This is a genomic window from Shewanella sp. YQ_9 (assembly GCF_043103185.1).
GTDB lineage: Bacteria > Pseudomonadota > Gammaproteobacteria > Enterobacterales > Shewanellaceae > Shewanella > Shewanella algae.
In genome coordinates this window covers 1-57,671 of the sequence record NZ_JBICJO010000019.1, presented here as the reverse complement: position 1 = coordinate 57,671, position 57,671 = coordinate 1, and the positions used below count along the sequence as shown (strand labels likewise).

Here is a 57,671-nt window from a genome sequence, read left to right as displayed (position 1 = left end):
TGGCCAGTCAGGGCGCCGATGTTCTGGTGATTGAACGCGGCAACTATGCCGGGGCCAAGAATATGACTGGCGGTAGACTCTACGCCCACAGCATGGAAAAGATTATGCCCGATTTTGCCAAACGGGCGCCGCTGGAGCGTAAGGTTACCAAGGAAAAAGTATCGTTTCTCACTGATGATACTGCAGTAACCCTGGACTATCACAACGGCCGTGGTCAGGAGCCGGTAGAGGAATCTTATACTCTGCTCAGGGGCACTTTCGATCAGTGGCTGGCCGAACAGGCCGAGGAAGCCGGGGCTCAGTTTATTACCGGTATTCGGGTTGAAAAAATCCTCAAGGAAGACGGTAAGGTCATAGGGGTGGAGGCCGATGGCGACTCACTGTTGGCCAAGACAGTGATTCTGGCTGAAGGGGTCAACCCTCTTCTGGGGGAACAGCTCGGCATGGTTAAGCCCAAGGTGCAATCCAGTGCCATGGCGGTCGGAGCCAAGGAGCTTATCGCCCTGTCAGAGCAGCAGATACGGGATCGTTTTAATGTCAGCGGTGATGAAGGCGTTGCCTGGCTGTTTGCCGGTTCACCCTCCAATGGTCTCTTGGGTGGGGGCTTCCTTTACACTAATAAAGACACTGTTTCTTTGGGGATTGTTTGTGGCTTGCACCACATAGAAACCTCTTCCAAGACAGTGCCGCAGATGTTGGAAGACTTCAAGAATCATCCGGCGATCAAGCCTTTGATTGAAGGTGGCAAGTTGCTTGAGTACTCAGGCCACGTGGTTCCCGAGGCCGGACTGAACATGCTGCCCAAGCTGGTGGATGACGGTGTCTTGATTGCCGGGGATGCGGCAGGCTTCTGTCTCAACGTGGGCTATACGGTTCGCGGAATGGACTTGGCTATCGCATCCGGTGAGGCCGCTGCCAGAGCCGTACTTGCCGCCAAGGCCAAGAATGACTTCAGTGCCGCCGGACTCGGTGCCTATCAAACACTGCTGGACAACAGCTTCATCATGAAAGATCTCAAGCTGTACCAGAAATTACCCGCCTTTATGGAGAACCCAAGGATCTTCAATCAGTATCCCAAGCTGGTCGCCGACATTATGCAGGAGATGTTCACCATAGATGGCAGCGCCTCGCAACCTCTGCGCAAGACCCTGATGAAGCATGCCAAAGAAGTGGGTTATATGAATCTGATTAAAGATGGTATTAAGGGGATGACAGCGATATGAGCGAGCCAGTCAATGTTGATGTGAAATTGGGGGTGAACAAGTTCTATGTTGATGAGGGACATCCACATATTGAGCTTGTTGAAAACCCGGATATCAATGAATTCCGTAAGTTGGTCAACGCCTGCCCAGCAGGACTCTATAAAATTCAGGACGACGGCAGCCTTAAATTTGACTCTGCAGGTTGTTTGGAATGTGGCACCTGTAAAATGCTTTGCGGTGAAACCATTATCAAGAAATGGGAATATCCCAGAGGTACATTCGGTATTGAATATCGTTATGGCTAGTGCCGCTTGAAAACCTTAAATCTGAATTTAAGTTAGTTTTCTAACGAGCTCGATTGTGCAAAATGAGAGCATACACTTTTAATGTTATTAGTTCTGTTGAATAAACAGATTTTGATAATGCTTAACTTGAAGCGCTGTGCTCTTATTTGTTTTAACTTTTAACCTGTTTAAAGATTTGTCTGCGACTTATGTAGTTTGCTAACTGTAACCGTTTTCTCACTTTTGAGCTTCAGATTTGTTTTAGTCCCATTTTTTATTCAGTATTTCTCGACTGAGAAATCAGGCTGAAGATTAATGGCACATTTTGTGAACGAATAAATCAACCATGTTTATTGGTTTAATATAAGAGATTAGCATATGAAAGCTAAAAAGTTCGATGAAATGGAGTTTACGCCATTACATAAGAAAATCATGTTTTGGGGCAGTGGTGGTCCCTTCCTCGACGGTTATATTCTGGTCATTATTGGCCTGGCGCTTGAGCAACTGATCCCTGAAATGCAGCTGGATGCCAACTGGATAGGCCTGGTTGGGGCATCTACCCTGGTGGGCCTATTTGTCGGTACCGCACTCTTTGGTTACATCGCCGACCTATTCGGTCGTAAGTTAATGTTTCTAATAGATATCATAGCGATAGCCGTGTTATCTGTCGCCACTATGTTCGTTTCATCGCCGATAGAGTTAGTGGTGATGCGCTTCCTTATCGGGGTAGTGATAGGGGCCGATTACCCCATTGCCACCTCCATGGTGGCCGAGTTTTCCCCAACCAAGAAGCGGGCCTTTACCATGGGCTTCATAGCCTTGATGTGGTATGTGGGCGCTACTGCGGCCAATGCGGTAGGTTATCTGCTTTATGACGTTGAAGGGGGCTGGCGCTGGATGCTCGGCAGCGGCCTGATACCTTGTCTGGTAATCCTGCTTGGGCGTTTCCATCTGCCCGAGTCGCCACGCTGGCTACTGCGCAAGGGCCGTATCGCCGAGTACAAACAAGTTATGCAAGAATACTTTGGCGGTAATGTTCATATTGAAGCGGAAGAAAAAAGCGATACTCAGTATCGTAAGCTGTTCGAAAAACGCAACTTCACCATGATCATCTTTATCGGCACAATTTGGACCTGCCAGATCATTCCCATGTTTGCCATCTACACCTTTGGGCCGCAGATAGTCGGGGCCTTGGGTTTTTACGATGGCAAAGACTCGGCGCTTGGCAACATTATTATCAGTACCTTCTTTATCATAGGCTGTATTCCGGCCATGTATTGGCTGGATTCCATGGGCCGTCGACCACTGCTTATCATCAGCTTTGCCATGATGACCTTGTCACTGGCCATGCTGGGGCTGGTTTCTTCTCCAGGTATCTGGGTGGTGATTGCGGCCTTTGGCATGTACGCCTTCTGCTCCGGAGGCCCTGGGATCTTGCAGTGGCTCTACCCCAATGAGCTGTTCCCTACCGATATCCGCGCTTCGGCCGTGGGTGCCGTGATGTCTTTCAGCCGTATAGGCACCATACTCTCGACCTATGCCTTGCCTGTGTTTATGAACGCTTATGGCGTTTCCTGGACCATGATGGCCGGTGCCGGTATTTCACTGTTGGGCCTGGTGGTTTCCATCTTGCTGGCACCGGAAACCCGTGGCATGACCCTGGCGGACACCAGTGTTGTAGGATTTGTAAAGCACTGATTATAAAATACTAATAATCTTTCGCTAGTTATCAAATACTGAGAAATCGCCGCCTCATGGGAGGCGGCAACAGCTTCAACGGTCGGCGACATAAGGGTTGTGGCGCCGCTCTTCAGCAAAAGTGGACATGGGGCCATGACCGGGAATAAAGCAGGTATCTCCCCCCAGTGGCCAGAGTTTGTTCTTGATGGAATCCAGCAGCGCTGCGTGATTCCCGCCGGGAAAATCGCAGCGGCCTATGGAGTGTCTGAATAGCACATCGCCAACCCAGGCCAACTTGGCCGCCGGGGCAAAGAATACCAGGTGGCCTGGTGTATGGCCCGGGCAATGAATCACCTGAAGTTGTAACTCACCGACCCAAATAGTGTCATCCTGCTCAAGAAAGCGGTCTGGATAAAAGACATCACAGTGGGGAAATTGATATAGACGACATTCCTCCGGCAACATATCAAACAGAAAAGTATCATCCTTATGAGGGCCGAGTATTTCGGCAGATGAACTCTTGGCCAATAATCTGGCCGCGCCGATATGATCTATATGACCATGGGTCAGGAGTATCTTATCCAGCTCCAGTTTATTGTCTTCAATAAAGCTTGTTATCTTCTCTACTTCACCACCTGGGTCTATTACAGCAGCCTTGTTGCAACCATCTTGCCAAACAATACAGGCATTTTGTTTGTAATGAGTTACAGGAATAATTTTGAAGTTTACATTTTGAGCCATTTATATCTCCACGATTATATAACGATAAGTTGAGTTTACTTGTCGATTGATTCTATTGGTTGATATTGCTCAATAAATCAAAAATTATTTTCTGTGATTTTATATTTAAATTAATTAAATGGATTGTTTCAGGCTTTAAATTTATACCTTATTGTTCAATAATCTATTTCACTTGGATTATTGTGAAATGGCTCAAAGGGATTGCGGGCTAATTTCTATAATATTGACCATGTTCCAGCATTTCAATCTGGATTGACTCGAATATGCCTGGGGTTATACTGCCGTAGGTACCTGTCGCAGAGTTTAGACAGGCGTCCTGCTTACTGATGAAAACTTGCTGAGGTATCGATGAACTATCGACTGACAAACGAACAAGAAGCATTTATTGCAGGAGTAAGAGACCTGATGTCACAGGAGGACTGGGAGCGCTATTTCTCCGCCTGCGACGACAACAATGAATATCCTGAACGTTTTGTCAAAGAGCTGGCCAAGCTGGGGCTGGACAGTTTGCTGCTTCCGGAAGAATACGGTGGCAGCGATGCCGGTCTGGTGACTCTGGCCTTGATCTGGGAAGAGTTGGGCCGTCTCGGTGCGCCAACCTATGTGCTTTATCAGATGGCGGGTTTTCCCACGATATTGCAGGAAGGCACCCAGGAGCAGATCGACAAGATCATGGCCTATATAGGTACCGGCAAACAGGTGTGGAACTCGGCGGTCACCGAGCCGGATGCCGGCTCGGATGTACGCAGCCTGCAGACCACTTATACCCGAAAGAAGGGCAAGGTCTACCTCAATGGCACCAAATGTTATATCACCAGTGCCGCCGAGACCCCTTACTTGGTGGTGATGGCCAAAGATTCCGCCAGCTTCGAACCAATTTTCTCCGAGTTTTTTGTCGACATGAGTAAACCGGGGATCTCTGTCAGCCACTTGCCCAAGCTGGGACTAAAGATGGACAGTTGCTGTGTGGTGGAGTTCGACAACGTAGAGCTGGAGGAAAAGGACTTTTTTGGTACCGAAGGCAACGGGTTTGCCAGGGTGAAGAAGGAGTTTGATCTGGAGCGTTTCCTCATTGCCTGCAGCAACTACGGTTGCGCCTATTGCGCCTTCGAAGATGCCGCCCGTTATGCCAACAAGCGGGTACAGTTTGACTTGCCGATCGCCAAGACACAGCTAATCCAGGAAAAGTTTGCCTATATGTCGGTGCAGCTCACCAACATGAAGAACATGATTTATCACACCGCCTGGAAGGCCGACAACGGCCAGATGACCCCGGGCGATGCCGCCAAGTGTAAGCTCTACTGCTCCAAGGCGGCCTTCGATGTGGTCGACAATGCCATGCAGGTGTTTGGCGGCCAGGGGATCACCGGCGAGCATCGCATCAGCCGCTTCTGGCGCGATCTGCGGGTCGACAGAGTTTCCGGCGGCTCGGAAGAGATGCAGGTGCTGACGCTGGGCCGGGAAGTGCTCCGGGAGTATGTCTAGTCTTTAGGTAAAGACAGATACCGCCCACAATGTGGCCGAGTTGGCCTTCCTGTTGGCCAAGCTGCAACCGTTACCTAGCTGAAGCCTTACTGTAGTTGGTACTGGATAACTCCGTCCTGGGTCAGGCGGAAGATCCACAGGGAGTCGCCTTCGCGGTAATACCAGCTGTTGGCCAGGCCTTCTTCGGCTTTTAACTGAGAAGTGAACTCGCTCATTGCCGCGGCGGGCAGACGGAAACTGCCGCTGGAGCTGTTGTTGTCCAGATCATTGTTGACCTTTATATCCGTGGCCGAGGGCGGCAATATCGGTGGCAGCCAGCCTCGCTCGAATACTCCTTCAGCCCGTGCTTCGGCCTCGGTGGGGTATTGTTCGCTGATGACATCGCTGCAACCCCAGAGTAAGGCGGTTAATGTCAGCATGGAGCTGATGGAAAGGGAACGCATCAGTGGTTTCATCTTGGGCTCCTTGTCAGTGAAATGGCGTTTTACTGTAACAAAGGCGGCCTGTACCTAGTCTGAAGCCAAGTGAATTGATGGGTGAGCACTGAACTCAGTGTTCACCCATCGGCTGGTTAATGTTTACCACAGCTTGGATGTATAACACCTTCAGTGTTGTTGCCAAGCTCGAGGAAATCGAGGATATGTGGGGTCACGCCATCGACCTGCGTCATGGCGGTTTGGCTTAAATCTCCCTGGCAATAGGGGCTAATGCCCGGGTTATCCAGGCTGTTGTTGAGGATCAGAAAGGTATTGCGCTCGCCGGTACTCTGACCGCCATGACCGGTTCCCAAACCGCCGTGATCTGAAGTCACCAGAATCAACCACTCTTCGTCCTGATAGTTGGGCCTTGAGGTCAGCGCTTGCAGCACTTGGGCTATCTGCTGATCTTCGTCGCGTATCTTTTGCTGATAGGTGGGATGCAGTGGTGCATAGGCATGGGTATGAATATCTGTGTTATGCAGATAGTAGAAGATGGCCGTGGGTGGGTTTTGCCAGCCCAGCCACTGTTTGACCGTGTCTGTAGCCTGTTGTGAGTTCTTGTTGGCATTGCTGACCACGAGATCGGCCTTGGCGGGTTTCAGGTTGTGGGTCAGATTGAACCAATCGGCAACCAGCGCCGTGGTTGCGGTAGGGTAGGCCTGTTTTATCAGATCAAAGACATGAGGTTTTTGCAGCACCAAGCTGCTGTCGTTGGAGTGGACGCCGTGTTTATCGGCCCAGAATCCGGTGAAGACGCTGGACCAACCCGGCCCACTGAAGGTGGACTGGTGTCCACCGGCCAGCAGATTGTTGTGAAAGGCGCCTGTTGCAATCAGGCTATCCAGTGCCGGCGTCTCGGCGCAATCCTCACATTGGATGGCATCGCCCCTCAAACCGTCCAGTCCTATCACCAGAATGTGTTTATTACCGGGTATCGGGTTCTTGATGCCGTGGCTGTCGAAGCGCTCATAGTAGTCCATCGGCTGTTGCCCCTTATTGAGCTGCAGGCCACCTACGTCGGCGGCTCTCTGGCTGCTGAGGCTGCAATTACCGCTTTGGGTGTGGTAGTTGAATGACTGACACCAATAGCTTCTCTGATCATCGACACAGGCATCGGCACAGGCCTCTGCGCTCAGGCCGGGCAGCTGTTCGCTGTTGTACCCGGGTAAAAAGGCTTGCTCCACATGAACAAACTGTTCGAGTGAACTTGGCTTTAAGCTGTAATGGGCATAGGGGTTACCGGGATAATCTGTCTTGAGTCCACCGACGTCGGCCGCGCGTTTGTCGCTGAGATCGCAGGATTGATTCTGTTTGTGATAATCAAAAGAGACGCACCAACTGCGTCCTTCCTCAAGACAGGCACTGGCACATTGAGCCGCGGTTACCCCGGACAACTTCTCTGAGTTGTAACCGGAAATCGCAGCATTGTCTGTCATCTCAAACCTGGACAGCGGATTGTCGCTCGCCTGGGCGCCGGCCGCGGCCAGCAGCAATAGGCTGAGACTCAGGGGTGAAGTTTTCATTGTTAGCTCCTTGCTTTATAGGGAAGGCAAGTGGGTATCTGCCTCTTCCCCGGTTATGGGTTCCCGGTTTATTTCAGTGAAAGCTAATGACGGGGCTGTGAATCCTGATTCAGTTTTAGTTAATTACGGCTAGGCAAAAGCAAGCCCCGGGTCACCCGAGTGTCATTGCCTCTGTTGAGAATGGCTGCATTCGAACACAGACGAGGACCTATGAAATGCGCTCCACCTTAGCTTGCCTGTTGCTGCCCATGATGGCGGCGACTCCAGCCCTGGCCGAAGAATCGGCTCCGTTGCAATTTACTCTGAATACTGATGGCGGCATCAAGGTCGCCAATCACGACAAATCGGCCACTTTTCAGTTGGGTGGTCGCTTGCAATTCGACTATGACGCCACCGAATCAAAAGATAACCAGCTCGATACCGAGGACTTCGATGTGCGCCGGGCACGTTTGTATGCCAAAGGGCATGTCGGTGACTGGGGTTACAAGGCGCAGTTCAACATTGCCGAGAGTGACGGCGGCAAGGGGGGCAATGCCGAAGACCTCTATCTGAGCTACCTGGGATTTGGCAAACAGGCGCAGATCACCATAGGTAAACAGGCCGAGCCTTTCGGCCTGGAACGCCTGATGAGCTCCAAGGATATTTCAGCCCTCGAACGCAGTGCCATGACTGAACTGCACAGTCCGGGCCGGGCGCTCGGGGTCAAACTGCACGGTGTCGGAAGCAACTGGACCTATGCCCTGGGGGTATTTGAGTCAGATGGCGACGGTGGCAACGACTTCGAACATAAGGCGATGACAGGTCGCTTTACTTATACCCCCTACCAAGTAGGTGATGCCGTTATTCACTTAGGCGCCAGCTACACCCAGCGTGATGCCGATGTCAGCGAAGATGAGGTCAAGGGCTATGGCCTGGAACTGGCGGCCAGTAGCGGCCCTTTGCATTTGCAGGCGGAATACTTCGGCAGCGAGTTCGGCGATGAAGATCTCGACGGTTTCTATGTTCAGGGCGGCTGGGTGATTACCGGGGAATCCCGTCCTTACAAGCAAGGCAACTTCGGCCGGGTCAAACCGGGCAATGCCTATGGTGCCTGGGAGCTGGTATTGAGGTTCGAACAGGGCGACGGCAATTATGGTGATATTGGCCTGGACAAGAGCACTCAAGTGTACGACGGCAATATGTACACCCTGGGGGTGAACTACTACGCAGATAAAAATGTCCGTTTGGGCCTCAACTACTCCAAGGGTGAAGCCGAGGACCTGCTGGGGAACGAGTTCAGCGGCAGTGAACTGCGGGCCAGGTTCCAGTACGCCTTTTAATTCAATGGCTGCGCCTGGGGTTGTCACAGTTCTGTCTTGATATGACGTAATAATGACGTTTCTGTTACGCCGGCAGGCGCAGGTTCAATAGCACAGCGAGGAAAACAAGATGAACAAGCTCAATCAACTGCTGCTCACTCTGAGCCTTACCGGGGCGGCTCTTTTCAGCCAAAGCGCGCTGGCATTGGAGTCGCTGAAAATAGCCTTGATCCCATCGGAAGATTCCCGCGCCATGATCAAACAGTCACAGGCGCTGATGGATGAACTGGGTAAACAATTGGGGGTTAAGGTCGAAGGCTTTGTTGCTACCGACTACAACGGGGTGATAGAAGCGCTGAGAGCCAAGCATATTGATATCGCCTATCTGGGTCCCTTCTCTTATGTCAAGGCGACTCAAGTCACGGATGTTGAGGCCTTTGTGGTGGCCGAAACCAAGAAGAAGGGCGCTGTGGCCTATCACAGCCAGATCATCGCCAGAGCCGATTCAGATATCAAAGATATTCAGGATCTTAAGGGTAAAGACTTCGCCTTTGTCGACCCTACTTCCACCTCGGGTTATGTGTTTCCTATGGTGGGATTGAAGCATGCCGGTATTGAACCCAAAGACGACTTTGCCAACCTCATCTACACAGGGGCTCACGATGCCAACATACTGGCAGTGAAAAATCGCCGGGTGGATGCTGCGACTGTGGCCGACAGGATCCTCAGTGCCGCCGTCGACAAAGGCATGATCGGCAGTGAGGAATACCGTGTGGTTTGGCGCTCGCCGGCTATCCCCGAGTCTCCCATGGTCTGGCGTAAAGACCTGGCCGAAGAAGACAAGCAGAAGATCCGCACTGCCTTCCAGAGCCTGAAGAATCTGCAGTTCGGCGATCAGGGTGAGGTCAATCGCTATGTGGCTACAGATGATGCCGCATACGATGTTGTCCGCGAAGCTGCCAAGTTGGCACGGCAGTAATGGCAGGGTCAGAAAGATGATTGAAGTCAGAAACTTGAGTAAAGCATACGGCGAGACCCGGGTATTGGAAGATATCAACTTCAAGGTCGAAGCCGGTGAGTTTGTCGTGGTACTCGGCCCCTCGGGGGCGGGAAAGTCCACGCTGCTGCGTTGCATCAACCGCCTGACGCCGCCTTCCAGCGGTGAGGTGTTGATCGACGGCGAGTCCTATCCAGTGGGAGACAAGCATGCCTACCGAATATTATCTCAGCGAATTGCGATGGTGTTTCAGCATCATAATCTTGTTGATCGTTTATCTGTAATCAAAAACGTGCTCACCGGGCGCATGGCCAAGATCCCCTTCTGGGCCTGTCTGTTGCAGCTGTTTCCCAAACAGGATGTGGAGGCGGCATTGAACGCCATCGCCCAGGTTGGACTGGAGGAGAAGGCCTGGAATCGCGCCGATAACCTCAGCGGCGGCCAGCAGCAAAGGGTTGGCATCGCCAGGGCGCTGGCCCAGGAGCCTGACCTTATATTGGCCGACGAGCCAGTGGCCAGTCTCGATCCCAAGACCTCAAGGCAGATCCTGGGGTATATCCGCGAAGTGAGCCGCAAGAACAACATCGCCGTGCTCTGCAACCTGCACCAGATAGATTACGCCATGGAATTCGGCCAAAGGATCATAGGGATCTCCGGCGGCCACATAGTCTTCAACGGCAAGCCCGAGGAGCTGACCCCCGAGATAGTGGCGCAGATCTATCCCGGCCTGGAAGATGAAGGCATTGCCAAGTTGGTCAGTCGCACCGCCGAGGAACTGCGGCGCAAGAAGGCCGGCGCACCGGTGTTGAAGGAGGCCCTATGTTGAAACAGTATCGATTTGTGGCCAATGCGCCACGTGGCCCGATGGGCTGGTGGGTGTTGCTGCCCATAGCTTTGGTCTCGCTGGCCACACTCAGCTGGACGGTGACAGGTACAGACACTGAAATTGGCAAATTAATGCAGGGACTGCCCTGGATAGCCGACTTTATCGGCCGCATGTTGCCTCCCAATCTAAGCTATATCACTGACAACCTGATAGGCCCGGCGCTGCAGACCTTGCAAATTGCGCTGTTGGGGACTCTGTTGTCCATAGTGTTGGCCGTGCCGGTCAGCTTGCTGGCTGCCCGTAATTTGTCACCCAACGCCTGGCTCTATCACAGCAGTCGTCAGGTGCTGAACGTGCTCAGGGGCATAAATGAAATTATTCTGGCACTGATCTTCGTGGCCGCCGTTGGCCTTGGGCCCTTTGCCGGTGTGCTGGCGTTGGCAGTGCATGGTGCAGGCATGGTGGGCAAGTTCTTCTCTGAAGCGATTGAAGAGATAGATCAGGGCCCGATAGAGGCGATGCGCGCCTCAGGTTGCTCGACGCCGAAAATCGTGCTGTTTGGCATACTGCCGCAGGTATTGCCGGCATGGATCGGGGTGGTGCTGTACCGCCTGGAAGCCAATATCCGTATCTCCACTATTCTGGGAATGGTCGGCGCCGGAGGCATAGGCTTTGAGCTGATGACCACCATGAAGTTATTCGAGTATGAGAATACCGCCGCTTGTGTGCTGGTTATCCTCTTGCTGGTGTTTGCTACCGACATCATCTCCGCCAGATTACGCAGTTTTATTCGCTGATTTCAGGACCACAACAAGATGTACAGATATCACAATCCTGTAGAGATAATTACAGGGCTGGGGGCCCTGCGCGCCCTTGAATCCCGGGTGGCACAACAAGACTACGTGCTGCTGACCCACCCAGGGCAGACGTTTACGACCATGGCAGAGCGGGTGATTGCCGCAGCCGGTAGGCCACCACTGGCTTGCTTGACCGATGTGGAAGACAATCCTTCACTGGCCAACCTGCAGCGTCTGTGTCGGCAATTACAGGCCCTGCCAGCCAAGCCAGCGCTGCTGTTGGCGTTGGGCGGGGGCTCGGTGATAGATGCCTGCAAGGTACTTTGTGCCACAGGGGGCGATTTTGACCGCCTGAGAGCCATGCTCAATGGAACCGAGCCAGTGGCGCCCTTGCCCTATATCGCGATTCCCACCACCTCGGGTACCGGCAGCGAAGTGACCTGCTGGGCCACGGTTTGGGATCCCGAGACGCAGCGTAAGCACTCCTTGGCGCACCCGGCGCTTTATGCCCGGAGCGCCTTGTTGGAGCCCGAGTTGACCTTGAGTTTGCCACTGAATCTCAGCATTTCTACCGCACTCGATGCCCTGTCTCATGCGCTGGAAAGCCTTTGGAATCACAACCGGAATCCGCTGAGCAGTCAATATGCAGTGAGAGCTGCACAGATGATTTTATCTCAGCTACCTAGGCTTAAGCTTTGCAGTCATGAACTGGCACTACGGGAGACACTGCAGCTGGCCTCTCTGTTTGCCGGATTGGCATTTTCCAATACCAAGACCTCACTGGCACATAACATCTCCTACCGGGTGACGTTGGAAAAAGGGGTCAGCCACGGCCAAGCATGTAGCTTTACTCTGCCGATGATCATCCGCGCCATGAGTGGCGATACTCACGTACAGCCGCTGTTGGAGCAGATTTTTGGTTGCCCGCCACTATTGGCCGCAGAGCGGTTGGAACAGCTACTGCTCAGGCTGGGTATCGATGTTGACCCCAGACGTTATGGTTATCGGCCCCAGCAGTGGCTGGCACTGGTAGCCGAAGCGGCCGATGGTCAGCGAGGGCGCAACTTCAGCGGCGACCCGCAGCGCCTGCTGGCGCTCTATCAACAAAGTTTTCAGATGGATGAGGTAATTTCATGTCAAAAGTAGCGGGTGTGATATTCGATTGGGCCGGAACTACAGTGGACTTTGGTTCCTTTGCACCGACCAGTATCTTTGTCGAGGCCTTTGCCCAGGCCTATGATTTCGAACTTTCACTCAAGGAAGCCCGTGGCCCCATGGGGTTGGGCAAGTGGGACCATATTCGCGCTCTGGGTGATACTCCAGCCATCGCCGAACGCTGGTTGGTGCAATTTGGCCGTCCCATGAGTGATGAGGATGTCGATGCTATCTACCGGCGTTTTATGCCGTTGCAAATTGCCAAGGTCGGCGAGTTTGCCGACCTTATCCCGGGGACGCTGGAGACAGTGGCCTGGCTCAGGCAGCAAGAGATCAAAATAGGTTCTTGCAGCGGTTATCCGAGGGAAGTGATGGCTGAGTTGTTGCCGGCGGCCAAGGCGCGCGGCTTTGTTCCCGACTCTGTGGTCGCTACCGGTGAACTCAGTGCCGGTGGCCGTCCAGGCCCTTGGATGGCGCTGCAAAACGTGCTCAATCTGGGGATTGCCGATGTTGGACATTGCCTCAAGGTGGATGATTCGGCGCCTGGCATTCACGAAGGGCGCAGTGCCGGCATGTGGACTGTAGGTCTGAGTCTTTCCGGTAACGAATCCGGTATGACACTGGCAGACTTTCTGGCTGCTACAGAGGCCGACAAGGTGTTTGCCCGCCGTACCGCTTCTGTCAATCTGGCTGCTGCAGGGGCGCACTACATCATTGATACTATTGCGCAGTTGCCTGAGGTAGTGCTGGATATCAACGCCAGATTGGCACGGGGTGAGCGGCCCTGATATTCAAGTAAAATCACTGTTAAGCAGCTCTTATTCTCCAGCAGGAAAGGGCTGCTTTTTTGTATGGCTGGATTGCGTTTAACCAGTGCCGGCAAGCCGGGATCAAACACTTATCTGGGTATCCTTGTGCTGGGCGACTAGGGCTATCAGGGTTTTTATCATGGGGGAGTTGAGCTGTTTATTGTGCACCACCAGGCTGCTGCTGGCCTTGAGCTGGTCACTGACAATCCGCTTGGTTACTATCTGTTCGTGGGGCGTATGCTCATCCTCGGCTACCACAGAGATACCCAGGCCCTGGGCGACAGCTTCGCGCACCGATTCGCGGCTGCCCAGTTCATAGGCAAGCTGAGGGACAATGCCCGCGTTTTGCAGCGCGCCAAGAAACAGCTTGCGGGTCAGGGAACCTGGCTCGCGGATCAATAGCTCCTCATTGGCAAAGTCTTCTATGCTCAGGGTGTCCTTACGACACAGCCGATGGTCTCTTGGCAAAATCGCCATCAGCTTATAGCGATAATAATGGAAAGCCTGCAGCCCTGGCTGACTCTGCGGCAGAACAAAGAAACCGGCATCCACAGCTTCTGTCTCCAGCAGCTGCAATACCTTGTTGGAGGCGGCAAAGGTGATATTGACCTTGATGTTGGGGTAAATAAGCCGAAACTCGCGCACTATGGCCGACAGTCTGACAGGGTTGACGGCGGCGATATGCAGCTCGCCGGTTTGGCTTATGCTGTGAGAAAGCAAAATGAACTCGGCTTCTTTCAACTGGCTGAGTATTGCCCTGAATGAAGGCAACAGCGCCACCCCGAGCTGGGTCAGGCGATTATTTTCCCGCTGGCGCAGAAATAGCTTGGCGCCATAGGCTTCTTCCAAAGAGGCTATCTGATTGATGATAGAGGGTTGCGATACTTGCAGGTGTTCGGCGGCCTCTTTAAAACTGCGCTGCTGCGCCAGAGCACAGAAGGCGCGGATCTGAGCGAGTGAAATTTGAGGCTTGGACATCTTTTCAAGAGTAAACAGGGGCTGATGGCATAATTTTGCTACCAATTTATGACGCTACTATGACATGACCTGGATACAACCAGGATATAAGAGCAGAGATCAGAGCTGTTGCAGGCTGGCCAGCAAACGGTCCATCGCCCGATAACCCAGGGCCTGGGCCAGATGGCGCCGCTCGACCATGGGGCTGAGCTGCAGATCGGCTATGGTGCGCGCCACTCGTTGCAGCCGATGAAAGCTGCGCACCGATAATCCCAGCTGATTGACACTCTGTTCGAGAAACGCCAGATCGCCGGGTTTGAAACCTGCCTGCTTCAATGCCTTACTGCCCAACTGACTATTGAGTACGCCGGCGCGGCTGAGTTGTAGTTCCCTGGCCGCAGCGACTCTGGCGGCTATCTGCTCACTGGTTTCACCTTGCGCCGCCTCTGAGGTCAAGGCGCCTGGCGGGAGTTTGGGCACCTCAATGGTGAGGTCGAATCTGTCAATGAAAGGGCCTGACAGCCGGGCCAGGTAACGGCGGATCTGCTCTGGGCTGGCGCGGCTTCCCGGGCCGGCATCACCACAGGGGCTGGGATTCATGGCGGCGATGAGTTGAAAACGGGCATCGAAGCGCAGTTTGGCTGCGGCGCGGGAGATGATGACATGGCCGGTTTCCATGGGTTCACGCAAGCAGTCGAGTACCTTGCGGGGAAACTCGGCAATTTCATCGAGAAACAGCACTCCCAGGTGAGCCAGTGAAATCTCGCCGGGTTTGGGAATCGAGCCGCCACCCACCAAAGAGATGGCGGAGCTGGTGTGGTGCGGAGCGCGAAACGGGCGGCGATAAAACTCCCCCGGCTCAGTAGCCATACCGGCCACTGAATGAATCGCAGCCACTTCCAGCGCCTCTTCATAACTCATGGGGGGCAGGAGTGAGATTATCCGGCTGGCTAGCATGGTTTTGCCTGTGCCAGGTGGCCCCAGCATCAGCAGGTTATGCCCGCCGGCGGCAGCGATTTCCAGTGCTTGTTTGGCTTGATATTGGCCTATGACCTCCGACAGGCAGTCACTCGAGTGCGGCTTGGACTGTTCCAGCCATTCGGTTCCCGGTACTATCCCCGGCAGGGTTTGCTGTCCATGCAGATAGGCGGCGATATGTTGCAGGTGCTGGGCCAGGCAACATTGCCGGTAGCCCACCAAATCCGCCTCACTGCGGTTATCCTGTGGCAACACCAGTTTGATGCCTCTTTGACGGGCGGCGATGATCACCGGCAGGATACCAGTGCAGTGCCTGACCTCACCGGACAGCCCAAGCTCACCGACAAATTCATGATCGTCCAGAGATTTCAGTGGCAGTTGCCCGGATGCTGCCAGAATACCAATGGCAATAGGAAGGTCGTAACGTCCACCTTGCTTGGGCAGATCGGCCGGTGCCAGATTGATGGTGATCCTGCGCATGGGGAATTCAAAACCCGCATTGATTATGGCGCTGCGGACTCTTTCTCTGGCTTCCTTGACCGAAGCTTCCGGCAACCCCACCAGATTGAAGGCCGGCAGGCCGTTGGAGAGGTGAGCTTCGACCAGTACCTGAGGCGCCTCCACACCTTTGGCGGCTCGGGTGGCAACTCTGGCTATGGGCATAACAGTTCCTTTGTAGTGCGCTTCCCTGATTCAGTAGAGTGTAGCAGTTGCCTGGATTTACAGTGGCTTGAGGGAATAGCGGTTCTGGCCTTATCGACAGAGGTTTCCAGAACCCGGGAATGGACTGCACCAATAGCTATCACCCTGGAAGGCGGGATTAGATGACTTTCTTCATACACCTTAGACTGGTGTCTGTTTCATTGGAGAAGCAGAAAATTTGGTCGACCAAAGTGTAGTGCCACACCACTTTATAGTCAGTCGCCAGCAAGAGCTTCAACAGTGACAGTGCAGGGTTGGCAAACAAGACTTCCAGCGAATCGGCTGAGACAGGGTAGACTTTAACCTGTTCGACCTGAACTGCATTGTCGTGCAGTACCAGCCTGGAGACCTTGCCGGAAAAGAGTATTTTCCCATCCGTTTTTTCTTTGTTGTCACTCAGTTGCAACAGCCCCCAGAAGCTTTCTGAATCAATATCTATGTAGAGGGAAAAAGTGATGCGCTTGACCTGCTTATCAGGGCCTTCTACTTCCTTGATCATCTGGTACATGCCATCTATGTCCTGAACCTCGTGATAGTCATATAGAAGGTTAATGATGATGGAACTCAGCAAGAGGGTTAGAGGGATGGTGATTGGCAGCAGTTTCTTTAACTTTGGCATACAGTTCCATCCTTCAGCTTATTGAGTATTGAGGCATCTGCATAACTGACATAGGTATTAATACTGTTATGCGATTTATTAATGCAGTCGATCGAAAATAAACCTGATCTATGGCTCAAGATAATAGTGTCTCTGTTATCCTTTATTGTTCTCCCAATTTCATAGAAGTCTACAGTGCCAATGAGTTGATAGTTTAGTTCTTCAATGACTGAGTTTATGGCTTGCTTGTCTATTGTGTTCTTGATCCTTGATATAGTAATTATCTTATTTATTCCGTTGGTGTATATTTTTATTCTGGGTGGTGTGTGTGTCAGCGCTTTTGTTATTGCGAATGGTACAAAGAATAATGCCAATGATATGCTTGTGATATACAGAATTCGTCTTAAGCTGAAGTTGGTCTTTTGTGGGGTAGGCGTTACCGCTTCAGTATAAACGGGATTGATGTTGTCATTGATGAACTCCAGCTGGATATTGCCCTGAAGTGTATCAAGGCCGTAACCAAAACCTTTCTTGGTGAATATAATGTTGTTGCCGGAAATCTCTCTGAATATTCTTCTCAGATTGGCAATGGCAACTGGAATGGAATTGGGGGAAACAATTCTTCCATGCCAGCCGGCATCCAAGAGTTTATCTCTGCTTACTGCTTGGCCTCGACTGAGGTATAGCTCTTTTAATATATAAAATTCTGGAATTGAACATTTATATCCTTTGGTGTCTGTTTTGATAATTGGGTTGTCGTTGTTTTGGCGAGCTGTGATTATTTTCCTACCTTTAGTGATGTCCATTTTTATTCCTATTGTTTTTGTTTTTAATTTAAGTTTCTACATGTTTTACGCCCTAATAATAAGTAATAAAAAATCCTGTTGTTGAGATAATGTTTCATTAATCAATAGAGTGTTAATTTTGCAAGTTATTGATTCTTAAGCTCAATGCCTGTGTTGTCAATAGTGGGTATCCCTTAGGCTCCATTTATTAGTTTTTATAACTGCGGGATTAACTCCACTGGTGAGAATCTCTGCCTTGATCCCGCAAAATGCATAGTGTTAACCGAATGCTGGTCTGTTTGCCGGGTTGTTGCTGTTCAGTGCTATCAAGGGGGAAACATGCTCACGCAGCAGAGATGTGACAATACGGATTCCGGCAATGAGTCGGGCAGCATAGGCAAGCTGTTTAATGAGTACAATAACGCACCATTAACTGAAGCCCATTTTCAGGAGATAGTTGCCAGAAAAATAAGCGGCTGTGCCCAAGAGGTGGCTTATGAAGTATTATTCAGGCCTGGAAAGCTATGCTTAAGTGTGGAAGGCTTCTATGCTAATCTGCATCAAAAAGAGCTATTGAATTTATCTCTGGAGCAGTTGCATCAATTGGCGGCTATTGATTACAGGCATCTCGATGTTTTGGCCTTGGCTGGCCACAAAATTGCACGGCTGTTTATCAATATAGAAGCTAGAATCATCTCCTCTTTAGAGGCTGAATTGGTTTGGCTAAAAGAAACATTGAAACAACAAGAGGTAGAGTTGGTTGTTGAAATTACGGAACGTTTGTCAGCCAAGATTGCTACAACTGCTTTTGCCAGTATCGCCAAGTTACATGATTTTGGTGTTAAATTTGCTTTGGATGACTTTGAGCCTAAAGGTGATTTGAGACGGCATTGGATTAATACTGCTTGCGTCGATTATATCAAATTGATCCTTCCCCGCGGTTTTGAAAAATCAGAAAAAGTCAGGCTGGATTTTATTGACTATATATATCAATTAAAAAATCAGGCTCAGGTTAAGGTGATTGTTGAAAAGGTAGAGACGCTGGAGCAATTTTTGGCGATGGAGTTGGTACCCTATGATGGTCTGCAGGGATACCTGTTTTCCCAGCCGGAAAAGCTGGCGCAAATAGAGTTGCACCGGCATGCCTTTGGGTGACATCGCAGGCGCTAATTCACTTGTTTAACGGATAAAAAAGGTCACTGTCACGGCAAAAATTTCTCGTTATCTGAATGTAAAATCTACTGATAGATTGTGTGAGACTTCTCTGTGCTGCCCCATGGGATGGCACTATACTCACACAAGGAAACAAGATGAAAAGCTTAACTCTGCTGCTGGCCGGTATGTTACTCAGTGGTGCTGCCCTGGCAGCCGATGAAGAAAACGCCCTGCCTCAAGCCAGTGAAACCGATATTCAACAACTGCAGCAAGCCTGTTTGCAAATGGCCGATGAAGACGCGGTGCCAGCCGAAGAACGTCAGGAATATCTGCTGACTTGCGTTAATGATCAACTCAACGAAATGGGTTATCAGCTTCTGGAAAGTCTGCCAGAGGTTAATTAATCTCCACAAGGGCAGCCCATCTGTGTTTTAATTCTCCGGTATACGATATGCATTGTTTGCTGGGGGATGGATGCCTTGCTGTTGAGTCTATTTAATACGTGGTGGGGTGATTTATTCACTCCACCACGTAAACTCCTTTCCCTTTTTCTGCTTTTGCTGACGGTTTTTCTAAACTACCCGACCAAGGTATTGGCTCAAGCTCAGCCGTTACGGGTTAGCTTTATTAATCCAGGCTCTGCTCAGGAGAGTTTCTGGGGCGATATAGATAAGCTGATGTTGGTGGCGGCGGCCGAGCTCAACATTGAGTTGGAAATACTGCATGCCAACAGGGATCATTTCAGGATGATAGCCCTGGCACAAGAGTTGGCGGCTCGCGAGCTATTGCCCCGGTATGTCATTTTGGTCAATGAAAAAAATGTTGCCGCAAAAATGCTGGCAGCCTTTGAAGGGCTACCCTTTAAAACGCTGCTGCTGCTCAATGATATTGAGCCCAAGGCGCGTCATTCGTTGTTGCAGGAGCCTTATTGGCAGCAGCATTTGCTGCCACCATTGGTTCCGGACAATGAACGAATAGGTTTTCTGACCGCCCAGGCGCTGTTAATGCAAATGGGGAATAAGCGGCAGGGCAAGGTATTATTGATCTCAGGTGACAAGGGAACACCGGCGTCTATCGAACGGACTCAAGGGGCTTTAAACGGTTTTCGGCAGGCGGGGATAGAACCGCTGCAACTCGTCTATGGTCACTGGCAAGAACAGAGAGCCAGGGCGCAGACCCAGGTGTTGCTGAATCGTTACCCTGGGCTGGAAGGGATTTGGACCGCCAATGATCATATGGCCTTTGGTGCCATTGCGGCATTGGAGGACAAGGGGCTCAGGCCTGGAGAGGATATTTTCATCGCCAGTATCAATACTTCCTCCAAGGTACTTGATTGGCGTAGTCAGGGGCACATCAGTGTCTTGGGCGGCGGTCATTTGCTGGCGGGGGCAGAGGCGCTCAGGCGCATCCGTGACGACAGCGAGGCCAGGCCATGGAATGAGAAGGTTCCCCCAATGTTCAGGCTTCTGGTGCCGGGCACTGAGCCTTTCAATCTACTCGAGCAACGAAATTGGCGGGCACTGCTCGCCTGGTACCAACAGACATCGGAAGTAACGCATTGAAACAAAGCTCCGTCATCAGTCACAAGATGACCCTGGTTATCATAGGTGTCAGTTCATTTTTTGCCTTGGTGACCATGGCGGCCCAGCTGTTCTGGAACTATCAGGATGGTGTTGAAGGCAGCAATCGCAGGTTACATGAATATGTCGAGGCAAATCTGCCCGGCATGGCGCAGGCCATTTGGGATGTGGACCATAAGCTGCTGCGGGACATACTGATTGGCATAGGCATGCAGCCCTATGTTTCCGGCGCGTCTTTGTCCAGTGCCGACGGGATTGCCCTGCAGGTGGGAAATAATCAGGCCCAGGATAATGAGACCTTTCTGTTTCCAATCATCTACCGTCAGCAACAGATAGGTGAGCTCAAGGTTCAGCGCAGCCGCAACCAACTCTATTATGAGTTGTGGCGACAGATGATTCTGATCGTCGTGGGTAATGGCTTGAAAACCCTGCTGATGATCTATGTGATCCTGACGCTTGTACGTAGCCTGGTTACCGGAAGATTGGCGGCACTGGCCGCATACGTCAACCGCATAGATTTGGGGCAACCGCGAAAAGTGCCCTTGCCCGATGCGGTTGGTGCGGCGAATCAGGATGAAATTGGCAGTGTCGCCCGCGCCATAGAGCAGATGTATCGACGTATTAGAACCGATTTTGCCCGCAAACGTTGGCAACAGAGACATCTGGCCCGGGGGCAAAGGCAGTTGTCTGAGTTGGTAGAGCTAAGCCATAAGGAGCTGGCTTGGCAGGCCAGAGCCAATGAGTTGTTGGCGGATCTGTCATTACAATTTTTGAAGTTGCAGCCGGGAGAAGTCAATCAGGCCCTGGCCGATGTTGGCCGTCAGATTGCCGAATTGTTTGCCGTCGAACGGGTCGCCTTGTTGGAGATAAAAGAGCAGCAACTCTGCTACCGCAGTGTCTGGAGCCGCCGGGGTGACCCTCAGGCTTCACGCTACATAGATATCAGTGAGTTGAATCGTTTTTCAGAGCAGCTCAACTCCCGCCAGATGATGGTGGTGGAAGATGTGGAAACCCTGAGGCCAGAGGCGGATGCGGAATATCGTCTGCTCAAGCAGTTGCAGTTACGTTCCCTGGCACTGTTTGCCATTACCGATGGTCACGATCTGTTGGGGGTATTGTCGCTGAGTAATGGTCAATCACCTCAGCCGTGGCCACAGTCCCGCCGTGCCATGCTGACCCAGTTTGCCGCTGCGCTCAATGAACTCTTGGTCAGGGAGCGCAGGGACTTGCAGATGCTGGGGCTGCAGCGGGAACTGTTGGGGCTGAATCACAAGCTCAAGCAGCTGTCGGAAACCGATGAACTTACCGGGTTGGCCAATCGCCGCCCCTTTACCGAATCTCTGGCGCGGCTGCTGGCCTCGGAAGAAGCCGGTGCACTGATCATGCTGGATGTGGATTACTTCAAGGCCTTCAACGACAGTTTCGGTCATCCGGCCGGTGACAGTGTGCTGCAGCGCCTGGCGCAGACCATGCAAAAAGCGCTTCCTGAATCAGCCTTGTTGGCCAGGGTCGGCGGCGAGGAATTTGCTCTGGTCTTGCCGGGAGTCGACCGCCGGCAAGCCAAGGATTTGGCTGAAACCCTGTTGAATCGAGTCAGGGCGTTGCAGATCTCTCACGCAGCATCGCCCGCAGGCATAGTCACCATAAGTCTTGGGCTGGCACTTCTGCCCCGGGATGAACAGGATTTGAGTGAGGTTATTCGAGTGGCAGACAAGGCGCTTTATCAGGCCAAGCATTTGGGACGCAACACTTGGTTTCTGTCGGAATAACACTTGGTTTCTGACGGAGTAACGCGGGGGATCAGTGGCCGGTGAATGTTTGCAGTAACAGCTGCAGTTCGCCACTTTTTTCCAATTGGGTTACACCGGTATTGAACTCTTCCAGCAGCGCCATCTTGTGTGGGCTTTGCCTGGAAACCAGCATATAGAAGGGTTCTGGCCGAGTGTTGGGAATGGCTTGCGTTGCCAGCCCTATGACCTGTGGATCGCGATCCATCAGTTTCAAGGTGCCGCTGAAAATCTCCAGTCGTGCCAGAAAGAAGTCACACCGGCCCCGGATCAATAATTCGGGGATCAACGGCAGATCTTTGCTCAGGGACAATGGCTGAGAGTTGTCCCAACCGAAGTTACGATAATTGAAACCGCGAATGCCGCAAACTGTGCCCAGCTGTGCCAGCTCGGTCAGTGAGTTGAACCTCAAGCCCTGCGGGAAACGACGCTTGAGAAAGACCACCCCTGGGGTGAGATAGTAATAGGAGCGCGACAGCAGGAACTTTCGCCGTCGCTCGGGATTGGCCGAGGCGCTCATGGCAGCGTCTATCTTGCCCTGTTCCACTTCCAGCATGCACCTTGGCCAGGGAAGGGTGATGATTTGCAGCTGCCAGCGTGGTGGCGTAAACAGCCGATAAAGCAGCTGAATGTCATAGCCGTCACTATCGTGGGTCTTGTAACCATCGACTCTGGAAAAGTAATTGAAGGGGGGAAATTCAGACTCTTCGACACATATCCTTAACTTAATGCCGTTAGAGTCTTCTTCAGCCATTGAAACCGGTGAGATAAGCATCACTGTCAAAAATGCCGCAAACGGATATAATGTGAACTTCATTCCGGTAAAAGAGGCCTGCAATGGGTTTCTTGGAGTATAGCAAAGCCACTCAATTCGCAATGTAAATGTCCATACCGGTAACCAGTTCGCCTTTCTGACCTCCCAGTCATTCCATTTTCAGGCCTGGATAAGGGCACGGCATAGAAGCGCTTTGTAACTAACCTAAGGTGTTGTATGAGTTTATTCGATAATTTGGTGATTATCTTTTGCCTGATCGGAACTAGCTGTTTTTTTTCCATGTCTGAAATTGCTCTGGCAGCATCCCGTAAAATCCGTTTACGGCAGATGGCCGAGGAGGGAGACTTGCGCGCCGAAAAAGTATTGGCGTTGCAAACCACTCCGGGCAGTTTTTTCACCGTAGTGCAGATTGGTCTCAATGCCGTCGCCATCATGGGGGGGATTGTCGGTGAGTCTGCTTTTACCCCTTACTTCGCAGCGGCTTTGGCCCATGTGATCCCTCAGGCTTGGGTCGGACAGCTAAGCTTTGTGTTGTCCTTCGTGCTGGTGACCAGCCTGTTTATTCTGATTGCCGACCTGATGCCAAAGCGGGTCGCCATGGCCTTACCGGAGAAAGTGGCGGTTAACTTGGTGAACCCCATGCTGATATGCATCACCCTACTGCGCCCCTTTGTGTGGATCTTCAACGGCATGGCCAACGGTATCTTCAAGCTATTGCAGATCCCCACTGCCCGCAATGATGAGATCACCCCGGACGATATCTACGCCATCATGGATGCCGGTGCCGAGGCCGGTGTGTTGGATAAGGGCGAACAGCAGATGATAGAGAATGTGTTCGAGATGCAATCTGTCAGTGTTACCTCTGCGATGACCGCCCGTGAGAGCCTGGTGTATTTTCTGCTGCAGGATGACGAAGACACTATCAAGAAAAAAATCGCCGAAGATCCGCACAACAAGTTTTTGGTCTGTGATGGTCAGCTTGACAATATTAAAGGGGTGGTAGACGCCAAGGAGCTGCTGATCCGGGTGATCAACGGTCGCAAGATAGATTTGAAAGATACCTCGTTAGTGCGCAGCAGCCTGATCATTCCCGACACCCTGAGCCTGTCGGAAGCCATGGAGTACTTCCGTCATCACAGGGCCGACTTTGCCGTGGTGATGAATGAATACGCCCTGGTGGTGGGGATAGTGACTACTGACGATCTGCAAAGTGCGGTAATGGGCGCCTGGTCGCTGCATGAAAGTGAAGAGCAGATAGTGCCCCGCGACGCCAACTCCTGGCTGGTGGACGGGGTGACGCCGATAACCGACGTGATGCGTGCCTTTGGTATTGAGGAGTTCCCGCAAAACCAAAACTATGAAACCATCGCCGGGTTTATGATGTACACATTACGCAAGATCCCCAAGCGCACCGACTCGGTCAACTACGCAGGTTATAAGTTTGAGGTGGTGGACATAGATGCCTACAAGGTAGACCAGTTGCTGGTTACCCGCCTCTTGCCTCAGGAAGATCAACTGCCCAAGGATGAAGAGTCACTCGATATTTAAGGCAAGCTTAAAGGGCGTGGCATACAGACCATAGACTGAGTTATGCATTTTGCAGAGGGCTCAGTCATAGGCGGTAAAGCACGCCCGACTTTCCAAGCCGAGCTTAGGGAAGGTGCGAATAAGTCCTCGCGGCACTCTGGCTTACACAGCAATTGGCATTCAAGGCATCTGACTGAAGGCATGCCGGGGCCTGTCGAAGTCGGATAACGCAGAGAGCCGATTGCTGTGCAAGCCCCGAAGGGCGTGGCTTACAAGCCTGCCTGCTGTGTTGTGCTTCTTGCAAAGGACTAGGGCCATTTGCTGCGAACCACGCCTTGTATCCAGGCCTGTAAGCCGACGCAGAGCACGCATGGGACTTGTTTGCACCTTCCTTAGCTAAATCACTTCCAGAAACGCACTCACCAAGGGATCCTGGCGCCGCTTGGCCTTGCAGCAGCACCCCAGTTCAAAGGGGGCTATCTCGGCCGGTGAGGCCAGGATTTTTATCCTCTCGCCCAGTGGACTGTTGGCTACCACGACATCCGGAGTGATGCTGACACCGCAGCCCAGAGCCACCATGGGCACTATCGCCTCGTGGCCCGATACCTGGGCATAGATATTGGCCTTGATCCCCATCGCCTTGAACCAGCGCTCGGCCCGTAAACGCCCGGGGCCGTGGTCTGGCACGATAAAGGGCAGTTGCTCCCAGGGAATAGGATTTTGCGCCAGCAGCGACTGCAACTGACAGTTGATGGTGGGCGCGATAATCGACAGTGGCACCTCTCCTATGGGGGCAAAGTGCAGACTCGGCGGAAAGTCCTGCGGCAGAGCGGCGATGGCGATATCCGCCCTCTGCTGCTGAATTTCCTGCACCGCATCGGCGGCATCACCCGTGGTGAGTTTGATATCGACCAGGGGCTGCTGGCGGCGAAACTTATCCAATAGGGCCGGCAGGTGGCTGTAGGCGGCTGTGACTGAGCAATAGAGTTGCAATGTGCCCCTCAGCAGCTTTTGCTGCGGATCCAGCTCGCGGCGCAGCTCCTGCCACTGAGTCAATGTCTGGCTGGCGAAGCGGCGAAAGGCTTCGCCTGCGTGGGTCAGGGTAACGCTGCGGTTGTCCCGCTCCAGCAGCTTGCTGCCCACTTCATCTTCCAGCCTTTGCAAGGTGCGGCTTAAGGTTGAAGGGCTGACATGCATCCGGGTGGCGGTGCGGGAAAAATGCAGGGTGTCGCAGAGATCCAGATAGAGTTTTATCGCCCGAATATCCATGCCGTTTTGCCTCTCTTATTATTGCGTTTTGTGCAACATGACATGCCGAATATATCATTTCAAGCAATTTAAACCATGGGCTATAGTGATTTGCATCACTGAGCCGTTTCGGCTTGGTCCCAGGAATTCGGTTAAACAGGTGGCTAAGATGGCAAATTACTTCAATACCCTGAATCTGCGGCAGCAGTTGGCACAGCTGAGCCAGTGCCGTTTTATGGAGCGCAGCGAGTTTGAAAACGGCTGTGACTATATCAAGGACTGGAATATTGTCATCCTTGGCTGTGGTGCCCAGGGGCTCAATCAGGGGTTGAACATGCGTGACTCAGGGCTGAACATCGCCTATGCCCTGCGCAGCGAAGCCATCGCCGAGAAACGCGCCTCCTGGCAGCGAGCCACCGAAAACGGTTTCAAGGTAGGCACCTTCGAAGAGCTGATCCCCGGGGCCGATCTGGTACTGAACCTGACACCTGACAAGCAGCACACTCCTGTGGTCAATGCGGTAATGCCCTTGATGAAGCAAGGTGCGACCCTGTCCTATTCCCATGGCTTCAACATAGTGGAAGAGGGGATGCAGGTGCGCCCGGACATTACTGTCATCATGGTGGCGCCCAAGTGCCCCGGTACTGAAGTGCGTGAGGAATACAAGCGTGGCTTTGGGGTACCGACACTGATCGCAGTGCATCCTGAGAATGATCCCAATGGCGACGGCCTGGAGATAGCCAAGGCCTATGCCAGTGCTACCGGCGGCGATCGCGCCGGCGTGCTGCACTCCTCGTTTATCGCCGAGGTGAAGTCTGATCTGATGGGCGAGCAGACCATTCTCTGCGGCATGCTGCAGACGGGAGCGATTCTGGGTTATGACAAGATGGTGGCCGATGGCGTTGAGCCGGGTTATGCCGCCAAGCTTATCCAGCAGGGCTGGGAAACCATCACAGAGGCGCTCAAGCATGGCGGTATCACCAATATGATGGATCGCCTGTCCAACCCGGCCAAGATCAAGGCGTTTGAGATTGCCGAAGAGCTTAAGGTGTTGCTGACTCCGCTGTTTGAAAAACATATGGACGACATCATCAGCGGCGAGTTTTCCGCCACTATGATGGCCGACTGGGCCAATGACGACGCCAATTTGCTGCGCTGGCGTGAAGAGACCAATAACACCGGCTTTGAAAAGGCGCCGACCTGCGCCGAGCAGATAGATGAGCAGACCTATTTCGACAAGGGGATCTTCCTGGTGGCCATGATCAAGGCCGGGGTGGAACTGGCGTTCGATACCATGGTGGATGCCGGGATCATCGAAGAGTCGGCCTATTACGAGTCGCTGCACGAGACGCCGCTGATTGCCAACACCATAGCCCGCAAACGCCTCTATGAGATGAACGTAGTGATCTCGGATACCGCCGAATATGGCTGTTACTTGTTCAACCATGCCGCCGTGCCGCTGCTGCGTGACTATGTTAACGCCCTCTCTCCCGAGGTCCTGGGCGCCGGTCTCAAGGATTCGGGCAATGGGGTTGATAATCTGCGTCTGATCGAGGTCAACGAAGCGATTCGTCATACGGCCGTCGAATATGTCGGTGCCGAACTTCGCGGTTACATGACTGAAATGAAAAAGATAAACCTGCAAGATTGACGTAAACGTTAGCTTAATTGCCGCCGGCGGCAATTAAGCTGTTTAGGCGAGCCATTGCCGAGGGTGCCATAGCCAGGCCAAGTTGGAAGATTTTCAGGTTGTGAATTTTTTTGTTGTGTTCTGAAAACACTTTATGGTAATGGTTAATAAGTGCGCTGCCAAAGGGCTCGCCAAGCAGATAAATTGAATACAGGAAACTGTCTGAGAAATGTTTAACTTAAGCGCCAAGCTCCTCCTCGTGATTATTACCGTCGTGATTATTCCATCACAGCGGGGGCGGCTCGTGGCGCGACGACAGACCAGATAGGGTCAGAAATTGCAAACAAACCCCCCGCTCCGAAAGGACCGGGGGGTTTGTCGTTTCAGGGCCATTGAAAACTTAAACAGCAGCAAAAATAGGCGAGATAACAAGATGGAACAAGGGCAGAAGATCAGCGGCAGTGAAGCAGTTATCAAGGTATTGGCCGCCCATGGGGTGAACACGGTTTTTGGTTATCCCGGCGGCGCCATCATGCCTATCTACGATGCTCTCTACGACAGCCAGGTCGAACATCTGCTCTCCCGTCATGAACAGGGCGCCGCCTTCGCCGCCGTCGGTTATGCCCGCTCAAGCGGCAAGACGGGCGTCTGCCTGGCCACCTCGGGTCCGGGGGCGACCAATCTGATCACCGCCTTGGCCGATGCGCTGTTGGACTCAGTGCCGCTGGTGGCCATCACGGGCCAGGTTTCCACCTCCGTGATAGGCACAGATGCCTTTCAGGAGATGGACGTGCTGGGCATGAGCCTGTCATGTACCAAACACAGTTTTATGGTGACCCGCGCCGATGAACTGGTTGCTACCCTGTACCGCGCCTTCGAAATCGCCGCCTCCGGCCGTCCCGGTCCTGTGCTGGTGGATATCCCCAAAGATATCCAGCTTGCCCAAGTAGAATACAAGGCGCCGTTGCAGGCGGTGCCCGATGAGCCGGAGCTGGACCAGGCGGCTTTGACGGAAGCCAACGCCTTGCTGGCGGCCGCGCGCCAACCCATGTTGTACGTCGGTGGCGGTGTCGGCATGGCGGGCGCAGTGGAGCCGCTGCGGGCCTTTATTCAGCGTAGCGGTATTCCTTCGGTGGCAACGCTCAAGGGGCTGGGCGCCATAGCCCACGGCACTCAAGGTTACCTGGGCATGCTGGGGATGCACGGCAACAAGGCCGCCAATCTGGCGGTGCAGCAGTGCGATCTGCTGCTGGTGGTCGGTGCCCGTTTCGATGACAGGGTCACGGGTAGGCTGGAGAGCTTTGCCAGCAAGGCCAAGGTGATCCACCTGGATATCGATGCCGCCGAACTTGGCAAACTGCGCCAGCCGGATGTGGCCATGGATGGGGACTTAAGAAGCATATTGACGCAACTGGCGCCGCAAGCGCTGCAGATAGCGCCCTGGCAGGCGGAAGTCGAGCATCTGCGGGCGCTGCACCAGTGGGATTACGCCCATCCAGGCTCACTCATCTATGCGCCGGCCATGTTGCGCCGTCTGGCCAACAAGCTGCCGAGCGACTCTGTGGTGAGCTGTGATGTCGGCCAGCACCAGATGTGGGTTGCCCAGCATATGCACTTTCGCCGCCCGGAAGATCATCTTTCCAGTGCCGGGCTTGGCACCATGGGCTTTGGCTTGCCGGCGGCCATAGGCGCGCAGATGGCAAGGCCGGATGCCACTGTGGTCACGGTTTCCGGCGATGGCTCTTTCATGATGAATGTGCAGGAGCTGACCACCATCAAGCGTCGTAAACTGCCGGTGAAGATACTTTTGATAGATAACCAGAAGTTGGGCATGGTGAAACAGTGGCAACAGCTGTTTTTTGAAGAGAGATACAGCGAAACCGACCTGTCCGATAACCCCGACTTTGTTACCCTGGCGTCCTCCTTCGATATCCCCGGACGCACCATCTACTCGGCCGATGAGGTTGAGCAGGCACTGGATGAGATGCTCAGTGCCAAAGGCCCCTTCCTGCTGCACGTCGCCATAGACGATGCCTTTAATGTCTGGCCGCTGGTTCCCCCCGGCGCCTCCAACTGTGAAATGATGGAACAAACGGAGAAGCGATCATGATCCATAATCTGGAATTGACCCTGGAACAACGCCCCGAAGTACTGGAACGTGTATTACGGGTAACCCGCCACCGCGGCTTTACCGTCCGCGATATGCATATGACACTGGCCGAGGATCAGCGCCTGCAGCTGGCAATGGCAGTCGACAGTGACAGAGCCATAGAGCTGCTGAGTCGTCAGTTGACTAAGCTGGTAGACGTGGCCCGCTGCACTGTGCGGCCCGCAAGCTGCCTCTCCCGTACCGTCAACGGCTAACCAAGAATCATCAGAATAAGCGTAAGGAATTGAGCAATGCCCAAACTCAGATCAGCAACCAGTACCGAAGGCCGCAACATGGCCGGAGCCCGAGCCCTTTGGCGTGCCACTGGGGTTAAGGAAGGCGACTTCGGTAAGCCCATTATCGCCATTGCTAATTCCTTCACTCAGTTTGTCCCCGGTCATGTGCATCTGAAAGACATGGGCTCTCTGGTGGCATCGGCCGTCGAAGAGGCCGGCGGCATCGCCAAAGAGTTCAACACCATAGCGGTCGATGACGGCATCGCCATGGGTCATGGCGGCATGCTCTATTCCCTGCCTTCCCGTGAACTGATTGCCGACAGCGTCGAATATATGGTCAATGCCCACTGCGCCGATGCTCTGGTGTGTATCTCCAACTGCGACAAGATCACCCCCGGCATGTTGATGGCGGCGCTGCGGCTCAATATCCCCGTTGTATTTGTTTCCGGCGGGCCTATGGAAGCGGGCAAGACCAAACTGTCCGATAAACTTATCAAGCTGGATCTGGTGGATGCCATGGTGGCGGCGGCCGATGACAGGGTATCCGATGCCGACAGCGAGAAAATCGAACGCAGCGCCTGCCCAACCTGTGGCAGCTGCTCCGGCATGTTTACTGCCAACTCGATGAACTGCCTGACCGAGGCGTTGGGGCTGTCGCTGCCGGGCAACGGCTCCATGTTGGCGACCCACAGTGATCGACGCGAACTGTTTCTGGAGGCGGGCAGAAGAGTGATGGCGCTGGCCAAGCGTTACTACTCGGATGATGATGCCTCGGTATTGCCGCGCAATATCGCCAACTTCAAGGCGTTCGAGAATGCCATGACCTTGGATATCGCCATGGGCGGTTCTTCCAACACTGTGCTGCACCTGTTGGCGGCGGCTCAGGAAGCCGAAGTGGATTTCACCATGACGGATATCGATCGTCTCAGCCGCAAGGTGCCGCACCTTTGCAAGGTGGCACCTTCGACCCCCAAATACCATATGGAAGATGTCCACAGAGCCGGTGGCGTAATGGGGATCTTGGGTGAGCTGGAACGCGCCGGTTTATTGCATACGGATGTTAACCATGTGGCTTCCGATGATGGCTCACTTGAGTCTGTGTTGGCCAATTATGATGTGATGCGCACCGAGTCTGCGAAGGTAAAAGACTTCTTTCGCGCCGGTCCCGCGGGGATCCCTACTACCCAGGCCTTCAGCCAGGATTGCCGCTGGCCATCACTGGATACAGATCGCCGCGAAGGTTGTATCCGCAGCCGCGAGTTTGCTTTCAGTCAGGAAGGGGGCTTGGCGGTACTGTCCGGTAATTTGGCCGAGCATGGCTGCATAGTGAAAACCGCCGGGGTGGATGAATCCAACCTTAGGTTTAAAGGCGTGGCTAGGGTATATGAGAGCCAGGACGAGGCCGTTGCCGGGATCCTCGGCGGTGAAGTGGTCGCCGGGGATGTGGTGGTTATTCGCTACGAAGGCCCCAAAGGTGGCCCTGGCATGCAGGAGATGCTTTATCCCACCAGTTACCTCAAGTCCCGCGGTTTGGGCAAGGCCTGCGCCTTAATCACAGATGGCCGCTTCTCCGGCGGTACCTCAGGGCTGTCCATAGGCCATGTGTCACCGGAAGCCGCCTCAGGGGGCACTATCGCCTTGATTGAAAATGGCGATGCCATTGAAATCGATATCCCGGCCCGTAGCATCACGCTTAAGCTGAGCGATGCTGAGCTCGCCCGGCGCAGTGAGGCGATGCAGGCCAAGGGGCCTTTGGCCTGGAAGCCTTTGGCACGGGTGCGCCCTGTGTCGCTGGCGCTCAAGGCTTATGCCATGTTGGCCACCAGTGCCGACAAGGGCGCCGTGCGCGATCGCACTAAGTTGGAGGGCTAGTATGTTGGCGCTGGCATCCAAGAGTCAGCTGTCGCTGGCCAACTATTATCTGCAGAAGATCCTCTTGTCCCATGTCTATGATGTGGCGCGGGTTACCCCGCTGTCGAGTCTGAACAAGCTGTCGGCCCGCCTGGGCTGCCAGGTGTTTCTCAAGCGCGAGGATATGCAACCGGTACACTCGTTCAAACTGCGCGGCGCCTATAATCGTATCGCCGCCTTGAGCCCCGTTGAGTGCGAAAACGGAGTGGTATGTGCCTCGGCCGGTAATCATGCCCAGGGCGTTGCCATGTCGGCCTCGAGCCGCGGGGTCGACGCCGTGATAGTGATGCCAACCACCACCCCGGACATCAAGATAGATGCGGTGCGCCGCCTCGGCGGCAATGTGGTGCTTCATGGACAGTCGTTCGATCAGGCCAATCAGTATGCCATGTCACTGGCCCAGGATGAGGGGCGGGTGTTTATCCCCCCCTTCGATGATGAGGCGGTGATCGCCGGGCAGGGCACGGTTGCCCAGGAGATGCTGCAGCAGCAAAGAGATCTTGAAGTGGTGTTTGTGCCAGTGGGTGGCGGTGGCTTAATCGCCGGCATTGCCGCTTACTACAAAGCCGTAATGCCTGAGGTGAAGATCATCGGCGTCGAGCCGGAAGATGCCGCCTGTCTCAAGGCAGCGCTGGAAGCCGATGAACCTGTGACGCTGGAGCAGGTGGGATTATTTGCCGATGGGGTGGCGGTTAAGCGTATAGGTCAGGAGCCTTTTCGATTGGCGCGGGAATATGTCGATGAAGTGGTGACTGTCAGCTCGGATGAAATCTGCGCCGCGGTCAAGGATATCTTTGAGGATACCCGCGCCATTGCCGAACCGGCCGGTGCTTTGTCGTTGGCCGGGCTGAAAAAGTATGTCGGTGATAAGGGCAAGGGCGAGAAACTGGCGGCGATTCTCAGCGGGGCCAATGTCAATTTTCACAGCCTGAGATATGTGTCTGAGCGCTGCGAGCTGGGCGAGCACAAAGAGGCGGTGCTGGCAGTGACCATTCCGGAAAGGCCGGGCTCTTTCCTGCATTTTTGTGAGCTGCTGGAGCGGCGGGTGATGACTGAGTTCAACTACCGTTTCAGCGGGCGCGATCGCGCCGTGGTCTTTGCCGGGATCCGTCTTAGCGAAGGTATCAGCGAGCTGCAGGCGATTATCTCATCTCTGGAGAGTGCCGGTTTTGCGGTGCAGGATCTTTCTGCCGATGAGGCGGCCAAACTGCATGTGCGTTATATGGTGGGCGGCTTGCCACCCGAGCCTTTGGAAGAAAAACTGCTCAGCTTTGAATTCCCGGAGCATCCCGGAGCCTTGCTGCAGTTTCTCACGACGTTGAAGAGCAAGTGGAACATTAGTTTGTTTCATTATCGCAACCATGGCGCCGCCTTTGGGCGGGTGCTGGCCGGCTTTGAAGTGCCCAAGGCCGATGAAGCCGCCTTTGGCCAGTTTCTGGATGAGTTGGGGTTTGTCTGTCAGGACGAGACGGATAACCCCGCCTACCGGCTGTTTCTGGCGCGTCCAGGCCAGTGAGATCCTGAAAGGGAACAGGTCGACTGTCTTCGCCAAAAGCAGGGGCAGTCCGGCGGCCAGTTTTATGCTATGGTCTTGAGTTATTATTCTAATCCGTACCCTGAAACCTCTTGTAAGGAGAGCCAAGATGTTTGCTGCACCCTCGGTTAGCGCTTTCAACCCTCCCCGCCGGATCCTGATGGGCCCCGGCCCTTCGGATGTCTATCCTCAGGTATTGGCGGCGCAGTCGCGGCCGACGGTCGGGCATCTGGATCCTCTGTTTGTGGCCATGATGGATGAGCTCAAGAGCCTTATTCAATATTCGTTTCAAACCCGTAACGAGATGACTATAGCGGTATCTGCCCCGGGCAGCGCCGGTATGGAGACCTGCTTCGTCAACCTGGTGGAGCCGGGCGAAAAGGTGATTGTCTGCCGTAACGGGGTGTTTGGCGACAGAATGCGCCAGAACGTCGAGCGGATTGGCGCCGAGGCGGTGATGCTGGATTTCGAATGGGGCACAGCGGTTGACCCAGAAGTGGTGGAAGCCGCGCTGAAGGCGCATCCCGATGCCGCCTTCCTGGCCTTTGTGCACGCCGAAACCTCCACCGGCGCGCTTTCCGACGCCAAAACGCTGTGCGCCCTGGCGCGTGAGCACGGTTGTCTGTCGATTGTCGATGCCGTAACTTCCCTCGGTGGCGTCGAGCTCAGAGTCGATGATTGGGGCATAGATGCCATCTATTCCGGCAGTCAGAAGTGCCTCTCCTGTGTGCCTGGGTTGTCTCCCGTGTCCTTCTCACCGGCCGCTGTGGCCAAACTCAAGGCGCGCAAGAGCCCGGTGCAGAGCTGGTTCCTGGACCAGTCCCTGGTGATGGGTTATTGGAGCGGTGATGGCAAGCGCAGTTATCACCACACAGCGCCTGTTAATGCCTTGTACTCACTGCACGAAGCGCTGCGGTTACTGGCCGAAGAGGGGCTGGAAAATGCCTGGCAACGTCACCGGGATATGCACCTTTTGCTGCGTCAGGGGCTTGAGTCCATGGGGCTCGAATTTGTGGTGGCCGAGCAGAGCCGCTTGCCGCAACTCAACGCGGTTTATATCCCGCAAGGTGTCGATGATGGCGCCGTGAGAAAGCAGCTGTTGGATAACTATAATCTGGAGATAGGTGCCGGCCTCGGCGCCTTGGCCGGAAAGGCTTGGCGTATCGGCCTGATGGGTTACGGTGCCAGACGGGAAAATGTTGCCCTGTGCCTGCGGGCCCTGGCCGAAGTGCTCAACTGATCCTATAGATAAACGCCCCGTTCAATGACGGGGCGTTTTCGTTTCAGCCTTTACTCACAGCCCCTGTGAACCAAGGTTCCAGGCGGCGATAGCTGTGGCTGCCGACATAGATAGCCAGGGCCGACAATATTCCTCCCAGCAGGGTCGAGGTCAATACATCGACACTCCAATGCATCCCCAGCAACATACGGCTCAGCCCCATCAACAGCGCCCAGCAGATAAGCAGCGCCGGAAGCCAGAGATTGTTGTGCCTCAGCAGAAAGAAACTGCTGCACATAGTCAGGGTCACGGCAAAAATGGTGTGGCCGGAGGGAAAGGAAAACCCAGTTTCTATCTGCCAGTGGCGCTGGATCTGTGCCGAGATGGGCATATCCAGCGGTGATACCCCGGGAAGAACCTGTGCCAGCAGTTCCCTGCGGGCGTACTTGTCTATGCTGTAGAACTCCTTGATATCCAGATGCTGCTGGTGGGACAGCCATTCGATATAGGGCCGGGATTCTGCAAATACCAGCTTGAGCTGTTCATTGAGCAGCAAACACAGCACCAAGCCCAGCGAAGTGCAGAACATCATCTTCAGCCAGCTGCCCCTTGGCAGGATAAAAAAGCTGATGGCAAACACCAACAACACGGTGCTTACGCCCCAGGGCGCCGAACCGGACACGGTTAACCAGTACCAAAACTGAGCGGCGGCGCTATCGAGATTGAGCCAAGGGAAGAGCGGCTCTGACAGGGAAAACAGCGCCAGCGGCAAGCTGAGCAGAAACAGCCAACAAATGGCCAGAGAGGTCAAAGGGACGGCTGCATATTTCATTAATACACCCTTATCGGAACGGATAAACCGCCATTGTGCCAGAGGGGAGGAACGCGGCAAGCATTAATGGCGTCCTCCGTCGAAGTAGGCCCTTTGGGCGGCAGTTTGTCAGCACACTTGTAAAAAAACGGCTGCCCAAGTGTGGCAGCCGTTGGTTGGCAGTAAATACTACTCTTCAATTTGTTGGTGACGGGTGAGGTACATTAGCACCAGCATGATCAGTACCAACAGTCCGGTTCCCATCAAGAGGGCGTAATCTTCCAACTGGAGTATGGAGTAGAGTACGCCGTAGAGACTCGCCAGCATGGCCGCAACTATAGCTCCTTGGCGTCGACTGCCACTGGCACTGGCGACATAAAGTGGAATGCTGAGCAGGGGAACCGCCGCGGCCACCAGATAAGCGGTTAAAAACAGCAGGTGTTCTGACAGCGACAGCAGCAATAGATAGAAGAGGCACATGGCGCCACCCACCATCAGATACTGTACTGCGCTGAGGCGTGACTTGTTGCCCAGCTCGAAGATCAGCAGCAGTATGTAGGTCAGTAAGATAAAGAGTATGCCGTACTTGAGTGACCTTTCTATCTTGCCGTAGTGAGTCACGGGTTCGAACAGGGTAACACTGGCACTGATCTCGGTAAGATCCCGGCCATCACTGGCGCGGAATACCTGAGGGAAGTTACGACTCAGATGGCTTATCTGCCAGTTGGCATCAAAACCTTCAGTGCTGAGATTACGGCTGGCGGGCAGGTAACCCTGGAAGCTGGGATGCGGCCAATCGGCATGGATATCTATCTGGCTCAGTTCCGCCAGCGGTAGTACCTCCAAGCCTTCAGAACCCCTGAGGCTGAGCTGGAAGGTCAGTTGATATTCACCTTGGCTCGGATCCAGCGCTATGGTGCGATGAAAGCCGCGGCCAAGGCCGCCTGTGTTATCCAGGCCTGTACCTGACATCAAGCTGGGCATGCCCTGCTCTCCAGCCAGATTAAAACGGCTGACAGTCTCAATAGCCTGGTTGGCTGAAACGCCGAACACCAGCCGGGCCTGGTTATAATCAAAGCCGAGTAAGCCTGGGATATTGACCTTGGGCAGTTCGAAGTTGGCCTGACCCTTGACTTGTCCCAGATATACGAGTGACTGATAGATACCGCGATGGCGGAATTCGTGCTGCAGACCGGCATCCAGTGTCATGCCTTTGGGCAGGATCAAGAGTTCATCGCTGTAAACCTGGCGACTGCGGTGCTGTTTGCCGTCGATATTGCTGTCGGAGATCACTTCATAGCGAAACGGCAGTACCAAAACCGGACCGGCCAAGGTTTGGGAATCGCCCCAGGTGTGGCCTATCTCGCGCACCACTTGGCGATAGAGGCTTTCTCTGTCCTGGCTGAGATCCTGGATCATCCCAAGCGGTATCAATGACAACAGGCCCACCATGGCCACAGCAAAGAGTTTGAGCGTTAATTTGGATTTGAATTGAGGCAGCGCCGCTTGGCCGTTTTGTTTCTTCATCACGCTTTTCAGCAGCAGATAAGCCCCGAAACCCATGGCACCAAGAAAGGCCAGCGCTACCACCAGGACGATAATTTCAAACATGAGGTATGTTCCTTTAACCTATAGTGGCAGTATTAGAACAGATTTGACCTGACATATCATGACAAGTCACTGATCAATAATGGCGAAATTATGGCACGGCCCTTTTTGCCCCGGTCTGATTTGGCTTCTTGGATGTTATGCTCAAGGGATTCTGCTGTTACTGTCACATTTATTATGACAATGTGGTCGTGATTGAATCATCTATAATGAGTGTGAATCAATGCTGCAGTCATTTAAAATAACCGCCTATACAATCTGCTGTGAAGATACCTATGAAGAACTTTTCCAAAATCTGTTGGTTGCCGTTTTTTTTCAGTTTGCCCCTGCATGCTGAACTGGCCGATTTTGATGACTATGGGCCGCTGCGGGTCTATGCCCAGTCTCCCCTGCAATCCAGTAGCCTGGCCCCCATGTTGCGCTCGGGCTTTTCCATGGCTGAGGGACAAAAAGAATGGTATCTGACCGGTAACATCGCCAGTGTGTGGGCCGAGACGGACGATTATCTGGCCGATTACTATCACAACTCCTTAACTGGTGGTCTCAAGTGGCAAATCGATGACCGTTGGATGCTGGACGCCAATTACACTTGGCGTTTCAGTGGCAATAACCACTTGGATTCGCTGACCATGTGGTTCCACGATTCCTTCGGTTTCGATCAGAACGGTCGTGAGCATCAGCCGCGAAACCAGAATCAGATTTACTCCAAGCAACACGGTATCGACCTCAGTGATTTTGGCGGCAAGACGATGAATAACGCCTTTAACGTCTATCTGGGGTATCAACTGCTGCAAAATGAGCACCACGGCCTGTCTGTGGGGGGCAGCCTGTATTACAACTATGTGGGCTCGGGGCCTTTTGCCAATGAGAACTTTGAACAGGCGTTGCAGCTTAATTACAGCTATCGCAACGGACGGCACAACTTCCATTCAACACTCGGTCTGAGCTTCCGTCAGGACGAAGAGGTGTTGTCGGATGTGCCCTATAAGTCCAACGCTTTGATGGTCGGCCTGGGCTATGAATACCGTGTCGGGCGTCATGGCTGGATGCTGGAGTATCACAGATACGAGGGAATGGCCGAGTCGGATGACGACTTCTCTGAAGCCTCAAATGAAGCCTTGCTGGGCTACCGTTATTATCTGGATCGCAGCGCCATAGAGTTCACTGTGATTGAAAACTTCCTCAACATGGATAACAGCACGGATATCGCCTTTACTCTGGGCTATCGGCATATGCTCTAATTTAGCCGTGTTAAAACATAAGGCCGCTCATGAGCGGCCTTATCCATTTTGGGGGGAGATGTATTACTCTGCCTGTTCAGCCTTGGCTTCCAGTGCCTCGACTCTGGCTTGCAGGGCTTCCAGCTTTTCGCGGGTTTTGAGCAATACATGCTGCTGCACTTCAAACTCTTCCCGGGAGACCAGATCCAGTTTCAGCAACTGGTGTTGCAGTACTTGCTTGCTGCGCTCTTCAAACTCGCCGGCAAATTGCTTCAGCCCTGAAGGCAGGTTTTCGCTCAGCTGTTTGGCCATTTCTTCAATTTTCTTGGGGTTGATCATCTCTTTAATCCACTGGCAAGGTTTTAACTGATTGTAACTTATAGGCCGTACTGAACCCAAGGTTAACCTAAGGAAGGTGCGAACAAGTCCCATGTGTGCTCTGCGTCGGCTTACGGACCTGGATGCAAGGCGTGGTTTGCAGCAAATGGCCCTAGTCCTTTGCAAGAAGCACTTCCCTAAGGGGATTTTGGGGCTGCCTCCGGCACTGATTCTGGTATGATCTCAGCCTCTAAACCTTCCTTATGTGAGATATCGATAACCCATGAAGCTCAATCCTGCCCAGAATGAAGCCGTCCATTATGTTTCCGGTCCCTGCTTGGTATTGGCTGGAGCCGGCAGTGGCAAAACCCGGGTTATCATCAACAAGATAGCCCATCTGGTGCAGAAGTGTGGTTATCAGGCCAAGCATATCGCCGCTGTGACTTTTACCAACAAGGCAGCACGGGAGATGAAAGAGCGGGTGGCTCAATCCATGGGCCGTAAAGAAGCCAGGGGGCTGTGGATCTCTACCTTCCATACCCTGGGGTTGGAAATCATCAAACGTGAACACAAGACTTTGGGCCTAAAGGCCGGGTTCTCTCTGTTTGACGATCAGGACACCTTGGCTCTGCTCAAAGAGCTGACCCAGGACGAGCTACAGGAGGACAAAGATCTGCTGCGGGCGCTGGCGACCATGATCTCCAATTGGAAGGGGGGCTTGGTGATCCCGGATCATGCCAGCAAGATAGCCAAGGGTGAACAGGAACAACTGTTTGCGCTCCTGTATCAGCGTTACGCCCAGCATATGAAGGCATACAATGCGCTGGATTTTGACGACCTTATCCTGCTGCCGACCCTGTTGCTGCGGCATAACGCCGATGTCAGAGCCCGTTGGCAGGCGAGGATCCGTTACCTGTTGGTAGATGAATATCAGGATACCAACACCAGCCAGTATGAACTGGTTAAATTACTGGTGGGAGAGCGGGCACGTTTTACTGTGGTGGGCGATGATGACCAGTCCATCTACTCCTGGCGCGGTGCCAAGCCACAAAACCTGGTGCTGCTGGGTAAAGACTTTCCCGAGCTCAAGCTCATTAAGCTGGAACAAAACTATCGCTCCAGTCAGCGAATATTGCGGGCGGCCAATATTCTGATCGCCAACAATCCCCATGTGTATGATAAGTCGCTGTTCAGTGAGTTGGCCTATGGCGAGCCGCTGCGGGTACTGTTTGCTGCCAACGAAGAGCAGGAAGCGGAGCGGGTGGTGGCCGAAATCATTCGCCACAAGTTTATGGGCAAGACCAGTTATGGCGAGTACGCCATTCTCTATCGGGGAAATCACCAATCCCGTTTGTTGGAGCGGGCGCTGATGACCAACCGTATTCCCTACAAGCTCAGTGGTGGCACCTCATTCTTTGCCAGAGCCGAAATCAAGGACATCATGGCCTATCTGCGCTTGGTGGTGAACCCGGATGACGACAATGCCTTCTTGCGTATCGTCAACCTGCCCAAGCGCGGAATTGGCCCGGCAACTTTGGAAAAACTGGGGAATTTTGCCAATCAGAAGCATATCTCCATGTTTGAGGCGATTTTCGACGCTGAATTGAACCATCATCTGCCACCGGCGGCCATGGGCTCACTGTATGAGTTTGGTCGTTTCATTGTCGATACCGGTGAAATCGCTCAGCGTGGTGAAGGGGTTGATGCCATCAAGCAGTTGATCCGCAAAATCAACTATGAAGACTATCTCTACGAAACCAGTGCCAGCGCCAAGGCGGCCGAGATGCGGATGAAAAATATCTCCGAGCTGTATCGCTGGGTGACAGAGATGCTGGCCGGTGACGATCTGGATGAACCCATGAGCCTGCCCGAAGTGGTCAATAGGCTGACGCTCAGGGACATGATGGAAAGAAACAATGAGGATGAAGGCGGCGATCAGGTGCAGTTGATGACACTGCACGCCTCCAAGGGGCTGGAGTTCCCCTATGTGTTTATGGTGGGAGTGGAAGAGCGGATTCTGCCGCATCAAACCAGCATAGATGAGGACAATGTCGATGAAGAGCGGCGTCTGGCTTATGTTGGCATCACCCGGGCTCAGAAAGAGCTGTGGTTTATGCTTTGCCGTGAGCGGCGCCAATTCGGCGAAACCATGCGTTGCGAACCCAGCCGCTTTTTGATGGAACTGCCTCAGGACGACCTTATCTGGGAAAACCGCAAGCCGCAGCAGAGTGAGCAGCAACGGATGGAAACCGGCAAGGCCAATATTGCCAACCTGCGGGATATGTTCAAGAAGTAAGCCTTGGCTTCAAGACCCGACTCAGGCACAAACCTGGGTTGCCGTATCTATGATTTCGGTGTTGTTGCTGTCAGCGGCGCTCAAGCGACTCCCCAAGGCTTGTCCCTGGCCTGAGTTAAAGCCCATTTGTGCCAGCTGCTGTTTCTGCTCTTGGGTATTGACGCCATCCAATACCAATTCAAGCTCCAGCGCGCCGGCACTCAAGCGTATCGCTTTGAGCAAGCGTCTGTGGTGGGGGCTTTGCAGATGTGACACCAGGCTGGCATCCAGTCTCAGCACATTGACAGGTAGGAAGGATAGGCTGATCAAGGGGCTGTAACCACTGCCGTAGCCTGTGATCCCCAGAGTGACCTGCAAGCGTTTGAGCACTTCAAAGCCGTTGATATGGTTTTCCAGATCCCGTGACAAGGATTGCTCGTTGAAAAACAAGCAGAGGTCGTTAAGCGGGAAGCGGCAGTTTCTCAGACAGTTTTTCAGACTGCGCAGCGCGTGTTTATGTTTGAGGTGCTGGCTACAGATGGCCAGATGCAACTTGGTACCTGCGGCCAGTTGCAGCTTGGGAAGCTCGCTGTTCAGCGCCTCTATCGCATACCTGTCCAGTTCCAGCTGTAAGTTGGCTTGTTCTGCCAAATTGGCGAGTTGTTGCTGTTTGATTTTGCCGTGTTGTGGATGAGGCCAATACAGGCGTACATCCAGTGCCTGTAGTTGCCCGGTCTTTAGATCCTGCACCGGGAAGTAACTGAGCCGAATTTGCTGGGTATCCAGGGCGTTTCTCAGTTCATTTTCCAGGCTCACATCCTGCATCAGTTGCTGATGCGATTTCTCATCGAATACCACATAGCAACCCTTGCCTCGGGTCTTGGCCATATACATGGCGGTGTCGGCATCCCGCAGAATGGACTCGCTGGTGTCATCCCTGTGATGACCACTGACGGCTATACCGATACTGGCGCCTGAGTTGAACTGTTTATCGGCCAACTCGTAGGGGCGTGACAGCTCTTTGAGGATCCGCTCGGCGACTTCCTTGGCATCGTCGGCCGTGCGTAACCCGTCCAGCAAAATCACAAACTCATCGCCACCGAGACGGGCGAGGGTGTCGTTGTCGCGAATACAAAACTTGAGGCGGATGGCTGTCTCAACCAGAAACTTGTCGCCTTCCAGGTGCCCCAGGGTGTCGTTAATCAGCTTGAAACGGTCGAGATCGACGAACAGCAGAGCGAATTTGTCCTGCATGTGTCGGCGATTATGCTTAACGGCCTGGCTCAAACGCTCCATAAACATCAGCCGATTGGGCAAGCCGGTCAGGGCGTCGTGTTTGGCATCATGCAGCAGTTGTTGCTCTGCCTTTCGGCGCTGGGAGATCTCTTTTTGTAACTCTTGGTTGGTGGTGGCCAGCTCGCGGGTGCGCTCCAGGATCTTTTCTTCCAACTCTTCGTTACTGCGTTTCAGTGCCTCGGTGGCCAGCTTACGCTCTATGGCCGTAGCTATATGCTGCGACACAAAGGTCAGCAGCTCAAGATCCTTGAACTGATAGTTCTGGTGCATGCTGAAGCTATAGATAGTCAGGGCGCCGGCAATTCTGTCCTGAATAAACAGTGGCACACCAATCCATTGGTGCATGCTCTGGGTGTGATTGAGCTCAGGAGCCTTGCTGTATATCTCTTTGGCGCACACCAAAGATTGGATATCACTCTGATCCAGTAATACGGGGCGTTTCAATCTGAGCAGGTATTCCACCAGTCCGTCCATTAAGGGACGGCATTTGGGTGGCTGGTCACTGAGCTGGGAAACATAGAAGGGAAAGTGCAGCTCAGTTGCCGTGTCGTCCAGCAGGGCTATGTAACAGTTATTGGCGGGCAACAGATGACTGAGGACCCGGTGCAGCTCGGTATAAAACTCGCTGTCATCCAGGTTTGAGGAGGAGAGTTCGGCGATTTCAAACAGGGACTTTTGCAGTCTCTCGGCGCGGCGCCTCTCATAGACTTCCTGTTTCAGCTTATCGTAGGCCTGGCTCAGCTCCTGGGTTCTCTGGGTGATGGCTTGTTCCAGTTGTTCATGATGCCGTAATCGCTCCATGGCCCCGGCTATGTGGTGGCTGATGAAAGCCATCAGCTCAAACTCCATCTCGCCGTAGGAACTGGCAGGATTGTAGCTCTGTACCACCAAGACACCGATTGCTCTGTCATTTTGCATTATCGGCACGCCGAGCCACTGATGACAGGGGGAGCCGAGGGACATGATTTCCCCGGCGGCGGCCAGCTCTTCAGCTTTGCGCTCATCACACAACAGGGGCTTGGCCGTTCGCAGCACATAACCGGTGAGACCCTGCATCAGAATTTCAGATAGCTCCTGTTCCGGATAGAGCTCAGAAGGGTGGGAGTCTTTTTCATCGGAGAAAAACGGCAGTTCCAGATGTTGCTTCTGGGCATCGAGCAGGGAGATATAAAAGTTGTCGGCAGGGATCAGTTGCTGAAGGTGCAAGTGCATGCCTTGGTAGAAGCTCTCCATTGAGGTTGCCTTATTGGCAATATTGGAGATCTCCAGCAGCGCGTTCTGAGTGGCTTCGGCTCTTTTGTATTTGGCCGCCAGTCGTCTGAGTCTGGCAACCCTTTTTTCTAAACTCGAGACTTCCTGAGCCGAATGCTGATGGAGAGTTTCATCCCTAAACATGTTATCCGCCAAGGAATAATTGCAATATAATTGTTGTGTGGTTTTCAATCAAAGGATAGGAATAGCACGAAATACGGTATTATCCAAGTCAATTTTTTGGCTGGTGTCGGATAATTGTTGTGCTATTTAAGTCAAAACTTGAGCAAACAGCCGAAAAAAAGCAAAACAGGTGTAGACGCGGGGAGTAAATCCTCCTACTATATGCGGCGCTGACACGGCGGGCGCCCATAGCTCAGCTGGATAGAGCGCACCCCTCCGGAGGGTGAGGCCGAGGGTTCGAATCCTTCTGGGCGCACCAGTTTGATTCAACTGTTGTGCCAGTCAGTGAAAGAAATATCAGTGGTGATTGTAGCTCAGTTGGTAGAGCCCCGGATTGTGATTCCGGTTGTCGTGGGTTCAAGTCCCATCAGTCACCCCACTTCTTTCGTGAAGCGAGTCAGCTTCAAATCTTACGGTGATTAGCGCAATTGATAGCGCCTCCCGGTTTGGTAACCAGAGTGGAGCAGAGGGTGACCCTCTTCCTTTCTAGGTGCCCAATAAAACAATATTTCGGTGATTAGCGCAGCCTGGTAGCGCATCTGCTTTGGGAGCAGAGGGTCAGAGGTTCGAATCCTCTATCACCGACCAAATTTGATTTATCTGACTTAAAGTCGGGTAAAAGCTGGAAAGTATTTCGGTGATTAGCGCAGTTTGATTGCGCATACCGATTTGGCAACCAGAGCGGAGCAGAGGGTGACCCTCTATTTGCAAAGGTAACCAGCAACACAGTATTTCGGTGATTAGCGCAGCCTGGTAGCGCATCTGCTTTGGGAGCAGAGGGTCAGAGGTTCGAATCCTCTATCACCGACCAAAACATTTAAGCCCCTGAGAAATCAGGGGCTTTTTTGTTGATTTCTTAGTACTCAACGCTTTCTTTTTTCATCTTCTAGATGCTTACTAGATGCTTAAGTGTCTTGGGTTTTCGCTGTCTCTAGCAGCTTCGGGTAAAGGAAAGGCTCCCCGAAGGGAGCCTTATATCAGTTACTCCACATTCACCGGCGGTGAAATAAAGCCTTGGTATGCTTGGGTCTTGAGTGGCGTAAAGCGCTCCAACTGACCTTTCTCCTGAATACCTGTGACTATCACATCGATTTCCAGTCCTCGGGCCACGTTCACCAGTGCCCGGCACAGTTCGCTGTTGTGCTGGTTTTCATCATATTGTGCAAAGGATTGATCCAGCTTGACGTAAGCCGGCCGCAGGCTTTGCAGATAAGACATGGAGCCGAACTGACGGCCGAAATGGTCTATCCCTATGCTGGCGCCATTGTCGCGGATAACGGTACACAGCGCCTGGCAGGCATCGATATCGGTATAGATGGCGGCTTCCGGTAATTCAAAGGCCAACCGGCTTGCATGGCGACTGTTACGCAGGAAGTGATTGAGCCATTCGTGGAACTTGGGATCGCTGATGCTGTGATGGGTGAGGTTAACCGCAACTGCTTCGGCATTTTTCTCCAACAACTCATCTTCGCTGATCTTTTCAATCAGGCAGCGGTCGAGCAGGCTACCCAAGGACAATAGCTCGACATAAGGCATGAACTGGCCGGCGTGTACCAGTTTGTCACCTATCTGCAGCTGACAGAAAAGCTCCCGCTGCAGTACGTTGTCTGAGTCCTGATAGTGCACTGGCTGCCAACGGAAACGGAACTGTTTACGATTAATTGCTTCGGTAAGCTTGTCACGCCATTGTTCGCGGCTGAACAACTGCTGCTCATTGGTCTCCAACCAGTGATAGACCTTGCCTTCCTTGAGGGCGATTTGCAGGGCATTGTCCGAGCGTGCCAGCAGTTCTGAGCTGTTCATCTGTCCTATGCGCTCGGCAATACCTATGGCGTAGTCTTCATTGGGTTTGCAACCCGCCTTGACCATTTCCTGGTTGATGGTGCGGATCAACGTCTGTAGATACTTACTTAACTGTTCACGCTCAACATTGGTGACCAGGAAAGCAAATTCATAGGCGGCGATACGGGCAATGACAGATTCACAGATTTCGCCCAGCTCATGCTGCAGTTTTTCCGAGAGCAGCTTGATGGTTTCGTCTCTTACCTGATAGCCATACTTGCTATGCACTTCTTCGAGCCAATCGAACTTGGCCATCATCAGGGCACCGCTGCCGGGTTCACCGAGCCAACCACCAATTCGGCCCATCATATATTGACGGTTGGGTAGGTTGGATACTTGATCCACCAGATTCTTCTTCCTGAGTGCGGTAACTTCTTCGTCCAGAGAGCTGAAGATCTTCTTCAACTGGGCCGACATGCTGTTGAAGGCGTTAACCACATCCCTGAGTTCCAGGGTTTTGGGGAGCGGCATATCCGGACCGAATTCCCGTTTGGCAATGCTCTTGGCGTGTTCGGCAATGGCATGCAGTGGACTGAGGATCCAGGTCAGGCCCAGACGGGCGAATAGAATGGCGACCAAAAACAGGATTGAAAAGGCTATCAGGGTGTGGCTCATAATGCGCCACAGTTCATGGTAGCCGAAACCCGGGTGCGCGGTAATTTCCAACTTGGCCAGCTGCAACCAACCCGAAGTAATGGTACTTTCCTTGCGTAACGGGGTGAAGATCCCCAGATCGATAAACCATTGGGGCACATCTTCGATGCGGATATTGTTATTCCAGACCTGCTGTTTACCGTCGACCAACCAGGTGAGTTTCACCTCTTGGTAATAGCCACCCTCGAAGATGACATTCACCATGGTTTCTGCGGTGGCGAGATCACCGGCCTCCAGCGATGGAACCAACATCAATCCCAATGAATGGCTGACATTATTGAGGTCCGACTCCATCTGCTCGGTCAGAAAGTTCTGGGTCTCATTGAATTGCACATAGCCCACACTGGCTACAACCAAGAGAAACAGCCCAAACAGTAACGAGTATATCTGTCGAAACAGTGTCATTGCTGTAGCTACTCCAGTTTTAATTTTGGCTGACGTAAGCGATCAGCCCCTAATCTGTGTCTCAGGTCATTCCACTTTTCCAAGCGAGCGGATGAGCCTGCCAATACACCGCGTCCTTTCTCTTTGTTTAGCCACAATTGCTTACCGTTAAAGCTGTACACAGGGATCAGGTCTCTGCGTTGAGTTGCCGGTTTGAGCTCGCGATCCAGGTTGTCCAGAATAAGAGGAACAGAGGAGGGCGTCTCATAATAGGCCAGCACCATATGGTACTGATTAACACTGGTTGCCTTAACCATGGTGATGCGCATCTTGTCTTCAGGTATGCCCAACTGCAGCAGAGTGAAGTATTTGGCGATGGAGAAGTCTTCACAGTCACCACCATTTACTCCGATAAACTCTAAAGGGGTGGCCCAGTAGTTGGCCATCCCCCAGAGCTTGATATCATCTACAAAGCGAAACAGGTTAAAGAAGTTGTTTACCTTGGTGATTTTCCCCATATCGTCCAACCCTTGCGCCTCGTCCAATATCTTGAACCAAGCTCTGGCTCTGAGGCCTGCCCGCTCGCCATAACGAGCTTCCAGTGTCCTGGTAATGCTGTTGGGGTCGAGCTGTTGGGTTGAAGCGGCGTACAGGCATGACACTGCTAGAGTCGATGCCAGTACTGTGTAATGGCAGACCCGTCTGAGCAGTGAATACTGGTTGAGCCTGCCTGTCATATGGGGATATCAAGGTCCTATTTCACTTCTTGATCCACAGTGTAGATGTTCCACTTCATATCGGCCATAGTGTCTTCGCCTGTTACTTCGGCGATCACTCGGCGGTTACGTTTGTGGGCCAATTGCGTATCTGTTGGATCTACTGGTCTATCGTAACTGTAACCTATGGCTGTCAGTCTATCGGCAGTGATACCGAATTGATCTTCAAGCACTTTGGTTACGGCGTTTGCCCGATTCTGTGACAGCTCGAGGTTATGCTCATAGCTGCCGGTACGGCTACAGTGTCCTTCAATCGTCACCTTGGTGCTGGGATATTGCTTCATAAAGTCAGCAATAACACCAATTTGATCATAGTACTGAGGATCTATGTAGAAGGAGTCGTTGGCAAAGAGTATTTTCAACTCGGAACGCTCATTGATAGGCTTGATCTTACCACAACCATAGTTATCAATGTTGGCACCTTCAACGGTACCTGAGCAGCGCTCACGGGCTTCGATAACACCGTCTCTGTCATTATCATTGAGATCGTTGACCTGAGCTGTCGGCTGATCCATGGAAACAGTGTCACGCATTGAGCAGCCCGCCAGTATGGCGACGCTAAGCAGGGTGATAAAGAGTTTCATTATTTAACTCCTCCTTCATATTCACGCTCCCCTTTCCATACATCGGGGCGGGTGACTCTAAGCGAGTCTAGTAGTTGACCTGTGGCATTGAGTACGCGGTATTTGGCAATCACTTCGTCGTACTCGGCGGTCAGATAGTCTTTTCTGGCTTCAAACAGCTCATTCTCGGTATCCAGCAAGTCGAGCAGGGTGCGCTGACCCAGGTTGAACTGCTGTGAGTAGGCGACTTGAGTGTCTTTGGCGGCAATGACATGCTCGCGAATATACTGCTTCTGTGGCCCCAGGAACTCATAAGCGTTCCAGGCAAGGTTGGCGCCTTCAACCACTTCACGATAGGCGCGCTCACGGATCTCTTTAGCTTCACCTATCTTGTAGCTGGCCTCTTTCTCGCGAGCCAAGTCGCGGCCACCGGCGAACAGGTTATAACGAACCCTGACCATGGCCAGAATGTCATTGTTGTAGCCGCCGACATTTTGGCTGGCGATACGGCTAAAACCGTCTTCACCGTCCAGGTTGTTGTTCAGGTTGCCTTCCACTTCCAACGTGATCTTGGGGTAGTAGTTGGACTGAGCCGACGACTTCTCATACTCGGCGGCGCGAATATCACTGGCGGCCGACTTGAGAATAGGATGGTACTCCTGAGCCATCTTGATACTGGCATCTATATCTGCCGGCAACATATCGGCATCCGGAACCGGTACTATCAGGTCTTCCGGCTGCTGATGGGTGATGCGGAAAAACTGACTCTTGGCATCGAGGAAGTTATTGCGCGCCGACACTACGTTGGCGTTGGCACGGGCCAGACGACCTGTGATTTGCGACAGATCCGCAGTAGAACCCAGGCCCGAATCAGTACGCTGCTTGATCTGCTCGTAGATATCCTGGTGGCTCTTGAGGTTCTTCTCTGCCAGTGTCAGCACCTGCTCGGTACGTATGTAGTTGATATAGACCTTGGCAACATCCAGCGCCATATCTTCGGCAGCGGCAAACAGCGCCCATTGATCGGCACTGGCTTCGAAGCTGTATCTGTCGACTTCACTGCTGGTAAAGAAGCCGTCGAACAGCATCTGCTTGATGCTGACACCGAATTCGCCTCGTTTGAGTTCAATTTCATCATCCAGGGTGCCGGCCAAACGGCGACGGGTGGCCGGACTGTCTGTGTATTCATAGCCGTAGCCACCGGTAATATCTACCGTTGGCATATAACCGGCTATGGCCTGGTTCACCTGCTCTTCACGAGCCTTGAAGCGGTTAAAGGCGAGCCGTAGTTCCGGGTTGGTATCCAATGTCTGCGCTACGGCTTGTTCCAGGGTCTGACCAAACCCTGCCGTGGGCAACATCAGCCCGGTAATCGCCAGTGCCAAGGCACTGGGTTTCACCAGCCGAGTAACTTTCTTGTTCATGCTAAACCCTCCAGGTTTATTGTGACTTTGAGCCTAGCGTTCTCTTAACGCTGTTTCTTTGGCCCTTAGAATGGGATTAAGTATGTACTCAAGGACAGTTCTTTTCCCGGTAATTACGTCAACAGAGGTCAACATGCCGGGAATAATGGGCATCTCAGTGCCATCGTCTTTAATTAAACTGGACTCTTCGGTCCGCACTTTTACCAAATAAAAGCTGTTGCCTTCTTCATCTTGAGTAGTGTCTGCACTTATCTGTTCCACAGTGCCTTTCAAGCCGCCGTAACGGGTAAAATCATAGGCGGTAACCTTAACTATGGCGGGCAGCCCCGGATGCAGGAAGGCGATATCCTTTGGTAAAATTCGGGTTTCGATCAGCAGTTGGTCTTCGGAAGGAACTATCTCCATGATATCGATACCTGGCTGAACAACTCCTCCCAATGTATTGATATTTATGGTTTTAATGGTTCCATTGACCGGTGAGGTTATGACGGCTTTGCTGACTTTATCCTTGGTTCCCACTTGGGCCTCATTCATTCTTGCCAGCTTGGCCTGCATCTCATTCAGTTGTGCGCGGGAGTCGGCGGCGTAAACCAATACCGCTTCCCGGCGTTTGAGTATGGCCTCATCCATGTTGGCCTTGAGCTTGGGACGCATTACTCTGAGGGTCGCCAGTTCGCCCTGAATGTCGTTAACTGTACGTTCCAGCTTCAAGAGTTCCACCTCGGGCACTATGCCTTTCTGTGCCAGAGGTTTGGTCAGTTCCAGCTCGCGGCTGACCAAGCGATAACTGGTGCTCAGGGTGCCGATTTTTGAGGTTAACTCTTCGGTTTCCTGCTGCCGCTGCTGGATTTGCCTTGCCTGGATTTCGACCTGGTTGCTGAGGTTGTCCAGACGGCCGGCGTATTCATCCTGTTGGCGCTTGACCAGCTCAGGCTCCTTCTCGGCCAGTTCGGCAGGAAATACCAGCGGGATCTTGGTGATCTTGAGCTGTTCCCGCCAATCGTTGGCCATGTCTGAGATAAAGATACTGTTCAGCTCGGCCTGCAGGCGAATAACGTTGGCCTGAAGGCTGTAGACCTCTTGCTCCTGCTGGGCGGCATCGGAACGGAAACGTGTGTCATCGATGCGAACCAAGGGCTCACCCTGTTTGACCAGCATGCCTTCTTGAACGTACATCTCTTTCAAAATACCGCCATCCAGACTTTGAATGACCTGTACCTGGGAAGAGGGGATCACTTTACCCGTGCCCTTGGTAACTCGGTCGAGAGAAGCGAAATAGGCCCAGGTCAGGAAGCAGAGCATCATTATCGCCAGCGACCAGATGATCAATCTGTGGCTGGTGGGAGCATCTGTCATCATGGCGCCGTAGACATCGTCTACCATTTCCAAGTCATCAGAAGTCAGGTGCTTATTCATATTACTTGCCTCCTGCCATCAGCCCTTGGTTGAGCTTTTCAAGCACCTTATCCTTAGGACCGTCGGCAATGATGTGGCCTCTATCCATCACTATGATGCGATCCACCAGATTCAGCAGGTGCATCTTGTGAGTAATGATCAGCAAGGTTCTGTCTCGGCTGACATTATGCATTGAGCGCATGAATTGCTTCTCGGCTCTGGCATCCAGGCTGGCTGTGGGTTCATCCATCAACAGCACGGGTGGGTCATTGAGTATGGCTCTGGCCAAGGCCACGGTTTGCCGTTGGCCCCTGGACAGAGAGTGGCCGCCTTCACCTACCTGTTGATCCAGGCCTTCCGATTCCATATCGGTAAACAGGTTGACCCCGGAAAGCTGTACCGCTCGGATCAACTGGTGCTCGGTGACCTGACGGGTGCCGAAAAGAATATTGTCTCTGACCGAACCGTGGAACAGGGTGACATCCTGTGGCAGATAACCGAAGTTACGGCGTAGATCGCTGGGGTGGATCTGGGCACTGTCTATGCCATCGTATCTTAGGCTGCCGTTACTGGGTTTGAATAACCCGACCAGCAGCTTGGCCAAGGTACTCTTACCGCTGCCATTACGGCCGATAATGGCTATCCGCTCGCCGGGGCGGATCCTCAAGGCGAAGGGATGCAATACAAGTTTTTCCGAACCAGGGTAACTGAAGCTGAGGTCGTCGGCTTCTATCTTGCCCATCAGGCGCTGTTTGCTGACCAGGTGGCCTTTGTTTTCAAACTCATCTTCCTGGGTCATTATCTGATCCAGCTGTCTCAGCGCGCTGGCCGTCTGGTTGGCTCGAGTCATCAAGCCGGCCAGTTGCGCCATGGGTGCAACTGCTCTGCTGGCAAGCATCACAGCGGCAATGATCCCACCCATGGAAATATCATTGTCGGCAACCCGGTAGACGCCGAGAATGACGACACTGACGACGGTCAACTGCACCACAAAGTTGGCAACGTTGGCCACTGAGTTGGAGAGCTTTTTCGATCTCAACTGCCAGTTGGCAGTGTGGCCTATCATCTGCTGCCAGGCTTTTTGTACCAGGCCTTCCGCGCCGTATGACTTGATGGACTCCAGAGAGGCCAGACTTTCGATTAGATGGCCGTGTTTGAGGCTGGCAAATTTATTGCTTTCCTCAATGGCAGTCTTGAGCCTGGGCTGAATGATCAGGGTATAGCTGATGATGATTAAGCTGGCGACTAATGGGATCAGTGCCAGATCGCCGGCGACCAGATAGATGATCAACATAAACAGCAGGGCGAAGGGCAGGTCGACCAAGGTGGTGATGGTCGCCGAAGTAAGGATCTCCCTGATGCTGTCAAACTCACCTAATTGACGCGCCATGCCGCCGACACTGGCTGAGCGGTTTTCGAGGGGAATGCCGATTGCCTTATAAAACAGTCGCGACGAGACTATGATGTCGACTTTCTTACCGGCAACATCGATAAGGTAACTTCTCAGCTGCCTCATGACCAAATCAAACAGATAAGCAATACCGGCTCCGATGGCCAGTACCCACAGTGATTCGAATGCCAGGTTAGGCACCACTTTATCGTAGACGTTCATGATAAACAGCGGTGAAACCAGGGCAAACAAGTTCACCAGGATTGAGGCAATCAGGGCATCACGATAGATGGGGGCCGAGTCTTTGATGGTTTGCAGTAACCAGTGTTTACTGTGATCGTGATGATAAACATCAAACCCCATATCGCCACGGTACTGCTGTTTAACCAGAAACAGATAGCCTACATAGAGGGTTTCCAGCTCCTCCATGGACAGGCGTTGTTCGCCGCCGGTTTCTGGTAATTGGATCACGGCATGCTGTTGCTCCAGATCCAGCTCGCGAAGAATGCAGGCTTTCTTGTCTTTCAAAAGCAAGATACAGGGAAGCTGAATAGCAGTAACCTGATTCAAGCCTTTACGGGAAAGCTTGGCGGTTAGACCGGCCCTTGCAGCTGCCTGAGGTACCAGTTCCGGGGACAGAATAGCCGAAGACAGGGGCAGGCCTGCCGCCAGAGACTCACTGGAACAGGGGCTGCCAAAGTATTCCGTCAATAGAACCAGACTGTCGAGCAGAGGATCCACAGTGACTCGCTGGGAAGCCGAGATAGTCCATTGCTCAGGTTTAGGTGAAGCGGATGCGGTCACAGAACGACTTATCCTTTCGTTTTATATGATTAATTCTAGTATCAGCCATGCTAGCCCATATTGCGAATTGCAATATGGGCTAGCATTCAAACAACAGAGCTTTTAAAACACTGAATCCAGCGTTTTTTGCTCATCCAGGCCACTGGAGCTGGTTTGACTGACATAGGAGGAACCAGGGTTACCCGATTGAGTGTCGACAATCAGAGGACCATCGCCACTGTTCCCCAGTAAGCCATTGATAATGTCGCTTTCATCACTGCCGTATGTCGCAAACAGGTCGACACCGTCGAGCACTATGTGCTGATCGAATTCACCATCCAGATCTGCATCGATCGAGATAGTGGTATTGCCATCAGCAACACTGAATTCGAAATATTGCTCCAGTGAGTTGTGCTCTTCACCCAACAGCAGATCACTGAGGTTCAGCTGATCTTTGTTGAGCTCAAAGTCAGTGATATGGTCGGTGCCGGTTTCACCCGCTTTCCAGCTGAAGGTATCTACGCCTTGGCCACCGGTGAGCCAATCATCACCATTGCCGCCAACCAGCAGGTCGTTGCCATTACCACCGAACAGCATATCATTACCATTGCCGCCGTAGAGTTCATCATTACCGCCTTGGCCAAACAGAATATCGCTTCCGTCACCGCCGCGGATGATATCACCCTTGTCGTTGGCGCTTGACTTATCAAAGAGGTTTGAATGCTCGCTGATATAGTTGTGAATTTCAGCATCGGTCACATCACTTTGGCCCAACTCGCCGGCAATAAAGGCTTTGAGCGCGTTGTAACCCTGACCTTGAATACCATCAAAGCGAATCACGTCACCGAAGATGATGTCGTTACCCGCACCGCCATCCAAGGTATCTGAGCCAGGCATATTGGTGATTTCATTGCCGAGAATCGCGTCGGCAAGTTCATCGGCAGAGACATTGGTTTGGACATTTCCATCACTGTCAAACTGTTGCAATGTGTCAGTCGAAATATTGTTACCTATACCTATGGCTTGCACAATGACACCATTGCCTGTCAGTAATGGCAGGGCACTTAGAGCGTTTTGCAATGCCCAGTAATTATTATTGTACGTACTTGATATCTCGTAAGTACCGTCTCCTTGAGCCCGAATATCGCCAATATTTTGCGAACTCCAGCCTCCACGACCTTGGCTCCATTGATAAAGATTTCCGTCGGCATCTATGATTAGTCTCGACTGTCCTCCGATATTGGCGTAAAACGCCTCACCCAAAGTAAAGTTATTGACGTTGACCAAGTCGTCCAGAGTCTCGCCAGTCTTTCGATTGACTATCGGGTTGGTATTCTCATAGTCCTGATAGGTAGATGGTGCGCCATCCGTGATAAAGAATGCCAGATTCTCAGCGTCACTGTTGGCAAGAGCTGTATCGCTGTGGAACCAGTTTGCTGTTGTCTTGATAACATCTTCGTAGTTGGTGCCACCACCGGTCCAATAACCTCCATCCATGCTATCGATAACGGTTTGGAGCTTATTCAGGGCGTCTGGATCTCCCAGGTCGACGCTGACTGACAAATTAGCTTGAGAGTCGAAATCAGTCAAAAATATGTTAACTGTACCGGCATTATCTGAATCGGCGCTGGCTTTCAGTGTCTCAAATACTTGAGTCAACTGAAGTTTCATCGCCTCCATAGCCGAATTACCAATACTCCCCGAGCTATCGACCATAAAGGCGATATTGTAATCCTGCCCGGGAACCACAACAGTGCCATCCAGATCGCCGATAACGATATCTTCGGCGTTACCCAAATTGACCGTTTGATCGCCTGGACCCGCTTCAGTGACCTGATAGTTAAATACAGGCACCACCGCAATATTGCCGGTGTAAGAGTCACCATCGGCATCGGTTACCGTTACCGCAAAGTCCAGGTCGCCGTCTTCGGTGCCCTGCATGGTCTGGTACTGATAGAAGTCCCAGTGGCCTGTACCTGGGGTGAATTCCAGCTTAAAGACCAAGTCGCCCGAGTCTGTTTGACCCAGCAAAGTATTGCCTGAAAGGGTCACTTCAACGGCTTCCCCGCTGGCGGTAACCAGGGATGTGTCGGTCACACCTGCCAATGCAAGGCTGCCTTGGCCATCAGCGCCCCATTGGGCTGTTACTTCACCGGAAGCATAGGCGATTGCCGGGGCATTGCCTGTACCAGTGAATTCTATCGAGGAAATCGTGAAGTCACTGTTGTCTCCATGGCTGGGGGCTGTGCCGTTGTCGGTTGCCTTGATAACAACTCTATCAAAGCCACCATCCTGCACGTTAAAGTCAGCCGCATAGTCACCGTTACCGGCATCAGAGCTGAAGGTTTGGGTCGATATAAGTTGGCCATCACGCCAGAACTCAACCACACCGCTTTCAAGCTCACCTCCGAAGATGTTGGCAAACTCTATCTTCATGCCGAACGCCAGGGTGTTGGGATCCAGATCTATGATGACTTCTTCAGAAACGCCGGTGCCATCAGCAAATTCACGGAAATCTACTTCGTTGGCTATGTTGTGGTATGGCGAGCCAACACTGGCAACCCCTATGCCTGAACTGCTGCCGTTAATATTTGCCGAGGTCAGAGTGTGGTCGGTAGATGAGGTAAAACCTCTGGCAGTGATGGTGAAACCATTAAAGTCCAGTTCCCCTCTATTACCTGTGTAACCGGTCAGATCGAAGGCGCCTATGAGAGTATCCGGAATATCGGTTACCGTAGCCGTTACCGGAGCTGTATCAGGCATGTAAGGCGCATCATCTTCGACACTGACCACAAAGCTACCGGAGACAGTACCGCCATTGCCGTCATTAACACTGACACCAAATGTCAGATCTTTAACATCTTCAATGCTGGTATCAGGGTGATCTATTGGTCCCAACAGATTGACCTGATAGTCCCAATCACCACTGCCATTACCCGCTGGCGGTGTCAGTACCACAGTCATTACTGCAAGGTTACCTACAGAGCCTGTCAGGGTGTGAGTCGCAACGTCCCACTGCCAGGTAACAGCCTGGCCACCTGAGGTGATACCACTTGGTGGTGTCAGGCTAACAGTCAGTGCATCACCATCCACATCCTGAAGCTGGATAGTGCCATTTGCAGTGGCACTGTCAGTGGTATCACTGCTGCCGTTTGAATCCGGCAGGCCATTGGTCAAGCCTTCCTCAGAGACAACAGCATTGGTAGTGGTAACGATAGTCGGTGCGTCGTTGACACTGTTGACCTTGATGGTCAGGGTCGCAGTATCACCATTGTTGGTCACATAGGTGATAACGGGCACAGTACCGTTCCAGTTGGCTTCCGGAGTAAAGGTATAACTACCATCCAGATTGATAACCAGAGTGCCACCCTCAACTGTGACATCTTCTCCTGCGATGTAGACCTGGCTATCCCCGGCTACGGTAAAGCTGGCCAGTTCAATGTCTTGGCCATCGCTGAACTCACCTGTGTCATTGTCAAAAATGTTGCCGGTTGCCAGCTGATCTTCATTGATTTCTTGGTAATCATCCACTGCAGCCGTGTACTTCTCGACTTTAACGTCCAGAGTCGATACTGCGGTTTGGTTGTTGTTATCTGTACCAACAATCTCAATACCTGAAATCTTCAGAGAGTCGACATCTATGTTATGGGGGAGATTCCCTATCAGCTCAGCGTTGACTATGATATTGCCTTCACTGCCTGCCGCTATGGCAGACCAATCCAGACTGATCTTCAATACGTCTTTATTTGGACCATTACCCGGCATTGAAGCTATCAGGTACTCACCCTCAAGGCGCCAGCTCAATGGGAAGTTTTCTCTTATCCCTTCCACTGTAATACCGCTGAAGTCACCATTTTGATAGTTGAAGCCGAAGTCTGAAAGTTCACTGTCACCAGCCTTGAAGCGCAGTGACTGTTGATCGGTATCCAGGTTGTCATCCTGCAAACCAAATTCATCCAGACTGGCCAGTGCATAGGAGGTAATAGCGACTGGAGCGCCTCCTGGAGCATCCAGGTGAATATCCAGATTGCCGTTGGTCTGATCGCCGTCACTGTCAGTGACCACTACACCAAAGTCCAGATCCAGAGGCTCTGTGGAGCTGACGATCTCCTGAGCGGTTGTGCCGGTCAGTTGGAACTTGGCACCGTCAGGCGTTACAGCACTCAGCTCGATATAGGCGATAGCGCCCAAATCACTGATAACTTCGTTGGGGCCGATTTCGCCTTCACCCAGCAGTTGACCGTTGGCATCATAGGCCTTGTAGTGCACCAGCACAGGGTCGTTATTACCGACGTTGAAGTTAAAGCTGGCACTGGCTACTGTGTCTGCATAGTCAACGATAAGGGTCTCACCACCTGAAACCCAAGGGTTAGCCACCCCAAAGCCGTTGTCTGTACCATTGACATCGGCCAAGTCTCCGTTGCCATCACGGCCGTAAAGCGTGAAAGCAACTTCGGCATCAGAGGGCACTTTGCTTGGATCGTTGTATATGTTGTAGGCACCGGTAGCGTTGTCATAAGTGACATACACGGTACCGCTGATGCCTCCTTTACCTCCGTCCAACGCGCCAATGTCTATCTCTTCCAGCTTGTCTATGCTCTGCAATATATCCAGTTGATAGCTGTCGCTGTTTGGATCTGTGTTGAGGGTAAAGATCAGCGTCTGATCAGGGTTAGACGCATCATAGGCCGTAGCAGGGCTTTCATCGCTTGTATAAGCGAACAGTTGATCCGGGTTGTTTGGATCGACAAAGAAGAAGACTGTTTTGCCTCCGGCCGTGATATCAGAAGCACCAAAGTAGGTTTGAGAACCAGCATCCCAGCCGTTTACGTTGCCGCTGAGATCGGCACTATAGTCTTTATCTGCTCCTGATGTGTTCATGGCCCCAGTATAGGTGCCAACAGTGTTGACCCCATCCAAGATAGGTTCAACATCGACAACAGGTGAGTCGTCTTCAACTGTAACCTGGAATGAACTTGAGTCTGTCGCTCCTGAACCATCCGCGACATCAATGCCAAAGTTCAAATTGAGCACATCTTCAACATTGGCTACAGGATGATCCAGCGGAGCATGCAGTGTGACCTCATAACCCCAAGTACCACTGCTGTTACCCGCAGGAGCCGTGAGCGATATGGTCATCACCACAGTTGAACCGGCAGAGCCTGTCAAAGTCTGAGTACTGGCATCCCAACTCCAGGTTACATCGACGCCTCCGGAGGTTATACCTGATGGGCCGCTAAGCGTAACTTCCAGCTCATCGTTGTCAGGATCTTGCAGCTCAATGGTACCGTTGGCTATCACGGCATTTGTTGTATCTGTGTCGCCTACATCATCCGGCGCACCATCGGTCAGCCCCTCTTCAGATACGGCAACATTGGTGATGTTACCTATGCTTGGTGGGTTCTGGGCATCAAGAATGGTGGTGTCGGCGCTGTTGTTGGCACCAATGCT

43 protein-coding genes and 4 tRNA genes (1 of these 47 running past the window's edge) are annotated in these 57,671 nt (G+C 52.7%); 27 read left to right on the top strand and 20 right to left on the bottom strand.

Translation table 11 applies throughout. From position 1 onward, the window contains the following. From ACF8D4_RS05380 to ACF8D4_RS05370, 3 genes are all read left to right on the top strand, one after another. A protein-coding gene (locus tag ACF8D4_RS05380) for an FAD-dependent oxidoreductase (protein WP_167715687.1) crosses the window boundary here: on the top strand, positions 1–1,223 show its 3' portion. Its footprint begins 70 nt before the window's first position; the window shows 1,223 of its 1,293 coding nt (coding positions 71–1,293); the start codon falls outside the window, past its left edge; the stop codon is at positions 1,221–1,223. Beyond that, positions 1,220–1,507, top strand: coding sequence for a 4Fe-4S dicluster domain-containing protein (locus ACF8D4_RS05375; RefSeq protein WP_025010089.1), 288 nt, complete (start codon positions 1,220–1,222; stop codon positions 1,505–1,507). The genes ACF8D4_RS05380 and ACF8D4_RS05375 overlap by 4 nt, the downstream gene beginning before the upstream one ends. Before the next feature lie 357 nt (positions 1,508–1,864). After that, positions 1,865–3,184 carry an MFS transporter gene (locus ACF8D4_RS05370; RefSeq protein ID WP_392464728.1) on the top strand — a complete coding sequence of 440 codons (1,320 nt, stop codon included), beginning with the start codon at positions 1,865–1,867 and terminating at the stop codon, positions 3,182–3,184. 75 nt (positions 3,185–3,259) lie between these two features. On the opposite strand, the gene ACF8D4_RS05365 is transcribed toward ACF8D4_RS05370, so the two are convergent. Continuing rightward, positions 3,260–3,907, bottom strand: coding sequence for an MBL fold metallo-hydrolase (locus tag ACF8D4_RS05365; RefSeq protein ID WP_144159995.1), 648 nt, complete (start codon positions 3,905–3,907; stop codon positions 3,260–3,262). 348 nt (positions 3,908–4,255) lie between these two features. Between ACF8D4_RS05365 and caiA the strand changes: the two genes are divergently transcribed. Then, the gene (gene caiA / locus ACF8D4_RS05360; RefSeq protein ID WP_028780099.1) at positions 4,256–5,392 is read left to right on the top strand and encodes a crotonobetainyl-CoA dehydrogenase; all 1,137 of its coding nucleotides are present in this window, start codon (positions 4,256–4,258) and stop codon (positions 5,390–5,392) included. A gap of 86 nt (positions 5,393–5,478) precedes the next feature. Here the strand turns inward: caiA and ACF8D4_RS05355 are convergent, their stop codons facing one another. Beyond that, complete coding sequence (locus ACF8D4_RS05355) at positions 5,479–5,847, bottom strand: hypothetical protein (RefSeq protein WP_261753107.1); 369 nt, start codon at positions 5,845–5,847, stop codon at positions 5,479–5,481. Between the two features lie 116 nt (positions 5,848–5,963). Further along, positions 5,964–7,394: a PAN domain-containing protein gene (locus ACF8D4_RS05350; protein WP_144438922.1), complete on the bottom strand. Its 1,431-nt coding sequence runs from the start codon at positions 7,392–7,394 to the stop codon at positions 5,964–5,966. Positions 7,395–7,609: 215 nt separating this feature from the next. Here ACF8D4_RS05350 and ACF8D4_RS05345 point away from each other — a divergent pair, with 215 nt between their 5' ends. From ACF8D4_RS05345 to phnX, 6 genes are all read left to right on the top strand, one after another. Continuing rightward, positions 7,610–8,713: an OprO/OprP family phosphate-selective porin gene (locus ACF8D4_RS05345; protein ID WP_107352470.1), complete on the top strand. Its 1,104-nt coding sequence runs from the start codon at positions 7,610–7,612 to the stop codon at positions 8,711–8,713. Positions 8,714–8,822: 109 nt separating this feature from the next. Then, the gene (phnD, locus tag ACF8D4_RS05340) at positions 8,823–9,671 is read left to right on the top strand and encodes a phosphonate ABC transporter substrate-binding protein (RefSeq protein WP_208160205.1); all 849 of its coding nucleotides are present in this window, start codon (positions 8,823–8,825) and stop codon (positions 9,669–9,671) included. 16 nt (positions 9,672–9,687) lie between these two features. Then, positions 9,688–10,515 (top strand): phosphonate ABC transporter ATP-binding protein, encoded by an 828-nt coding sequence (gene phnC, locus ACF8D4_RS05335; protein ID WP_025010083.1) that lies wholly within the window; start codon positions 9,688–9,690, stop codon positions 10,513–10,515. Beyond that, on the top strand, positions 10,509–11,312 hold the full coding sequence (phnE, locus tag ACF8D4_RS05330; RefSeq protein WP_156018593.1) for a phosphonate ABC transporter, permease protein PhnE: 804 nt from the start codon (positions 10,509–10,511) through the stop codon (positions 11,310–11,312). The genes phnC and phnE overlap by 7 nt, the downstream gene beginning before the upstream one ends. An 18-nt stretch (positions 11,313–11,330) precedes the next feature. Continuing rightward, entirely contained in the window at positions 11,331–12,458 is a 1,128-nt protein-coding gene (locus tag ACF8D4_RS05325; protein ID WP_156018594.1) for a phosphonoacetaldehyde reductase, read from the top strand. Continuing rightward, positions 12,446–13,255 (top strand): phosphonoacetaldehyde hydrolase, encoded by an 810-nt coding sequence (gene phnX / locus ACF8D4_RS05320; protein WP_054744203.1) that lies wholly within the window; start codon positions 12,446–12,448, stop codon positions 13,253–13,255. The genes ACF8D4_RS05325 and phnX overlap by 13 nt, the downstream gene beginning before the upstream one ends. A 102-nt stretch (positions 13,256–13,357) precedes the next feature. On the opposite strand, the gene ACF8D4_RS05315 is transcribed toward phnX, so the two are convergent. The 4 genes from ACF8D4_RS05315 to ACF8D4_RS05300 all read right to left on the bottom strand — a co-directional run bounded on the left by ACF8D4_RS05315 (position 13,358) and on the right by ACF8D4_RS05300 (position 17,317). Further along, positions 13,358–14,254, bottom strand: coding sequence for a LysR substrate-binding domain-containing protein (locus tag ACF8D4_RS05315; RefSeq protein ID WP_096142469.1), 897 nt, complete (start codon positions 14,252–14,254; stop codon positions 13,358–13,360). Between the two features lie 99 nt (positions 14,255–14,353). Next, complete coding sequence (locus tag ACF8D4_RS05310; RefSeq protein ID WP_025889653.1) at positions 14,354–15,874, bottom strand: YifB family Mg chelatase-like AAA ATPase; 1,521 nt, start codon at positions 15,872–15,874, stop codon at positions 14,354–14,356. A gap of 157 nt (positions 15,875–16,031) precedes the next feature. After that, positions 16,032–16,532 (bottom strand): hypothetical protein, encoded by a 501-nt coding sequence (locus ACF8D4_RS05305; RefSeq protein WP_054744206.1) that lies wholly within the window; start codon positions 16,530–16,532, stop codon positions 16,032–16,034. Then, positions 16,520–17,317, bottom strand: a complete 798-nt coding sequence (locus tag ACF8D4_RS05300) for a winged helix-turn-helix domain-containing protein (protein WP_025010078.1) — start codon at positions 17,315–17,317, stop codon at positions 16,520–16,522. The genes ACF8D4_RS05305 and ACF8D4_RS05300 overlap by 13 nt, the downstream gene beginning before the upstream one ends. A 318-nt stretch (positions 17,318–17,635) precedes the next feature. Between ACF8D4_RS05300 and ACF8D4_RS05295 the strand changes: the two genes are divergently transcribed. The 4 genes from ACF8D4_RS05295 (at position 17,636) to ACF8D4_RS05280 (ending at position 21,800) form a co-directional block, all read left to right on the top strand. Beyond that, positions 17,636–18,451, top strand: a complete 816-nt coding sequence (locus tag ACF8D4_RS05295) for an EAL domain-containing protein (RefSeq protein ID WP_144226303.1) — start codon at positions 17,636–17,638, stop codon at positions 18,449–18,451. Between the two features lie 155 nt (positions 18,452–18,606). Beyond that, on the top strand, positions 18,607–18,855 hold the full coding sequence (locus tag ACF8D4_RS05290; protein ID WP_025010076.1) for a hypothetical protein: 249 nt from the start codon (positions 18,607–18,609) through the stop codon (positions 18,853–18,855). A 189-nt stretch (positions 18,856–19,044) separates the two neighbouring features. Next, the gene (locus ACF8D4_RS05285) at positions 19,045–20,013 is read left to right on the top strand and encodes an ABC transporter substrate-binding protein (RefSeq protein ID WP_264920444.1); all 969 of its coding nucleotides are present in this window, start codon (positions 19,045–19,047) and stop codon (positions 20,011–20,013) included. Then, positions 20,010–21,800 carry a diguanylate cyclase domain-containing protein gene (locus ACF8D4_RS05280; RefSeq protein WP_392464726.1) on the top strand — a complete coding sequence of 597 codons (1,791 nt, stop codon included), beginning with the start codon at positions 20,010–20,012 and terminating at the stop codon, positions 21,798–21,800. The genes ACF8D4_RS05285 and ACF8D4_RS05280 overlap by 4 nt, the downstream gene beginning before the upstream one ends. Before the next feature lie 31 nt (positions 21,801–21,831). Here ACF8D4_RS05280 and ACF8D4_RS05275 read toward each other — a convergent pair whose 3' ends face one another. Next, complete coding sequence (locus ACF8D4_RS05275) at positions 21,832–22,635, bottom strand: ABC transporter substrate-binding protein (protein WP_025010073.1); 804 nt, start codon at positions 22,633–22,635, stop codon at positions 21,832–21,834. 174 nt (positions 22,636–22,809) lie between these two features. On the opposite strand from ACF8D4_RS05275, the gene ACF8D4_RS05270 reads away from it, so the two are divergent. Continuing rightward, positions 22,810–24,141 (top strand): hemolysin family protein, encoded by a 1,332-nt coding sequence (locus ACF8D4_RS05270; protein WP_025889658.1) that lies wholly within the window; start codon positions 22,810–22,812, stop codon positions 24,139–24,141. Between the two features lie 375 nt (positions 24,142–24,516). Here ACF8D4_RS05270 and ilvY read toward each other — a convergent pair whose 3' ends face one another. Continuing rightward, on the bottom strand, positions 24,517–25,389 hold the full coding sequence (gene ilvY / locus ACF8D4_RS05265) for an HTH-type transcriptional activator IlvY (RefSeq protein ID WP_392464725.1): 873 nt from the start codon (positions 25,387–25,389) through the stop codon (positions 24,517–24,519). A gap of 148 nt (positions 25,390–25,537) precedes the next feature. Between ilvY and ilvC the strand changes: the two genes are divergently transcribed. The 6 genes from ilvC to ACF8D4_RS05235 all read left to right on the top strand — a co-directional run bounded on the left by ilvC (position 25,538) and on the right by ACF8D4_RS05235 (position 34,068). Further along, entirely contained in the window at positions 25,538–27,019 is a 1,482-nt protein-coding gene (gene ilvC / locus ACF8D4_RS05260) for a ketol-acid reductoisomerase (RefSeq protein ID WP_392464724.1), read from the top strand. Positions 27,020–27,431: 412 nt separating this feature from the next. Further along, positions 27,432–29,108 (top strand): acetolactate synthase 2 catalytic subunit, encoded by a 1,677-nt coding sequence (gene ilvG / locus ACF8D4_RS05255; RefSeq protein ID WP_392464722.1) that lies wholly within the window; start codon positions 27,432–27,434, stop codon positions 29,106–29,108. Next, a complete protein-coding gene (ilvM, locus tag ACF8D4_RS05250; protein ID WP_025889838.1) occupies positions 29,105–29,362 on the top strand; it encodes an acetolactate synthase 2 small subunit in 258 nt (85 codons plus the stop codon). Before ilvG ends, ilvM begins: the two co-directional genes overlap by 4 nt. A 36-nt stretch (positions 29,363–29,398) precedes the next feature. Beyond that, positions 29,399–31,255, top strand: a complete 1,857-nt coding sequence (gene ilvD, locus ACF8D4_RS05245; RefSeq protein ID WP_096142462.1) for a dihydroxy-acid dehydratase — start codon at positions 29,399–29,401, stop codon at positions 31,253–31,255. A gap of 1 nt (position 31,256) precedes the next feature. Beyond that, positions 31,257–32,810, top strand: a complete 1,554-nt coding sequence (gene ilvA, locus ACF8D4_RS05240) for a threonine ammonia-lyase, biosynthetic (protein WP_045283243.1) — start codon at positions 31,257–31,259, stop codon at positions 32,808–32,810. Positions 32,811–32,937: 127 nt separating this feature from the next. Further along, positions 32,938–34,068, top strand: coding sequence for an alanine--glyoxylate aminotransferase family protein (locus ACF8D4_RS05235; RefSeq protein WP_044735365.1), 1,131 nt, complete (start codon positions 32,938–32,940; stop codon positions 34,066–34,068). A gap of 43 nt (positions 34,069–34,111) precedes the next feature. Here the strand turns inward: ACF8D4_RS05235 and ACF8D4_RS05230 are convergent, their stop codons facing one another. Both ACF8D4_RS05230 and creD read right to left on the bottom strand, forming a co-directional pair. Further along, complete coding sequence (locus ACF8D4_RS05230; protein ID WP_044735363.1) at positions 34,112–34,879, bottom strand: phosphatase PAP2 family protein; 768 nt, start codon at positions 34,877–34,879, stop codon at positions 34,112–34,114. Between the two features lie 168 nt (positions 34,880–35,047). Further along, a complete protein-coding gene (gene creD / locus ACF8D4_RS05225) occupies positions 35,048–36,469 on the bottom strand; it encodes a cell envelope integrity protein CreD (protein ID WP_025010066.1) in 1,422 nt (473 codons plus the stop codon). A gap of 272 nt (positions 36,470–36,741) precedes the next feature. On the opposite strand from creD, the gene ACF8D4_RS05220 reads away from it, so the two are divergent. Further along, complete coding sequence (locus ACF8D4_RS05220; protein WP_037436802.1) at positions 36,742–37,707, top strand: DUF3187 family protein; 966 nt, start codon at positions 36,742–36,744, stop codon at positions 37,705–37,707. Positions 37,708–37,770: 63 nt separating this feature from the next. Here the strand turns inward: ACF8D4_RS05220 and ACF8D4_RS05215 are convergent, their stop codons facing one another. Next, a complete protein-coding gene (locus tag ACF8D4_RS05215; protein WP_025010065.1) occupies positions 37,771–38,025 on the bottom strand; it encodes an accessory factor UbiK family protein in 255 nt (84 codons plus the stop codon). 262 nt (positions 38,026–38,287) lie between these two features. On the opposite strand from ACF8D4_RS05215, the gene rep reads away from it, so the two are divergent. Continuing rightward, positions 38,288–40,300, top strand: a complete 2,013-nt coding sequence (gene rep, locus ACF8D4_RS05210; protein ID WP_107006331.1) for a DNA helicase Rep — start codon at positions 38,288–38,290, stop codon at positions 40,298–40,300. Between the two features lie 21 nt (positions 40,301–40,321). Here the strand turns inward: rep and ACF8D4_RS05205 are convergent, their stop codons facing one another. Further along, entirely contained in the window at positions 40,322–42,970 is a 2,649-nt protein-coding gene (locus ACF8D4_RS05205; RefSeq protein WP_156018600.1) for a diguanylate cyclase domain-containing protein, read from the bottom strand. A gap of 221 nt (positions 42,971–43,191) precedes the next feature. Between ACF8D4_RS05205 and ACF8D4_RS05200 the strand changes: the two genes are divergently transcribed. From ACF8D4_RS05200 to ACF8D4_RS05185, 4 genes are all read left to right on the top strand, one after another. Then, positions 43,192–43,268: transfer RNA gene (locus tag ACF8D4_RS05200), tRNA-Arg, on the top strand. 44 nt (positions 43,269–43,312) lie between these two features. Continuing rightward, positions 43,313–43,388 (top strand) — tRNA-His (locus ACF8D4_RS05195). Positions 43,389–43,520: 132 nt separating this feature from the next. Further along, positions 43,521–43,597 (top strand) — tRNA-Pro (locus ACF8D4_RS05190). Positions 43,598–43,743: 146 nt separating this feature from the next. Further along, positions 43,744–43,820, top strand: a tRNA-Pro gene (locus tag ACF8D4_RS05185). 170 nt (positions 43,821–43,990) lie between these two features. On the opposite strand, the gene ACF8D4_RS05180 is transcribed toward ACF8D4_RS05185, so the two are convergent. The 7 genes from ACF8D4_RS05180 to ACF8D4_RS05150 form a co-directional block, all read right to left on the bottom strand. Further along, complete coding sequence (locus ACF8D4_RS05180) at positions 43,991–45,910, bottom strand: EAL domain-containing protein (protein ID WP_028780117.1); 1,920 nt, start codon at positions 45,908–45,910, stop codon at positions 43,991–43,993. 8 nt (positions 45,911–45,918) lie between these two features. Further along, complete coding sequence (locus ACF8D4_RS05175) at positions 45,919–46,626, bottom strand: transglutaminase-like cysteine peptidase (protein ID WP_025010063.1); 708 nt, start codon at positions 46,624–46,626, stop codon at positions 45,919–45,921. A gap of 17 nt (positions 46,627–46,643) precedes the next feature. After that, positions 46,644–47,249, bottom strand: a complete 606-nt coding sequence (locus ACF8D4_RS05170; RefSeq protein WP_025010062.1) for an OmpA family protein — start codon at positions 47,247–47,249, stop codon at positions 46,644–46,646. Next, a complete protein-coding gene (locus tag ACF8D4_RS05165) occupies positions 47,249–48,652 on the bottom strand; it encodes a TolC family outer membrane protein (RefSeq protein ID WP_025010061.1) in 1,404 nt (467 codons plus the stop codon). The genes ACF8D4_RS05170 and ACF8D4_RS05165 overlap by 1 nt, the downstream gene beginning before the upstream one ends. Before the next feature lie 33 nt (positions 48,653–48,685). Continuing rightward, positions 48,686–50,068 carry an HlyD family type I secretion periplasmic adaptor subunit gene (locus tag ACF8D4_RS05160; RefSeq protein ID WP_045283239.1) on the bottom strand — a complete coding sequence of 461 codons (1,383 nt, stop codon included), beginning with the start codon at positions 50,066–50,068 and terminating at the stop codon, positions 48,686–48,688. Between the two features lies 1 nt (position 50,069). Continuing rightward, on the bottom strand, positions 50,070–52,241 hold the full coding sequence (locus tag ACF8D4_RS05155; RefSeq protein WP_392464716.1) for a type I secretion system permease/ATPase: 2,172 nt from the start codon (positions 52,239–52,241) through the stop codon (positions 50,070–50,072). A 102-nt stretch (positions 52,242–52,343) separates the two neighbouring features. Next, on the bottom strand, positions 52,344–57,671 hold a 5,328-nt coding region (locus ACF8D4_RS05150), incomplete at its 5' end, for a type I secretion C-terminal target domain-containing protein (protein WP_392468496.1).

Excerpts from the sequence above, each read along its gene's own strand:
- ilvA (WP_045283243.1), top strand. The coding sequence starts at position 31,257 with ATGTTGGCGCTGGCATCCAAGAGTCAGCTGTCGCTGGCCAACTATTAT.
- ACF8D4_RS05355 (WP_261753107.1), bottom strand. The coding sequence starts at position 5,847 with ATGAAACCACTGATGCGTTCCCTTTCCATCAGCTCCATGCTGACATTA.
- ACF8D4_RS05375 (WP_025010089.1), top strand. The coding sequence starts at position 1,220 with ATGAGCGAGCCAGTCAATGTTGATGTGAAATTGGGGGTGAACAAGTTC.
- ilvY (WP_392464725.1), bottom strand. The coding sequence starts at position 25,389 with ATGGATATTCGGGCGATAAAACTCTATCTGGATCTCTGCGACACCCTG.
- ilvM (WP_025889838.1), top strand. The coding sequence starts at position 29,105 with ATGATCCATAATCTGGAATTGACCCTGGAACAACGCCCCGAAGTACTG.
- phnC (WP_025010083.1), top strand. The coding sequence starts at position 9,688 with ATGATTGAAGTCAGAAACTTGAGTAAAGCATACGGCGAGACCCGGGTA.
- ilvC (WP_392464724.1), top strand. The coding sequence starts at position 25,538 with ATGGCAAATTACTTCAATACCCTGAATCTGCGGCAGCAGTTGGCACAG.
- ACF8D4_RS05230 (WP_044735363.1), bottom strand. The coding sequence starts at position 34,879 with ATGAAATATGCAGCCGTCCCTTTGACCTCTCTGGCCATTTGTTGGCTG.
- ACF8D4_RS05365 (WP_144159995.1), bottom strand. The coding sequence starts at position 3,907 with ATGGCTCAAAATGTAAACTTCAAAATTATTCCTGTAACTCATTACAAA.
- rep (WP_107006331.1), top strand. The coding sequence starts at position 38,288 with ATGAAGCTCAATCCTGCCCAGAATGAAGCCGTCCATTATGTTTCCGGT.
- ACF8D4_RS05345 (WP_107352470.1), top strand. The coding sequence starts at position 7,610 with ATGCGCTCCACCTTAGCTTGCCTGTTGCTGCCCATGATGGCGGCGACT.
- ACF8D4_RS05215 (WP_025010065.1), bottom strand. The coding sequence starts at position 38,025 with ATGATCAACCCCAAGAAAATTGAAGAAATGGCCAAACAGCTGAGCGAA.
- ACF8D4_RS05350 (WP_144438922.1), bottom strand. The coding sequence starts at position 7,394 with ATGAAAACTTCACCCCTGAGTCTCAGCCTATTGCTGCTGGCCGCGGCC.
- ACF8D4_RS05205 (WP_156018600.1), bottom strand. The coding sequence starts at position 42,970 with ATGTTTAGGGATGAAACTCTCCATCAGCATTCGGCTCAGGAAGTCTCG.
- ilvG (WP_392464722.1), top strand. The coding sequence starts at position 27,432 with ATGGAACAAGGGCAGAAGATCAGCGGCAGTGAAGCAGTTATCAAGGTA.
- ACF8D4_RS05235 (WP_044735365.1), top strand. The coding sequence starts at position 32,938 with ATGTTTGCTGCACCCTCGGTTAGCGCTTTCAACCCTCCCCGCCGGATC.
- creD (WP_025010066.1), bottom strand. The coding sequence starts at position 36,469 with ATGTTTGAAATTATCGTCCTGGTGGTAGCGCTGGCCTTTCTTGGTGCC.
- ACF8D4_RS05270 (WP_025889658.1), top strand. The coding sequence starts at position 22,810 with ATGAGTTTATTCGATAATTTGGTGATTATCTTTTGCCTGATCGGAACT.
- ACF8D4_RS05325 (WP_156018594.1), top strand. The coding sequence starts at position 11,331 with ATGTACAGATATCACAATCCTGTAGAGATAATTACAGGGCTGGGGGCC.
- ACF8D4_RS05220 (WP_037436802.1), top strand. The coding sequence starts at position 36,742 with ATGAAGAACTTTTCCAAAATCTGTTGGTTGCCGTTTTTTTTCAGTTTG.
- ACF8D4_RS05275 (WP_025010073.1), bottom strand. The coding sequence starts at position 22,635 with ATGAAGTTCACATTATATCCGTTTGCGGCATTTTTGACAGTGATGCTT.
- ACF8D4_RS05315 (WP_096142469.1), bottom strand. The coding sequence starts at position 14,254 with ATGTCCAAGCCTCAAATTTCACTCGCTCAGATCCGCGCCTTCTGTGCT.
- ACF8D4_RS05295 (WP_144226303.1), top strand. The coding sequence starts at position 17,636 with ATGCTCACGCAGCAGAGATGTGACAATACGGATTCCGGCAATGAGTCG.
- ACF8D4_RS05160 (WP_045283239.1), bottom strand. The coding sequence starts at position 50,068 with ATGAATAAGCACCTGACTTCTGATGACTTGGAAATGGTAGACGATGTC.
- ACF8D4_RS05290 (WP_025010076.1), top strand. The coding sequence starts at position 18,607 with ATGAAAAGCTTAACTCTGCTGCTGGCCGGTATGTTACTCAGTGGTGCT.
- caiA (WP_028780099.1), top strand. The coding sequence starts at position 4,256 with ATGAACTATCGACTGACAAACGAACAAGAAGCATTTATTGCAGGAGTA.
- phnE (WP_156018593.1), top strand. The coding sequence starts at position 10,509 with ATGTTGAAACAGTATCGATTTGTGGCCAATGCGCCACGTGGCCCGATG.
- ACF8D4_RS05165 (WP_025010061.1), bottom strand. The coding sequence starts at position 48,652 with ATGAACAAGAAAGTTACTCGGCTGGTGAAACCCAGTGCCTTGGCACTG.
- ilvD (WP_096142462.1), top strand. The coding sequence starts at position 29,399 with ATGCCCAAACTCAGATCAGCAACCAGTACCGAAGGCCGCAACATGGCC.
- ACF8D4_RS05305 (WP_054744206.1), bottom strand. The coding sequence starts at position 16,532 with ATGCCAAAGTTAAAGAAACTGCTGCCAATCACCATCCCTCTAACCCTC.
- ACF8D4_RS05370 (WP_392464728.1), top strand. The coding sequence starts at position 1,865 with ATGAAAGCTAAAAAGTTCGATGAAATGGAGTTTACGCCATTACATAAG.
- ACF8D4_RS05175 (WP_025010063.1), bottom strand. The coding sequence starts at position 46,626 with ATGACAGGCAGGCTCAACCAGTATTCACTGCTCAGACGGGTCTGCCAT.
- ACF8D4_RS05310 (WP_025889653.1), bottom strand. The coding sequence starts at position 15,874 with ATGCCCATAGCCAGAGTTGCCACCCGAGCCGCCAAAGGTGTGGAGGCG.
- phnX (WP_054744203.1), top strand. The coding sequence starts at position 12,446 with ATGTCAAAAGTAGCGGGTGTGATATTCGATTGGGCCGGAACTACAGTG.
- ACF8D4_RS05180 (WP_028780117.1), bottom strand. The coding sequence starts at position 45,910 with ATGACACTGTTTCGACAGATATACTCGTTACTGTTTGGGCTGTTTCTC.
- phnD (WP_208160205.1), top strand. The coding sequence starts at position 8,823 with ATGAACAAGCTCAATCAACTGCTGCTCACTCTGAGCCTTACCGGGGCG.
- ACF8D4_RS05300 (WP_025010078.1), bottom strand. The coding sequence starts at position 17,317 with ATGGACATCACTAAAGGTAGGAAAATAATCACAGCTCGCCAAAACAAC.
- ACF8D4_RS05170 (WP_025010062.1), bottom strand. The coding sequence starts at position 47,249 with ATGAAACTCTTTATCACCCTGCTTAGCGTCGCCATACTGGCGGGCTGC.